This window comes from Clostridium sp. C105KSO13, assembly GCF_001517425.1.
Lineage (GTDB): Bacteria > Bacillota > Clostridia > Lachnospirales > Lachnospiraceae > Muricomes.
In genome coordinates this window covers 57,672-111,356 of sequence record NZ_FBWL01000163.1, presented here as the reverse complement: position 1 = coordinate 111,356, position 53,685 = coordinate 57,672, and the positions used below count along the sequence as shown (strand labels likewise).

At 41.5% G+C, this 53,685-nt stretch carries 48 protein-coding genes (1 of these 48 cut by a window edge); 4 read left to right on the top strand and 44 right to left on the bottom strand.

Annotation, left to right across the window (positions count from 1 at the left end):
* The 30 genes from BN3456_RS08230 to secD all read right to left on the bottom strand — a co-directional run.
* The coding region (locus BN3456_RS08230) for a hypothetical protein (RefSeq protein WP_347458028.1) at positions 1–207 on the bottom strand (207 nt) is incomplete at its 3' end.
* Positions 208–274: 67 nt separating this feature from the next.
* Positions 275–967: a DUF4276 family protein gene (locus tag BN3456_RS08225; RefSeq protein WP_089983652.1), complete on the bottom strand. Its 693-nt coding sequence runs from the start codon at positions 965–967 to the stop codon at positions 275–277.
* A gap of 11 nt (positions 968–978) precedes the next feature.
* Entirely contained in the window at positions 979–2,202 is a 1,224-nt protein-coding gene (locus BN3456_RS08220) for an AAA family ATPase (RefSeq protein WP_089983651.1), read from the bottom strand.
* A 255-nt stretch (positions 2,203–2,457) separates the two neighbouring features.
* Positions 2,458–3,006, bottom strand: a complete 549-nt coding sequence (locus BN3456_RS08215) for a sigma factor-like helix-turn-helix DNA-binding protein (RefSeq protein WP_347458027.1) — start codon at positions 3,004–3,006, stop codon at positions 2,458–2,460.
* 376 nt (positions 3,007–3,382) lie between these two features.
* Complete coding sequence (gene hxsD / locus BN3456_RS08210) at positions 3,383–3,712, bottom strand: His-Xaa-Ser system protein HxsD (protein ID WP_176699141.1); 330 nt, start codon at positions 3,710–3,712, stop codon at positions 3,383–3,385.
* Positions 3,696–4,220: a GNAT family N-acetyltransferase gene (locus BN3456_RS08205; protein ID WP_089983649.1), complete on the bottom strand. Its 525-nt coding sequence runs from the start codon at positions 4,218–4,220 to the stop codon at positions 3,696–3,698. Before BN3456_RS08205 ends, hxsD begins: the two co-directional genes overlap by 17 nt.
* A gap of 5 nt (positions 4,221–4,225) precedes the next feature.
* Positions 4,226–5,641, bottom strand: a complete 1,416-nt coding sequence (locus BN3456_RS08200) for a lipopolysaccharide biosynthesis protein (RefSeq protein ID WP_089983648.1) — start codon at positions 5,639–5,641, stop codon at positions 4,226–4,228.
* Between the two features lie 11 nt (positions 5,642–5,652).
* Positions 5,653–6,747: a DegT/DnrJ/EryC1/StrS family aminotransferase gene (locus tag BN3456_RS08195; protein WP_089983647.1), complete on the bottom strand. Its 1,095-nt coding sequence runs from the start codon at positions 6,745–6,747 to the stop codon at positions 5,653–5,655.
* Positions 6,748–6,768: 21 nt separating this feature from the next.
* Positions 6,769–7,554 (bottom strand): acyltransferase family protein, encoded by a 786-nt coding sequence (locus BN3456_RS08190; protein WP_141654506.1) that lies wholly within the window; start codon positions 7,552–7,554, stop codon positions 6,769–6,771.
* Between the two features lie 323 nt (positions 7,555–7,877).
* On the bottom strand, positions 7,878–11,039 hold the full coding sequence (locus tag BN3456_RS08185) for a hypothetical protein (protein WP_089983645.1): 3,162 nt from the start codon (positions 11,037–11,039) through the stop codon (positions 7,878–7,880).
* A complete protein-coding gene (locus BN3456_RS08180; RefSeq protein ID WP_089983644.1) occupies positions 11,008–11,451 on the bottom strand; it encodes a sugar 3,4-ketoisomerase in 444 nt (147 codons plus the stop codon). Before BN3456_RS08180 ends, BN3456_RS08185 begins: the two co-directional genes overlap by 32 nt.
* 2 nt (positions 11,452–11,453) lie before the next feature.
* Positions 11,454–12,428, bottom strand: a complete 975-nt coding sequence (locus BN3456_RS08175; RefSeq protein ID WP_089983643.1) for a glycosyltransferase family 2 protein — start codon at positions 12,426–12,428, stop codon at positions 11,454–11,456.
* 112 nt (positions 12,429–12,540) lie between these two features.
* On the bottom strand, positions 12,541–13,425 hold the full coding sequence (locus BN3456_RS08170) for a glycosyltransferase family 2 protein (protein ID WP_089983642.1): 885 nt from the start codon (positions 13,423–13,425) through the stop codon (positions 12,541–12,543).
* Positions 13,426–13,435: 10 nt separating this feature from the next.
* Positions 13,436–14,413 (bottom strand): glycosyltransferase family 2 protein, encoded by a 978-nt coding sequence (locus tag BN3456_RS08165; RefSeq protein ID WP_089983641.1) that lies wholly within the window; start codon positions 14,411–14,413, stop codon positions 13,436–13,438.
* 1 nt (position 14,414) lies between these two features.
* Entirely contained in the window at positions 14,415–15,569 is a 1,155-nt protein-coding gene (locus BN3456_RS08160; RefSeq protein ID WP_089983640.1) for a glycosyltransferase family 4 protein, read from the bottom strand.
* A 15-nt stretch (positions 15,570–15,584) separates the two neighbouring features.
* On the bottom strand, positions 15,585–16,565 hold the full coding sequence (locus BN3456_RS08155; RefSeq protein WP_089983639.1) for a glycosyltransferase family 2 protein: 981 nt from the start codon (positions 16,563–16,565) through the stop codon (positions 15,585–15,587).
* Between the two features lie 18 nt (positions 16,566–16,583).
* Complete coding sequence (locus tag BN3456_RS08150) at positions 16,584–17,897, bottom strand: UDP-glucose dehydrogenase family protein (protein ID WP_089983638.1); 1,314 nt, start codon at positions 17,895–17,897, stop codon at positions 16,584–16,586.
* Between the two features lie 126 nt (positions 17,898–18,023).
* Positions 18,024–19,877, bottom strand: coding sequence for a hypothetical protein (locus tag BN3456_RS08145; RefSeq protein ID WP_089983637.1), 1,854 nt, complete (start codon positions 19,875–19,877; stop codon positions 18,024–18,026).
* Positions 19,878–19,895: 18 nt separating this feature from the next.
* Positions 19,896–21,347, bottom strand: coding sequence for a flippase (locus BN3456_RS08140; protein ID WP_089983636.1), 1,452 nt, complete (start codon positions 21,345–21,347; stop codon positions 19,896–19,898).
* 4 nt (positions 21,348–21,351) lie between these two features.
* The gene (locus BN3456_RS08135) at positions 21,352–22,380 is read right to left on the bottom strand and encodes a glycosyltransferase family 2 protein (protein WP_089983635.1); all 1,029 of its coding nucleotides are present in this window, start codon (positions 22,378–22,380) and stop codon (positions 21,352–21,354) included.
* Between the two features lie 12 nt (positions 22,381–22,392).
* Positions 22,393–23,418, bottom strand: a complete 1,026-nt coding sequence (locus BN3456_RS08130; RefSeq protein ID WP_089983634.1) for a glycosyltransferase family 2 protein — start codon at positions 23,416–23,418, stop codon at positions 22,393–22,395.
* Positions 23,397–24,521 carry a glycosyltransferase gene (locus BN3456_RS08125; protein ID WP_089983633.1) on the bottom strand — a complete coding sequence of 375 codons (1,125 nt, stop codon included), beginning with the start codon at positions 24,519–24,521 and terminating at the stop codon, positions 23,397–23,399. The genes BN3456_RS08130 and BN3456_RS08125 overlap by 22 nt, the downstream gene beginning before the upstream one ends.
* The gene (locus BN3456_RS08120; protein ID WP_089983632.1) at positions 24,521–25,927 is read right to left on the bottom strand and encodes an O-antigen ligase family protein; all 1,407 of its coding nucleotides are present in this window, start codon (positions 25,925–25,927) and stop codon (positions 24,521–24,523) included. Before BN3456_RS08120 ends, BN3456_RS08125 begins: the two co-directional genes overlap by 1 nt.
* Positions 25,928–25,946: 19 nt before the next feature.
* The gene (locus BN3456_RS08115) at positions 25,947–27,032 is read right to left on the bottom strand and encodes a glycosyltransferase family 2 protein (RefSeq protein ID WP_089983631.1); all 1,086 of its coding nucleotides are present in this window, start codon (positions 27,030–27,032) and stop codon (positions 25,947–25,949) included.
* Positions 27,033–27,084: 52 nt separating this feature from the next.
* Positions 27,085–28,299, bottom strand: coding sequence for a glycosyltransferase family 4 protein (locus BN3456_RS08110; RefSeq protein ID WP_089983630.1), 1,215 nt, complete (start codon positions 28,297–28,299; stop codon positions 27,085–27,087).
* 123 nt (positions 28,300–28,422) lie between these two features.
* Positions 28,423–29,118, bottom strand: coding sequence for a sugar transferase (locus tag BN3456_RS08105; RefSeq protein ID WP_176699143.1), 696 nt, complete (start codon positions 29,116–29,118; stop codon positions 28,423–28,425).
* Complete coding sequence (locus BN3456_RS08100; RefSeq protein WP_089983628.1) at positions 29,118–30,323, bottom strand: DegT/DnrJ/EryC1/StrS family aminotransferase; 1,206 nt, start codon at positions 30,321–30,323, stop codon at positions 29,118–29,120. Before BN3456_RS08100 ends, BN3456_RS08105 begins: the two co-directional genes overlap by 1 nt.
* An 8-nt stretch (positions 30,324–30,331) precedes the next feature.
* Complete coding sequence (locus tag BN3456_RS08095; RefSeq protein WP_347458029.1) at positions 30,332–32,299, bottom strand: polysaccharide biosynthesis protein; 1,968 nt, start codon at positions 32,297–32,299, stop codon at positions 30,332–30,334.
* Positions 32,300–32,324: 25 nt separating this feature from the next.
* Positions 32,325–33,995 (bottom strand): LCP family protein, encoded by a 1,671-nt coding sequence (locus BN3456_RS08090; RefSeq protein WP_089983660.1) that lies wholly within the window; start codon positions 33,993–33,995, stop codon positions 32,325–32,327.
* 149 nt (positions 33,996–34,144) lie between these two features.
* Positions 34,145–36,325, bottom strand: coding sequence for a protein translocase subunit SecD (gene secD, locus BN3456_RS08085; protein ID WP_089983626.1), 2,181 nt, complete (start codon positions 36,323–36,325; stop codon positions 34,145–34,147).
* 191 nt (positions 36,326–36,516) lie between these two features.
* On the opposite strand from secD, the gene BN3456_RS08080 reads away from it, so the two are divergent.
* The 3 genes from BN3456_RS08080 (at position 36,517) to BN3456_RS08070 (ending at position 38,891) form a co-directional block, all read left to right on the top strand.
* Positions 36,517–37,002 (top strand): cytidylate kinase-like family protein, encoded by a 486-nt coding sequence (locus tag BN3456_RS08080; protein ID WP_089983625.1) that lies wholly within the window; start codon positions 36,517–36,519, stop codon positions 37,000–37,002.
* Positions 37,003–37,110: 108 nt separating this feature from the next.
* Entirely contained in the window at positions 37,111–38,022 is a 912-nt protein-coding gene (locus BN3456_RS08075; protein WP_242862841.1) for a DUF4474 domain-containing protein, read from the top strand.
* Entirely contained in the window at positions 38,019–38,891 is an 873-nt protein-coding gene (locus BN3456_RS08070; RefSeq protein WP_089983624.1) for a metallophosphoesterase, read from the top strand. Before BN3456_RS08075 ends, BN3456_RS08070 begins: the two co-directional genes overlap by 4 nt.
* 19 nt (positions 38,892–38,910) lie before the next feature.
* Here BN3456_RS08070 and BN3456_RS08065 read toward each other — a convergent pair whose 3' ends face one another.
* From BN3456_RS08065 to pth, 5 genes are read right to left on the bottom strand one after another with little or no spacing between them, the layout of a single operon-like run.
* Entirely contained in the window at positions 38,911–39,234 is a 324-nt protein-coding gene (locus tag BN3456_RS08065) for a manganese efflux pump MntP (RefSeq protein ID WP_347458026.1), read from the bottom strand.
* 9 nt (positions 39,235–39,243) lie between these two features.
* On the bottom strand, positions 39,244–39,390 hold the full coding sequence (locus BN3456_RS16585; RefSeq protein ID WP_347458025.1) for a hypothetical protein: 147 nt from the start codon (positions 39,388–39,390) through the stop codon (positions 39,244–39,246).
* Positions 39,391–39,401: 11 nt separating this feature from the next.
* Entirely contained in the window at positions 39,402–40,475 is a 1,074-nt protein-coding gene (locus BN3456_RS08060; protein WP_089983623.1) for a peptidylprolyl isomerase, read from the bottom strand.
* A 57-nt stretch (positions 40,476–40,532) separates the two neighbouring features.
* A complete protein-coding gene (mfd, locus tag BN3456_RS08055) occupies positions 40,533–43,895 on the bottom strand; it encodes a transcription-repair coupling factor (protein ID WP_089983622.1) in 3,363 nt (1,120 codons plus the stop codon).
* A gap of 5 nt (positions 43,896–43,900) precedes the next feature.
* Entirely contained in the window at positions 43,901–44,479 is a 579-nt protein-coding gene (gene pth, locus BN3456_RS08050; RefSeq protein ID WP_089983621.1) for an aminoacyl-tRNA hydrolase, read from the bottom strand.
* A gap of 159 nt (positions 44,480–44,638) precedes the next feature.
* Here pth and BN3456_RS08045 point away from each other — a divergent pair, with 159 nt between their 5' ends.
* Positions 44,639–45,070, top strand: a complete 432-nt coding sequence (locus BN3456_RS08045) for a hypothetical protein (protein WP_089983620.1) — start codon at positions 44,639–44,641, stop codon at positions 45,068–45,070.
* A 57-nt stretch (positions 45,071–45,127) separates the two neighbouring features.
* On the opposite strand, the gene BN3456_RS08040 is transcribed toward BN3456_RS08045, so the two are convergent.
* The 9 genes from BN3456_RS08040 to BN3456_RS08000 all read right to left on the bottom strand — a co-directional run.
* A complete protein-coding gene (locus BN3456_RS08040) occupies positions 45,128–45,391 on the bottom strand; it encodes a glyoxalase (protein ID WP_089983619.1) in 264 nt (87 codons plus the stop codon).
* The gene (locus BN3456_RS08035; protein WP_089983618.1) at positions 45,384–46,064 is read right to left on the bottom strand and encodes an HAD family hydrolase; all 681 of its coding nucleotides are present in this window, start codon (positions 46,062–46,064) and stop codon (positions 45,384–45,386) included. Before BN3456_RS08035 ends, BN3456_RS08040 begins: the two co-directional genes overlap by 8 nt.
* Positions 46,065–46,191: 127 nt before the next feature.
* Positions 46,192–46,971, bottom strand: a complete 780-nt coding sequence (sigG, locus tag BN3456_RS08030; protein ID WP_089983617.1) for an RNA polymerase sporulation sigma factor SigG — start codon at positions 46,969–46,971, stop codon at positions 46,192–46,194.
* A gap of 130 nt (positions 46,972–47,101) precedes the next feature.
* On the bottom strand, positions 47,102–48,712 hold the full coding sequence (locus BN3456_RS08025; protein ID WP_089983658.1) for an MBL fold metallo-hydrolase RNA specificity domain-containing protein: 1,611 nt from the start codon (positions 48,710–48,712) through the stop codon (positions 47,102–47,104).
* Between the two features lie 74 nt (positions 48,713–48,786).
* Positions 48,787–49,527, bottom strand: coding sequence for an RNA polymerase sporulation sigma factor SigE (gene sigE / locus BN3456_RS08020; RefSeq protein WP_089983616.1), 741 nt, complete (start codon positions 49,525–49,527; stop codon positions 48,787–48,789).
* A 1-nt stretch (position 49,528) separates the two neighbouring features.
* Positions 49,529–50,317 carry a sigma-E processing peptidase SpoIIGA gene (locus BN3456_RS08015; RefSeq protein WP_089983615.1) on the bottom strand — a complete coding sequence of 263 codons (789 nt, stop codon included), beginning with the start codon at positions 50,315–50,317 and terminating at the stop codon, positions 49,529–49,531.
* Between the two features lie 356 nt (positions 50,318–50,673).
* Positions 50,674–51,891: a cell division protein FtsZ gene (gene ftsZ / locus BN3456_RS08010; RefSeq protein WP_089983614.1), complete on the bottom strand. Its 1,218-nt coding sequence runs from the start codon at positions 51,889–51,891 to the stop codon at positions 50,674–50,676.
* Between the two features lie 127 nt (positions 51,892–52,018).
* A complete protein-coding gene (locus tag BN3456_RS08005; protein WP_089983613.1) occupies positions 52,019–52,780 on the bottom strand; it encodes a cell division protein FtsQ/DivIB in 762 nt (253 codons plus the stop codon).
* A 23-nt stretch (positions 52,781–52,803) separates the two neighbouring features.
* Positions 52,804–53,685 carry the 3' portion of an FtsW/RodA/SpoVE family cell cycle protein gene (locus tag BN3456_RS08000; RefSeq protein WP_089983612.1) on the bottom strand. Its footprint extends 204 nt past the window's final position, so 882 of the gene's 1,086 nt are visible here — the last part of the coding sequence; its start codon lies beyond the right edge, outside the window — the gene reads right to left on this strand; the stop codon is at positions 52,804–52,806.

The following is a 53,685-nucleotide window of genomic DNA, read 5'->3' as shown; positions in this document are numbered from 1 at the left end:
AGAAAGTTCTGCCATGACTTCTTCAACTGAAAGAGTGTTATTCTTTTGAATCATATCAAATATCGCTTTTTCTCTTTCAGATAATTTATCTTTTTCTTTTGCCTCATTTGCAGCTTCCACATTCAATGGGATGGAAATTTTAAACACATCATCCTCAAATAGTTCAGGTTTTCCACCATCAGAATAAATTGGTGTGTGTTTGTACAAATTTTTAACACCTGAACCAATTGTATCTGTACAGATAGATGATTACATTTTGCGGTAACTCAAGAATTCAATATGTAGACGAACAAAAACATCTAGTTTTTCTTATATCCAGTTCATTTATAAAACTCTGGAAACTTGGAGAACTATTCCGGCGGATATTCATTTGTCTCCCGATATTTTCAGCCCATTCTGATTTGCAGCGTCCTACATCAAACGCAGTTGGGTTCATTTTTTGGAATCTTGATATACCGCCTTTTGTTATCATATCTGCCAGATATTCCCAAGTACCGCAGATACTATCTTGTTTATACCCTGAATGTTTGGAAGCTATTCGATCTGAGACCTTTGCATAAGCCGCCTGAATAGCATCCTTGTCCCCCAGTAACCATGCTTCCATTTCTTCTATAGCAATACAGAAGACATAATCCATTGAAATTTGTTCCCTCTTTGCCACATTCTTCAGCTGTCTTTTAAATTCCATTGTATTACGGGTATCATTGTCTAAAACAATAAATATGGAAACATCTTCCGCACCCCCATATTTAGCCTGGATTGCTTTCATTCTTTTAGGTAAGTCCTTTAAAAGCTGTTGTGCTTTAACATTATTGACATTTGAACCTTTAGGGAGCCCTCCAATACCTTTATATGATAATATGGAATATTCAATTTGAAATAAAGGGGTTTCTGATACATATTTATCCATAATTTTAGTAAGCAGAACCTTCCCTGATGCATCTTCAACTAAAAATTCTATTCGCATTTTTCCCTCACTTATCCAAAGTATTTACTATACCATAAATCACCTAGGAGTATATTCTCATCTGACATCTCTTTTACAAATTCATACTCGGACGCTCTTTGTATTACGGAAAAACCATCCCCCTCTTTTTCTAAAACCCACACGTCATCCGGAGAAAGTGCATTCACAAAAAATGGACTATGAGTTGTCACAAAAAGCTGTTTTGAAAAACCAGAGCCTACATTTTTTCTCATTTCATATGCCAGATCTGTAAGATATTGATGATATAAGCCATTTTCAGGTTCTTCGATAAAAACTAGCTGTCTGGGTGATTTTTCATGTAATAATAGATAGTATGCAAAAAGCTTTAACGTTCCATCGGACATATGTGGAGAATAAAATGGTTTCTCAAACCCTCTTTCCAAAAAACGGAGCACCATCTGTCCATTCTCCAAATATTGTGGTTGTATTGAATCAACCCCCGGTAATTTTGTCTGGATGTCTTTTAAAATGCGCTCAAAAGCTACTTTATCCTCCCTATACATATACTGTGCTACATTATTTAAATTACTTCCCGTTCTATTTAAATGTGCCTGAGGTGCTGCATATTGTATTTGTCGGGCCGAATCCGGAGAAAAATAACATAAATACCAACTTCTCAGAAAGTTCATAAAATCCACGATTCGATTATATTGTGACATAGCTCCATATGTTGCAATCCCTAATTTTCTTTTATCTGCCAGATCTACCTCAACACGTTTTCCCTGTCCCGTTATATTTCCATCATCGTCCTGCCATCCTTCTTTACCCTCAAAAGCATACCCAACACCCTCGTGAAGATTCAAAAATGATTTGGGCCACCCTCTTTTTTCTACTCTTTGCCTCAATCGTTCATCTAATACATATGGTCGTTCATTTTTATCCATAGCAATAGCTAACTCATACGTTATTGGCTTGGATGTACTCGTTTCCCTATAATATAATTCAAATCGAATGATTGGTTCACTCCCCTGCGATACAAGCTGTTTAAAACCACCTCTATTCCCCATATCACAAGCTTCTTCAACACCCTTTTCCAGGCAATCTGCAATGAACCCAAAAGCATCAGCAATTGTGCTCTTTCCCGTACCGCTTGGGCCAATAATTGTTACCATATTGCCAAGAGGTTTTCCTTTCTGATAGCTAAAAAGTTTTCCCATACATATAGAGTGTAATGCACCATAATTTTGTATACGGATACCTTCAATTTTCCCCATAAAATACCTCCACAATAGTATCAGTCAAAAATGTTGCCTGTGCCTCTTCCTATTTTTCTTGATTCTACCATACTGTCAAACACTTTTCCAGCCGTTATCTGCTGAACTTTGCGGTTGGGAAGAGAAATTCACCGAATTTAATATGCGCTTCTTACCTCCTATGGTCTACCGTATTTGCTCACCTCACCACCAAAAAGTATATCAGCTCAATTACAGCTTTCACATCATTTATACACTGTAATCCCCGTCTCTTCTTCATTTACATAACCGGCGAATTAGGTAAATATGGCGTTCATGTCCTTCCAGCAGCATGTCCCACTCGCAGGAGTCTTTATAAACGAGAGGTTCTCCACAGACAGGACAATAGGATATGGCATTACTTTCAATTAAAAATATCTTGTTCCTCATTGTAGGTTGTCGAGTAGCGCGATGTTTCTGCTCGTCCTGTTGAATGTGAAAGCAGAACTGAGAGTACATGAGTGGTTCCTCATTATTAGCACGACAATCCTCCATGTATTCTGTCCATAAAAGTTTCTTGCTCACACCATTACGTAAAAGTTCTTCGCGGACGTAAGCATAATCAGGCATCCTCTTATTGGATGTGATTTGTTTGGCAGAAGGGAAAAACTTCTCTGCCAGTACAACATCGGTCTCATTTTCATCAAGTGGCCAGGAGATAGATAATTCCAGGGCACGTTTAAGAACTCGATTAACCGTTTTCTTAGAGACACCGCAGCTGTCGGCGATGTTCTGTTGACTAAGACCTAAGGATTTCAACCTTAGAATCTCTCGATATTTGGTCATACAAGTGACCTCCTTTGAATGTATTTACACCGCATGGTGCATAGTTACATTCTAAAAGATTTATGATAAAGGTTTCCACCACCGGAATGATGGTTTCCTTAAAAACGGATTGGCGGTTTCCTAACACCGGACAGCAGGGACACGGAAGCCGGAATACTCAGATTTGACACTCCAATTAAATAATTTTCAAATTCACTTATCGTTTTTACCAAATCGTATAAGCAACTATGAAAGTCACAGATTAAGTATTGCTGATTACTTGAAAGTTCTATTGAAGCTAAGGAGCTATAGGCCTGTATCGTTTCTTGAACGTCTGTATAATTGTACAATTCTTTACTCAGAAGTAATTTCTTCCTCATCTTGTTCAACCAATCCTTTAAAATACTATTTGAATCATATCCGTCGATTCCACTGCATCAGCTGACACGTTTACAATAGTAGACGCCAGCGCACGTGCTACTGTAAGTTCTCGAATGTTCTTTGTCTTTTCAGCAACCAAGCGCCGAGTTTCTTGGGCAATCAATTCATTTTCAAATTTTTCATACAAATGGTTTGCATCTGTACCCTCTTTGGGAGTTAAAGAAACTATGTAATCTTCAGCATCTGTATCTAAATGAATATAGCTACAGTCCGTAAATGCATAGGCAGCTTTTAATAAAACTTCTTGCGTATATATATCTTTTGAAAATTTAGATGGATTTATCACGTGACTTTTCACCCTTTTCTCCATTAGTCTTAAATATCGCATACCAGCATAAATTGTGAAACCTTCCCTGCACATATTTGTGTTCTTCAAACACACCTTCCGGCTTAAATCCCATTTTTTCATAAAATCGTCTAGCTCTTTTATTTCCTTCAAGCACATTTAAATATACTTTATACAGTCCCAATTCATTAAAAGCATATTCCAGTATTTTCCATGTTGCCTCCTGAGAATATCCTTTTCCTAATGCATCTCGACGCAGCACTATTGCATATTCTGCATTATAATCTGTGTATGATATGTTTTTTAGACTAATAGAGCCCTGATAAATGTCATCTTCATCCACTACAGCAAAATGTTGATTCTTTTCATCAAAGCTATTTTCAATGAAATTAATGGCATCCTCCAATGTATGGCTTTCAAAATCCACACTAAAGTTATGATTGATTTCTTCATCATGCATCCATTCCAGCATTCTTTCGGCATCTTTTTTTTCTAATCTTCTTATCATGTATTCTACCTCTCCCTTTTTACTACTGACATTATGTCTTTAAAATATAGCATGATAAAACCCGCCAAAACACACAAAGTTAGCCCAAAACTTAGTATCTTGTGCTCCATCAAAAAGAGTCTCCAAATAATAGCATATAGGGTTGTAATCAACACACAAAACATAAATCTTTTAGATACCTTTAGCAGTTTCATCCTTTCTAAAACGAGTACACAGATAATTATTGATACAGCATACCCACACAGAGTTCCTAACGCAGCCCCCTCTATACCCATATGTTGGATTCCAACCCAATTGACAGCTATATTTACTAATGCACCAAATGATAGAATTAATAAATTAGGCCAAGTCTTTTTTATAATTAAAAATTGATTACATGCTATTTGAAAAAGCATTAGCAGCAACGGAGAAAAGAATAAATATGGTGCTACAATGGCTCCCTGGATATAGTCTCCAATAAAAAATATTTTAAAAATGAAATCAGACATTGTTGTCATCAGCATTCCTGCACCAAATGAAACAAGGCCTAAATATTCAAAAATATTTGATGTCATTTTCACCTGATCCTGATCTTTCATTGTAGAAAAAGCAAAAAATTGCCAGCCACCAGCAAATGCTGTATAGATAAGTTGACTGACTTGTCCAATCTTTGCTCCGATTGCGTAAATACCAACCTGATCATTTCCAAGCATATTTGCAATCATTAACCGATCACATGCGTTAAAAATCCAATATACCAAGAAATTAGGAAAAAGAGGCAATGCTATGTATAACATAGTTTTGATATGTTTCCATTTTACTTTTTTTAAATCAAACCATCTTCTATTTAAAATTAAAAAGATTATTTCCATAGAAAGGGCAGCGATGACGCTCGCCAAGGGAAGTGCTATGATATAGTACCCTTTTATCAATAATGGGATTGAAACGCTATATGACAGAATTGGACTTAAAGTATTTGTAACCAAAAATATTTTCCTTTGATTTTTCATTCTTGTTGGAGCACTCACTATAGAATTGGTTCCACCAATTAGTATGCTTAAGGCTGTAAGAAGTAGCAGATTAGAGTACTTTCCAGAGCCAAAAAAAACTCTCGCAAAAAAGTTGCGGAAGAGAATCAAGATTAAAAAGACAATAACGGATGTGGCAAGAGTAAAACCTAATGTACTAGAACATATTTCTTCCTTATATTCCTGTTCATCTCTTTCAAAAAACATACGATACATGGCATCGTACATTCCCATAACTGCTATAGCCGTACCAAAAGAAACTATTACTACAGAAATATCATTAAGGCCAAAATATTCTGTATTTGGCATAAGCCGGGTGACAATCGGTAACATAATTAATGGCACTATTTTACTTATTACCCCGCCAATACCATATACAACAAAGTTTTCAATAAATAGTTTTAATCTTCCCATAATTCATCTTTCTAAAATCTGTTAATAGTTTCAATTACATATTCAATTTCATCATTCTGCATTCCGTAATACATAGGCAGACTCAATTGAGTAGAAGATATCTTTTCTGCAATAGGAAAATCTCCTTCTGTAAACCCCAAGTCGCTATAAGCTTTCTGCAAATGCAATGGAATTGGATAATGTTTTGTAGTTCCAATTTCCTTTTCATTTAAATACTTTTCTAGTTCATCTCTCATTTCACTTCGGATTGCAAAAATATGCCAGACGTGCCTGCAATCAGCACTGACTTTTGGCAGAATTATCTTCCTGTTTTTTATTCCATCCAAATATCTGTCCGCAGTTTTCCGTCGATCCTCATTCCATTTATCTAAATTTTTCAATTTCACCCGCAAGAAAGCTGCCTGGATCTCATCTAACCTTGAGTTCGTTCCTTGATATATATGATTATATTTCTCTGCTGAACCGTAATTTGACAATGCTCTTACTTTGTCTGCCAACTCTTTATCATTGCAAATAACAGCGCCACCATCCCCTAATGCACCTAAGTTTTTGCCAGGGTAAAAACTAAATCCTGCGGCATCACCAAACGTTCCTATCTTTTGGCCCTTATATTCCGCACCATGAGCCTGAGCGCAATCTTCTATGACCTTTAAATTATGTTTCCTTGCAATAGAACAAATGCAGTCCATTTTAGCAGCTTGTCCGTACAAATGGACTGCAATAATGGCCTTAGTTCTATCTGTAATTTTCTCTTCTATTAAATCCGAATTTAAATTATAACTCCATAATTCAGGTTCAACAAATACAGGAGTTGCACCAACATATGACACTGCAAGGGCTGTAGCTATAAACGTATTTGACGGTATAATTACTTCATCGCCTTGCTTAATATCTAAAGCTTTTAAAATCAAATACAGAGCATCAAGCCCGTTTCCGCACCCTACACAATGCTTTGCTTCACAAAATTCTGCAAACTCTCTTTCAAAAAGTTCACACTCTTGTCCCTGTATAAACCAGCCTTTGTCCAAGACTTTATTAAATGCTATCTCTAATTCTTCTTTTACTTCATCATGCATTCTATTGAATGTTGAAAATGGTATTTTCACGTTACTCCTCTCCTATCATAATTATTTTTCTTCAGTTACTAATTGAATAATATTCCTATTCAACACTATACATTTGTCAAGGTAATTTGAAATTGGTTTTATACACCATCTACATGTAGCCTCAATGGCATAGCATATTATATATGTAACAAGTATGCATCCCAACATATTAAAAGTAAAAAATATGGGTGTGCTTTGTGATGCCTGTTTAATTGAGAAATATCCCCATAAAACATTTGTAATGAGTTCTTTTGTATGTATTATGTAAATACCTACTGTCCCTTTTGCAATCACATTAACCCTTTGCTTGTTCTCTAAAGTAATCCCTTTTCCCCATAATGCAAAAAAACTAACGCTCATGATAGTTACAAAAATATTGTCATAATTCCAACTTATATCAGTATACTTGCTTAATATAACTGTTACACATAATGCACAAATATACAACACACTTAAGTATCTTTTTTTTATTGAAATTGAATATTTGCCTACATAACTACCTAGTAGGTACAAAAAAACAAAATTCACAATATTATAACCAGCTTGAGAACCATTTATTGATATCGTACTAATACCTAATAGCCTTATATCAAGAAAATCAGAAGCCATCTCAAATATAGTATTCCAAACAGAAAATATAACAGTTATCACACCTAGTAAAATTTGAAATTGTTTCTTTGAAATATGATTTATCAAATAATTCGTATATGGTGCAACCAAAATCAATGCACAGTAAAGAATTATATACCAATTAGAAGGAATAAAACTCCCGAGTACAGTTCTCAATGATAGTTCTTTATCTCCCATCAGAATGCAATCACTTGGAATAGTATATTGTAAAAAGTCACCCATGCAATTAAGCTTAAGGGTTTTCTCAAAGACTGTGTCATTCGTTTATAACCAAAGTAGCCTGTTATCAGCACAAACACGTTAACTGCAGTAATACATATACTTTCAAAAAACGTGCAAGCGCATAATTAACGTTACTAGTTCTGGTGTATTCCAAAGCTCTTCCCATTTCAGAATTTAAATAGTGCAATGTGATTACCATAAATGTTAAAGTAATCCTTAATAATTCATATTTAGATTCACGCTTCACTATCATTTCTTCCTTTCCAAAAACAGCTAAACTAATCAATAGTTCTAAACTGAATATTTTCAAGAGTCATTGGAGCTTCACCATCATTTTCTATAACACACTTAACTCCTTGATATCCACTCTTATCTACATCATAATACTGTTTAATTTGTGTAGTTATTTTATCTGTTTTCTTTTCGTCGCTATCTACAATATTTAAAGGTACTTCATTTACAGGATCAACCTTTCTGTATAAGGTACTCTCCACATCCGAAATTTTCTTTCCACTTGACATCGTAAATGTAAATTCATATGTGCCCATCCCTAAATTATCAAACAAAGGAATGCTTAATTTCTTTCCTGGATTTAATCTTACTCTTTCCTTTTCCCCAGGCAAGGCAAAAGAATATTGATTAGATATTCTTCTAATAACGATTTCAGGCATTTCCCCGTCATCACTATTTACTTTCCATGACAAAGATTGATTATTGTCTTTAATAGATATTGTTATAGAATATTTTGTTGACTTTTCATCAAAATCAATTTTTTCAATCTTATTACCTGCATGAAACTCAATATCTCCGATTACATTTGGAGAACTAAAAATAACTTTATAGGTTCCTTGATTTAAGAATACATTATTATCAGAATATATAGTCCCATCCGTATTTAGTCTTAACACATCAATGTCTATAAATCCATCCTCAGAGCAACCCTTTTCTCCCATCTTTTTCCATAATCCTGCGATTCCATTACCTTTCCGGGTAAGTAATATATAGTTTCCATTTGCCATTAAGCAGTCATAATCATCCAAATACTCAAATATATCCATATTAGCTCTTTCTAAAATGTAGTAACCATTATTTTCTGCATTTTCTAATTTAGCAGTATTTATGACTGTAAATGATAACTCTGGATATAACCCCTTCAAGTATGAAAAATCATATTCCATATCTTCATGTATTGAAAAATAATTTATTTGCTGCGGATCTATATTTTCTATCTTAGTGATCACTCCCTGCATGTCCTGACTACAGTCTTTTCCAACAAGATACTGATTGGAAATTTTTTCATACGATATCGAATTTATTTCCAGTATCACACCTTCCTCAACTTCGACATTAATTTCCACATCCTCAGTGTCCATACATGAAATTCGAATTTGATTTTGATTTTTTTTCAAAAATCCCCTATCTATCACTAACTCTTCAAGTATTTCCTTTCCCGCATCCTTACTAACGAAACATTTTCCCAAAACTTTTTTCTCTTTACTACCGATTGACTCTATATTAAAGTTAACATCATATGTTCCTGCTGATAGTCCCACTCTGTAGTTATTTATTAACCTTCCTGCTTCCCCATTAGATCGAAACCCTTCATAATTGCTGTCCCAAGTATCACTTTCTGCTGCACTTAAAGCTAAAGGTGTTTCAAATGAATATTGTTTTTCTTCCAATGTCGTAATTATTTTTGAATCCATTTGAGTACATACATAAAATTCATTACTTTCTTTTAAAATTTTTTTATCCCTAATCAATTCATTAACATTTTTACCACCCTTTTCGTAAAGCCAAATACTATTGGAAGCGACCTTCTCGTTACTTTTGGCATCAACTACATGAACTTGAATGTCTGGAATCCAAAATTGCAGATATTTTGGGTTTGTACAATAAGAATCGAAATTGTTATCTTTCACATAGTATACGTCATCTACTTCCGATTTTTTTATCAGTTCAGCTAAACTTTCATTGCTTTCCGTTTTTGTTACTTGCATGTATTTAATTGTATGTGTATATGTATATGATCCTATATTCAGCCAATATATTAAAATTATAATTCCTGCTATAAAAAGCCCTTTTATTTTTCGAGTGCCAGATATAAATACATTTATAATTCCATTCAATGCTATTGAGCACATTACAGCTGGCTCTATAGCAGCTCTTCCACTTTTATTTTCAAAAAATTTGGCTATTCCAATACTATTAATATCTGCAAATGCATTATTTCCTACCAATTGTAGCATATGTGCAGTTAAAAAGCCTGTTCCAATAAGTAATATAATATAGCTTACTATCTGTTTAATAGAAATCTTTTTTTCGAAGATTGTACCCGCACCTATCAACAGAACTGGCCCCACTGTGTTTTCAATGTACCTACCATAAACAACCGAATCTGCTCTTCCAAATCCCTGTACAACCGTAACAACCCCTATAGCAACCGCAGACAAAAATGATAACATTATAAAAGCCTCTGCACATTGGATTTGTCCCAATCTTTTAATTGTATTCTTTTTGATTTCATAAAAAATATCTGCCAGTATACGTACAAATCCACAATACCACAGTATTCCTCCTGAAACCAAAAAGTAAAATACTCTTCCAGCCAGTCCATAAAAGATACTTTTTATTCCAAATCCTGAAAATATCGACTCAATCAAAGAAACTTGTCCTTTAAAATCATTCATATTACTCAACTCGGAACTTGCCCACAGCCAATCTTTTAATTCTCCTTTTGTATAGAAATGTAATAGCAGGATTCCACTTAATACTCCTAAAGCTAAAATCATTTGTTTAAAAGAAATTTTTTTAGAAATGCAGAGCGATATTAAAATAACTATCCCGGAAATCACAATTCCGATTGTTCTTTGATGTACAATAAACATATATCCTAAAATCAAAGAGAAGCATAGTATTTTCCAAATTGTTGGTTTTTCTGCAAGTGAAAGAACACTTAAAACGGTAAGCCAAAACAAAAAGTTTAACAGTGTTTCTGTCCATGCCACCTGTGTCTGTACCAGCACATTTGGGTAGCAATTAATTAAAAAACAAATAAACATTAGAACTTTTATGTCCATATTTGGGAAAATCTTTTTTCCACACAAAACAGAAGCGTAATAGCCTAAGATCAATATAATAACATTTAAGAAAATTGCCGCTTTGTAAATTGTATACGTTGGAAGTCCTAAATGGAATAATGGGACAAGCAACAAACTATAGCCATAATTATAATACGGAGTGTTTGCAATCAATTCTCCCCAATTTTTTCCTCCCATTGACGCAGCAATAGACCAGTATCCAAATTCATCATTAAGTACAACTATCTGATTAAGTTCTCTTATATGAAGTAAGCAAAAAAATGCCAAAAGAATCGTGAATAAAGATAATAATACAATCTCTGTTTTTTTAAGTTGTTTTCCTGTTCTCCGTAACTCCACTTGTATTCAAATCTCCTCTTTTTACCAGGTCTAAAAATTCCTCATAATCTCGTATATAATCACTCTCATCATATTGTTCTGATGCTAACACTAATAATACTGCATCCTTTGAAAAATCATACATTTCTCGCCACATGTTGCTGGATATGTATAGTCCTTCATATGGCTTTTCCAGAGATACAATTTTCTTTTCATAGCCACTGTCCAATAGAACTTTACATGAGCCATGAATACAAATAAGAATCTGCTTTAAAGATTTATGAGCATGGAACCCACGATGTACCCCCACGCCTGTATCATACATGTAATATACTCTCTTAATATTAAATGGAATATCTTTCATTTCTTCCAAGGCAACTAATTGTCCCCTGTCATCTCCATGCTGCTGAAACGCATATTTTATTACCTGCATAATTACTCCTTATGGCTTAATCTATTAGAATCTAGAAACTCAGTATCATTTAAAAAACCATGTTCATTTTTGGCTTTATAAAGACCTTGTCTTTTTTGAAGACCTGTTCTCATAGGTATAAAAAACATTCCTGTATCTATCAAAAACTTCATTCCCCATCTAAATAACTTGGGCCAATTGTCTAGACGTTGTGTCCGTAAACGTCTACGAACGTATTTATTGTTCTTATATTCTTTTCCCAAATATGTAATCAAAGAATTATAATCCTTCTGTATTCTCGCTTTCCAAAAAGAATTTCCTGATGTAGATATTCCCCCCCCCATCTCATACCACATAATGTACTCATCAAAAAATCCAATATTTATATTTTTAACCAATGCTATAATTTGAATAAAATCTTCACAAAATATTACTTTGCCTCTAATTTCATCAAGTAACTTAGTTAGCAAGTCCTTTTCAAAAAACATACTAGCGCCAGACATTAGCTTTCCCCACGACACTATATTTCGCTTAACTTTCTTCAAATTATTTTCTCTAAATGCCCTTATATCCATTGGTATGTTACAGTCCCAATACTCCAAGTGGTTGTTTTCAGTTTGGAAAGCTCTCATTAAGCCAAAACCTATTTTTTGGTCTTTGTCCTCCATAAACATACAAAGTCTGTTTATGCTGTCCTTTCCATAGAGTAGATCGCCACAGCCTAATCCTTTAATGTAACGCCCTTTTGCTATCTTTACCCCCGAATAAAAATTTTCGACTGTACCACGGTTTATATCACTGGCAATTAATTTATAGTTAATCACTCCATGTTTTTCTAAAAATTGTTTGATTTCAGGGAGAAAATTATTTTTTGAGCCGTCATCTGCTACTATCACCTCTATTTTATCAAGATTCTCTTGCCTCAATACAGAATTCAAAGTCAGATATATTTTTTCTAAACTCGAATTATATGTAAGCATAATTACACTGCACAACATTTTCCTGCTCCTTCTGCAAGTGAATCTAGCAATTTGACCTGACTATAAATTTTTAACACTTGCTTTTTACTTCTTTATAATATTATTACACGTTTCATTTTAAACGAATGTTTTAGTTTCTATCATTTTTCATCTCTTTCAATAAAATTTGACACCCCTCAACAATATATTTGTACATAAAAATGTTTTTCTCAAGTTTCTTTTCATACGCTTTTCCTGTTGCTACTCCTTGCATATGGAAAGTCTTCAATTCCGGAGAGTATACAATTTTATATCCATTTCTTTGACACTTATATGCCAGTAAATCTTCTTCTCCATACATAAATGTTTTAGGAGAGAAAGCCTCCGTCTCCCTGGATATATATATCGGTGTAAAAATCAAGCATGCTCCTTGTAAGACCACATTTTCTTTCCTTTGTTTGTAATTAATGTTTTCATGTGTCTTTTCATCCTTTTTATCGTACAAGTACTCAAGGGCATTGATTTTCTTATCCAAATGCAATGTTTTTTTTAACATAAAGTAATGTAAAAAGATGGCTTTTATTAAAAGCATTTTTCTGACTTCATTTTGGGTTAAAATATGATCACGATGAGGATTTTGATGATAACCATCGGGAGTGATTAAATCTGGTCCTATTAAATAGCAGTTATTTTTTTCAAATTCCGAAATCATAATGTCTATATAATTATGTTGTTTAAATATGGTGTCATTATTCGTAATTATAATATAATCTGCATTGAGCATTTTTTTAGCATAGCTATAACCTAGGTTATTTCCTTTAGCAAATCCCAAATTTTCATTTGCACACAACAAAATCACTTTTGGTTCACTATCATACTTTTCTTCTATCCTTTTCTCACTATCGTTAGTAGAACCATTATCAACAACAATTATTTTATAGTTTTCATAGCTTATATTATTTATAATAGAGGCTATACATGCTACCGTTGTATCTAAATCCATAAAATGTAAAATAACAAAACTAACTTGCTTCATGTCCTATCTCCTAAATACGTTTAACTTTAATTAAATATCTGCCTTTTGCCAAAACACCTAATGCTCTCGGACTTATAAAGGCTATAGCAGCCATTCCTCTAATAAGAACATTATTATTTTTATCTAGTAAAGCCATTTTCCGAGTCTCTTTTATAACTCTAATGACATATTCTTTATCTTGCTTAAGTTCTCTATTCAACGGGATTTTACGCAATACATCAACCCCTGAGACAAAGCACCTAGAAGAAATAGCATTTTTAATTAATTCACTACCATTGCTGTAATGCTGTTTGATTTCTTCATTTGCTGCTATTATATCCAATTGTCTAACTGAATACTGTGAATTAATAATGCTTCCTGCTCTTTGTCTGTAATAATAAACTTCATCATACAAAACCACTATTTTGCTAGCCTTTTCAAGAATTTTATATAATACAAATACATCTTCAAAGTATCTTCCTACAGGAAATATTATATTTTTAACAAGATTGTCTTTATATAATCTCCCACATACATAACCAGAGATTTTTCTGTAAAAGTATTGAATCAAGGTCTCATCAGATGTGATTATGTCTTTAATACCAGTTTGTTTTGATATTTTTATCTTATCGCAATCGTCAAATTTTCTCTCTTCACCAATAACTATGTCTGCGGAAGTATTCATCGCAGTGAATATTAATTTTTCACAAGCATCTCTCGCAATATAGTCATCCGCGTCGACAAAAAAAATCCACTCTCCTCTGGCCTCGGACACTCCCGCATTCCTTGCATCGGATAATCCGCCATTTTTTTTATGGATTACTCTAATCCGGTTATCCTTAGAACTAAAGTCATCACAGATAGTTTCTGAACCATCATCTGAACCGTCATCAACCAAAACAATTTCTAAATTTGAGTAAGTTTGACTGACAACTGATTCTAAACATTCTGGTAAATATTTTTTTACATTAAAAACTGGAATAATAATAGAAATCAAGGGTCTATTCATTTTATTTCTCCATCAACCTATAATATTTTTCAGCGATTTTACTATAATCTCTATTTGAAACAACCTTTAATCCATTTTTCGAAAATTTATCTTGGATTTTTTCAGAATTCAATAGTACATTAATTTTTCCAGATAAATCTTGTACATCCCTCTCTGCAACTAAAAACCCATTATAACCATTTTCTACTATTTCAGGTATTCCCCCTGAGTTGCTCCCTACAACAGGAAGACCTGATGCCATGGCCTCAAGCAACACTAGTCCCAACCCTTCTTTATCACCATCTTCAGTAGTAACTGAAGGGGCAACAAATATATCTGCTGAAGCATATATATTTTTCAACTCTTCATGAGTTTTTGAACCCCAAAATTCTATCTTATCCCCATAACTTTCTGCTTGAGCTACTAATGAATCCTTCAACGGTCCATCGCCAACAATCACTAATTTACCATCAACATATTTCATTGCATCTATCAAATATGTCACCCCCTTTTTCTCTGCCAATCTTCCCACGAAGAGTATCACTTTTTTTCTATTTTGATTAAAGTAATTCTCCTGGTAATATTTTTTTCCAAATTTTGAGGTGTCGCACCCCATAGAAATTATTTCCGTTTTAGCTTCAGGATATAATTTTTTTACCTCTTCGGCTAAGGCTTTCGATACGACAGTAATTTTATCAGCCCTTTTTAAACATTTTACCTTCAGTCTTTTTATGATTCCCTTATTAAGTGATGTAACATCACCACCGTGTCCTGTAATTACATATTTTTTATCAAAAAATGATTGAACAATTCCCTGGGGAATAATCCAATGTGCATGCACCTTATCATAATCTTTGCAAATTTTTTTCAGTTTCAACCATAAACCTAGAAACAAAAAAGGAACCAGTAACCCTCTAATTTCCTTTTCTCTAATTCTTGGTACGATGGCACCGGGATAGCATAAAGTTTCCCACTTGTGGATAGGAAAGTAATGATATCTAATTACCCTGACTCCTTCCAAAACTTCCTCATCCTTTGCATTTGGACAGGCCGGAACCAAGACTGTCACATCATAATACGCTAACAATGCCTTGGATATATCTAATACAAATCTTGGTTCTGTATCTCCTGCCCATCTCGGAAAAGTAGATGCTGTCACCAATAATTTCGACTTCATCTGCACATATTCTCCTTACTCTGCTTCATTTTTATCTTTTTTTACCTCTTCATGTCCCGGGCCATAATCGATTTTTCTCAATTCAAACTGTATTTCTTCCAACAGTTTTCTATTGGCAGAAATAACATCACCCAGAAGTCCCATAACTCCTGCCATCACCGCAATTACAATCAACATACTTGCCAGTATCAGTGACTGAATATGCCCATCTCCATTTCCTCCAATATAGTAGACCACAAACCGTATACCCAGTGCAAATCCTGCCACTCCAAATATACCGGCTATCCAGGCAAAGCAATACATTGGCTTATACATAATCAATGCTCTTCCAATTGTCAGCATTGATTTCTTCACATACCCAAACATACTGTTGAACAGTCTAGACGGCCGCAGCTCCGCATTCGTCCGAATCGGCACGGATGTCACTGCCATTTTTTGTCTTCCTGCCTGCACAATTGTTTCAAGTGTGTAAGTATACTCGTTAATAACGTTCATTCTCATGGCCGTATGCCTGCTGTATGCCCGAAATCCACTTGGCGCATCAGGAACATTTGTCCTGGAGGCCCGCCTCACAACCCAGCTCCCGAAATGCTGAAGCTTTTTCTTTAGAGGTGAAAAATGTTCTGTCGCATCAATCGGACGTTCTCCGACAACCATCCCAGCTTCTCCCCTTAGTATCGGCTGCACCAATTTTTCTATGTCCGCTCCACAGTACTGGTTATCTGCGTCTGTATTTACAATAATATCTGCACCGTTCCTAAGACATGCATCGAGACCTGCCATAAACCCCCTGGCAAGTCCCTTATTATTTCTAAAACTAACAACGTAGTTTACTCCCCAGTTTTTTGCAACTTCAACTGTGTTATCTTTGCTCCCGTCGTTAATAATCAAATATTCAATTATATCAATTCCATCAATATGTTTTGGCAGGTCATTTAATGCCACTTCCAATGTTTCTGCTTCATTGTAGCAGGGAATCTGTATGATCAGCTTCATATGTACTTCTCCTCACTCTTATCCTTCAATATCATTCACAGTCGGTCTTCCCACCGAACCATAGGTGGTACCTGTGCCTTCAAATGCAGTTAAAGCATAGCAATTCCTTCCGTCCAACACGATTGGCCGTTTCATAAGCTGCTTATACTTACTGATATCAAATTTCTTTACATCTTCCCACTCCGTGAATATAAAACAAATGTCCGCATCCTTAATAGCTTCTTCAATCGTACTGCAATACTGAATCTTTTCATTTGGAATTTTCTTTTTAAAATTCTCTGTTCCTACCGGATCCCATACTCTGACATGAGCACCATCTTCCAATAAAAAGGGTACATTCACCAAGGATGGAGCCTCTCTCAAATCATCTGTTCCCGGTTTAAAAGTACAACCCAACACAGCCACATTCAGGAAAAGAAAATCATCATAATATTTTTTTGCCTTCTTAATAAGCTTGAGTTTCTGATTATCATTTACTTCAATGGCAGCTTTTACCGTGCGGATTTCCTTATCATTAAAGCTTGCCAGCCAACTCAGAGCCTTAGTATCTTTTGGAAAACAAGAACCGCCGTATCCGATTCCCGCATTAAGGAAATGTTCTCCAATCCGTTTATCGTACCCCATTCCCTTAGTAACCTCTTCCACATTTGCCCCTACCGTTTCGCAAAGGTTTGCAATCTCATTGACATAACTAATCTTCAGTGCCAGGAAATCATTGGATGCATACTTAATCATCTCTGCACTTCTACGTCCCACACAGAGTTTTGGTGCGTCAAAGTCTTTATAAACTTTCTGCAGAGTTTCACATACAGATAGGTTGTCTGTTCCAATGACGATTCTTGAAGCATGAAGTGTATCTCTTACTGCCGTTCCCTGTGCCAGAAATTCCGGGTTTGATGCCACGTGTATTCCCACTTTATTGGTCTGCTTATCATGGATGTACTGCTCAATTTTATCATTCGTTCCGATTGGTACCGTGGATTTTATTACAACTACACATTCTCCCTCAACCGTCCTTGCAATCTGTTTTGCTACCTGATATACATAAGAAAGATTTGCTGACCCATCTGATTTTTCCGGTGTCCCGACACCGATAAAAATCACTTCTGCATCCTTATAAGCTAACTCAAAATCTGTGGTAAAAGTAAGATTATCCATGCTTTCTGTCATCAACTCAGATAATCCTGGTTCATAAATCGGTGATATTCCCTGCTGCATAGTCTTTACTTTTTCTTCATCGATATCTACACACGTAACTTCATGGCCTTTACTTGCAAGACAAACCCCTGTCACCAGTCCTACATATCCTGTTCCCGCCACTGCAATCTTCAATGTCTTCCCCTCGCTTTTCTGTCTGTTTGTAAAAATCTTTTTAAATTATAGCATGTTTATGGTGTCTTTGCCATTATTTTGTCGAATTTACTGTAATAATTAACAAATTAAAGAATTTATAACATCTCATTCCAGTGAGATTCCGCTGCCCTGTACCCTTTTCTGTAGGTCTTCTCCTGTCACATAAATATACTCATGTTCTGCAATTTTGCCGCACATATATCCCTGGACTGCCAGCTCCTGATGCTCGTCCTTATTTTGGCAGAGATAAAGAGCCTCTTTTTCGTTTTCCGGCGGCAGAGAGGAAACAACCGGCTCTTCCAGCATGCAAAACTGGTATAAAAATTTTGTCTGCTGTCCTGTTCCTTCTACACTTGCATCTTCAACATAAATCGTACCAGGCAAATCCCCTGTTTTCCGCAGCTGTTTCAGCATGTGAACACTGTCATCCACGTAAGTATAATTTTTCTGTCCACGGTATCCTTCATGATTTACTGCATTATAACAATAGCTATAAACTAACATAATACTCAACACGGCAAGAACAACATGCATTTTCTTTTTCTTGTACAAAATATAACTGAATGCAAGTACCAATATAACTACAAGAGTGGCGGAAAGATAGGTTCTCAGACGAATTTCATCTGTAAATCCTTTTGTCAGGGAATAGGGGGCAAAGTCCCAGCTGCATCCATTAAAGTCGCTGATATAAGGTAAAATACACAATACCCAGTATCCCTGCAGCAGAGCTGTTACAATGCAAACTACAGGATACAACTTTCCAAACATTTCCCGCTTATGGTAAAAGTATGCAATTCCAAGCATCAGAATAGGTCCGGCATAAGCCCCATAATATCGAAAATATGTCAGTGCTCTGTATGCATCTGGATCACCTCCGTTTTGCATTGCATTTGTCACTCCAGGCAGCCAGCTGACCGACTGCCCCGCAATGGTAATAACTATCGCGGCTAGAAACACACTTCCCACCACCACATAGGGGCTCATCGCCTGCAGTTCTTCCATATCTTGCTTATTCTTTATTAGGCCTTGCCATAAGAGAATCAAAATCCCAGTTACGGCAAACACTGCAAGTCCCCCTGTAATAACTATTGCTTCATTTAACTGCCCAATAATAATATTCACCCATGCCGGCCAGGATTTTATATCTTCCAGCAGATATCCAACAGAGAAAGATACCCCGGTATTTGATACACCACTGCTGGTAGCATTTGCAAAATAGTTTAAAACAATTTCTATTCCTTTTTTGCTAACTACAATAGCCCCTAATCCCACAAAAAGGCAGGTGGGGATTGAAACCAGTTTTTTCCGATAAACCCAGCCATAATACATAATTCCAAATGCAGCCGCAATCCACAGAGCAGTTGCCCTTGAATGCACTGTAGAGGCATAGAACAAAATCAAAATCAGCAATAAAGTATTTAATGTTTTTCCTTTTTTCTCATCTACAGTCTGATTCATTTTTAATAATACCCAGGTCAAAAGCCACATAACCAAAATGTAGATAAATTCGGGGTAAGTGTAAACCGCTCTCACCGACACAAGGTAAGAACAGCAGATAGAAGAAATGCATAATATTTTTTCATTATCCACCAGCAGATATTTTCTCATCAAATGATAGGATATAGGCGCTACAACGCTCTGTGCCAGAATCATCATTAATACCATCATCCGGTATAGAATGATTGGTTCATGAATGAGTTTAAAAAACGGAATCAGTAAAGCAGTATATCCATATCCATAGTATCGGTAGTTCTGCATAACACCGCTCCAGTCATAACCAGCCAATTTTGCCGCCGGTCCCATTGCAAACAGCTCATCGCCCCCGATGGACAGTGGATATGTCTGAAATAAGAAAATAAATCTAGGTAAAAAAGCTGCCATAAATGCCAGCCATATATGTTTATTCCTGTAGATTACCTGTATTAACTTTTTCAGTTTCTTGTCATTTTCTTGTCTCATTCTCTATCTCCTGCCGCTTTATCTTTTTATCCTGTTAACAACAGGTCTGACTATATCCATTACAAATGGTTCTTTTACAGCAATCAATATTGCCCCATACACCCCAAAGTAGATTACTGCCGATACCACCAGTGTAATGAACACGGACTCAAATGCCAGGTAATTTCTGACCGCCCAGATAACAGCTGCCGACACAATTACTGCAGCTCCAATCTGCTTCCAATGAAATTCTCCTTTCATTTTCCACAGCATCTTCCGCAAATAAACAACCTGTATTATTAATACGACTATTTCTGCAGCCAGAGTTCCGATAGCTGCGCCTGTTGCTCCGTATTTGGGAATATATATTGTATTGAGCACCAGATCCACTATAGCCCCCACAGCTACAGAAATAACCACCATATTCTCTTTTCCTGTGGGAACCAGCACCTGTATGCCGAGTACATTAGAAAGTCCAATCATGATGACCGTAGGTGTAATGACACGCATGGGCAGCACGGATCCCATATATGCACTTCCGGATAATAAAAGTATACTCTCCCTTGCATAGAATGCAAAGTATATTGTCAAAGGAAAGGACAAAAGCAGCACAAAGTTGACAGCTTTCGCTATCATTGCCCTGAATTCTTTTGTTTTTCCACTCTCTATATAAAAAGAAAGACGGGGAAGCAGTACTGTTCCAAGGGAAGTAACCAGACTTACAAGAATATTTTTAACTTTCACTGCTGCATCATAATATCCCACATCTGTACTTGTCTTCATAAATTTGAGCATTACGGTGTCCAGATTTGTATAGACAGTTGTTGCAACCGACAGTGCAAAAAATATAAGAATAGGTCTCATATGCCTTTTAAAGTCATAATTTCCTGTTCGCTTTAACGAAACAAATTGTCTTAGACGGATAAAATTCAGTACATAAGAACCGGCGCTTGCAAACACAGTAATACCGCCGTAAATAACATAATCCTTGGGTGTGCGCACAAAAGTAAACATGAGAACAATCGACAGCATCTTAAAGGCCAGGGTTGCTGCCGTAATGTAGCTATACTGTTCCAGCGCCGAGTAAAGCCAGTTTACACCGATTACGTTCAGAAGTATGGATACGCTGCTGATCAGAAGAAGCATCCTGTCTTCCCGGAACTCTTTTACAAATACCAGTGCCAGTCCAAATACAATATAACAGAATATCATCAGCACTACATTGATAAGCAGTAGTTCCTGTACTGTCTTTGAAAGCTTTTCTTTATCCTCCCTTACTCTTGCACATGCACGGACGCCATAGGTTGGCACCCCCAGCATTTCAAACATAGTAAAGTAAGTAATCACAGAGGTTGCAAATGCCACACTTCCTGTCCCCGCAGGCTTCAACACACGTGACACATAAGGAAACGTAATCAGCGGAAATAGAAACTGCGACACTGTGAGCATGAAATTCATAATAAAATTGAACCTTACTGATTTTATCCTCATCTGATCACTCCTCTGTGAGGCCGTTTCTCTTTTTCCCCATTTTCATTATAGCCTTATACCCTTTAAAGTTCACTTTCCTCAAAAGCTTTAGAGTCCCGCTCTCTTTTGAGGACAGTTCATATATCCACTCACTTTTTCTTTTCAACTCCCGGTCAAACTTTAGGAACCTGGCTTTGTTCTCCTTATCGTGCACCGGAAAGCTCATAAAAATTGTAATCTGATCTCCCACCATCTGCGCAATCCGTTTTCCAATGAAATCCACCTTTGTCTTTTCTTCTTCAGAAGCATTTTTCTTATATTCCTCGGCAAATTCTGTCAGATGCATAATCACATCTATATGATTCTGTATGTGCTTCCTAAAGCCTTGCATACTGACACTCTGTGTGGCCAATGCAAGACGGTACATGTAAATATCCAGATCAAAATACACCACTGACTCTACAAAGGGAAGGGGATATAAAATATACTCCACATCCACATAAAAACTGTGTTCGTCCAGATGAACATGGTGCTCTTTCAAAAGACTGCTTCTGAAAATCAGTGCATGCATGGACGGCTGTGCTATCGTTGCAGCGTCCTTAAAGTCCCATCTGTTTTCATCCAGATCATCTTTTTTCAGTCCCAGATATTCCTTCTTCGTCTTCTCACCGGTCTGATCATTCACTTCATAATAATTTGTCACAATATAATCTGCATCACATGACTTAAGTTTCTCGACGAGCAGCTGAAAGTCCGGTGTGTTTACCCAGTCATCACCGTCCACTACCTTAAAATATTTTCCCGTGCACTCCCGGATTCCTGTATTGATAGTGGAACCGTGTCCGCCGTTTTCCTTGGAGATTACCCGGTAGGTTTCGGGATAGCGCCTTTCAAACCTTTTCCCGATCTCCGCCGTACTGTCTTGGGAACCATCATCCACAATCAGCACTTCAATATCTTCCAGAATACCTGGCTCTTCAAATGAAGTCAACGTTTGTTCCAAATACTTTTCCACATTGTAGGACGGGATTACTATTGATAAAATCTTTTCCATTACTTTCCTCCGTTATGTATACTTTTTCGTAACTAGATCTTTCTGTCTGCGGACCCTGGACAAGAAAAGCATGAGTCCATATAATTTCCACATAATCAGTGTTAGCATTACCCTGTCCTTCATTGAGAGACATTCCTTCACATAGGGGTTTTTTGCAGCCTCCGGAAATAACCCCGGCACATACTCCCGGAACTTCTTCAGGTAAGGGCTTTTCGGATTATCCAATACAATTTCTTTTATGGGCACAAAAAAAGCATGCTCAAAAGCCAGGTATTCCAGCTCCTGCCGAAATGTTTCATACAATCCCCGATTTTTAAAATAGGACAAAATATCTTCTATGGCTGCTTTCCTGTCCCGGTAACTTTTCTCAAAATCTTTGCTGCGCATAATTGAGCCTTCCCGCAGAATATAATAGTACAGCGGCTCGCTCTGCAGATAAACGACTCTTTCGGCATTTACCAGCAGTCTCGGACTCATAGTCATATCTTCATAATGTCTTCTTAAAGGATACTCTAGCCCGGTACTGCGAAAAAATTCCAGACGGTACAATTTATTCCAGGCACAGGGGGTTACCGTCAGCACTTTAGGCAGCTGCCTGGCATTCAATACTGTATCCCTGGGAATTTCCATACTCCACCTGTCCCGTCTCCCCGTATCTTCTTCGATTTCTTCAAAATCAAAAAACACCACATCTGCAGTATGCTCCTCAGCACAGGAGACGGCTGCTTTTACAAAGTCCGGTGACACATAATCATCCCCGTCCACATACATAAGATAAGTGCCCGACGCCTGGGCAAGACCTACATTCCTGACATCGGACAAACCACCGTTTTCCTTATGTATGACACGAATGCGGGAATCTTGGTCCGCATACCGTTCACAGATATCCCCGCTGTTATCGGGGGAACCGTCGTCAATCAGCAGTATCTCCAGATTCCGGTATGTCTGATCCACCAGACTCTTTATGCACCTGTCAATATAACGCTCCACATTATACGCCGCCACAACAACACTCACTAACGGTAAATGATTCTGCATGCCTGCTCCTTTTGTCTTTCCAGATCGTATTTTTTTGCTTCTTCTGTCAGCCTTACCTGTTCCCTGCTGTAATTTCTATGCTGTAGGATAAAGTCTGCCCATTTCCTCGGGCCGTCTGACAAGGGTAAGAACCAGCTATGATCCTGTATTTTTGTTTCCTTTGTGACGGAGTCGCTGAACACGCAGGGCAGTTTTGTGCACTGGGCCTCCACTCCTACCACGGGGAGACCCTCAAACCTGGAGGGGAGAAGAAAGAAATCCATAGCCTGATATAATCGGTCTGTGTCGGACCTCCAGCCGAGGAAGTGCACCGCCCCTTCCAGTCCCTTTTTTTTCACCAGTACCTGTACTTCCTTCAGCTCCACTCCTGTTCCTCCAAGGAGCAGCACAGCCCCCTTCACCTGCCTGTGTATCTGTTCAAACACCTCAATCAGAAAAGGCTGGTTTTTTGCATAACAGAAGTTTCCCAAGTGCCCTATAACAAACAGATTTTCATTTTCAATGTTCAACTCACTGCGCACTTCTTTTCTTATCTTAGGATTATATTGAAAGCGGCTTCTGTCCACAGCATTGTAAATCACTTGAAACCGATTCGAATGCACGATCCTTTTTGGAAATATCCACTCTCCTGCCTTTGTGGAGCAACCGTAAAATTGGGTGCCTGCCTTGTAGAAAAATAGCCTGCACACCTTATGCACCGCATCATAAACTGCCCTCTGTAAACTGCTTTCGCAGTCATTTCCGCTGGAATGGCTGTGAATGATCCTTTTGGGAACCCCCATCCATTTTGCGGCAAATGCTGCAACACAGTCGATAGCAGTAGATACATTGAGATATACCATGTCATACTTCTTGTTCTTTAATATGGCGCAAACCTGACGAAACTGCTTTAAGGGACGCTTCAGTCCTGCAATGGCATACAGCTCACAATTTCTCTGCGCAAGGTATGTTTTCAGTTCTTCATGCATCTCATCTGTCAGGAAATCAATGCTGACCTTCTCCGGGGCATCCTGACTCTGTACTGACTCCAGAAAGTTCAGCAGATATCTGTCAATTCCCCCGGCTTTTCCGCTCATAATAAAGCCCACCAGTATTCGTTTCATTATTTATTCTCTGCTCCTATCTGACAAAGTCTCATTGCATAGCCCAGAAGCAGCCAAAAGCACATGTTCTGAGGTGCATTTACATAAAATATAAAAGATAAAAATGTGCCTGCAGCCAGCAGTGCAGCACAAGCTGCAGTGGAAAATACAGGCTCCGTCTTATATTCCCCGGACACCTGATACATCCTTTTAAATAGAATCACACTGCTGTTAATCAGCAGAAGAAGAAAGAGGATGCCTCCAATGGCTCCCTGGCCCACCAGAATGTCCAGCTCCAGGTTATGCATGGAATCATATTTTACGCCCCCTCTGTTTTTTACAAGATACCCCTCAGGAAAATGCTCTGCCGCATACCCGGCAATATTCCGAAACCCTACACCAATGACCGGTGACTTCTCCACAATCTGCAGTCCGTTTTTCCAAATTTCTAATCTTCCGTTGCTGTAATCATGCTGCAGGTCTTTTTTCCGGGTATCTGGTTTTTGAGTTTTCGTTTTTCCTGCGGGAGACTTGACTGTTGCGGGATTCTTTGCTTTCATAACTGCTTCAATCTTCGCATCCATGGGCTGATATATGGCTTTTACTCCCACGTCTCCGACAAATGCAGTGCCAGCCGCCAACACTCCCACAATACATAGCAAAAGTACATGTTTTGGGCGTACACTTCTTTTTTTCTCCACCCATGCCAGAAGACAATGCCATAAAAAGAGCCCGGCGGCAAGCATAATAATGCCCGTTCTGGAATCTGACAGCGCCAGATATAAGTAGTGAATTATAAACAGAAGCAGCAGACCAATCCTCTGCCACCATTTTCGTGTGCATGAAAACAGATAAAGCAGCATAAACAGTGCGATGACCGTGATGGTAGCTCCATGATTGGGATCATCATAGATTCCCCACAGGCGCTGCCATCGGTAGCCAATGGCGTGAACAAACCCTGTCTCATCCACATAATCATATTTGCGGCCCCACCAGACCATACTCAGGCTGATAATATTTACCACAGTACAATAGATAATATAAATAGCAGAAAGCCACTTCATCTCCTGGCGGATTTCTTCACCTGACATGTCAAAGGCACTTAAATAAAGCAAAACCAGAGGAAAAACAAGCCATATAAGCCCCTTCACATTTTCTGCGCCCCCGTAAGAAAAATGTGCAGCGGCACTGATAATATAGCTGGCGGCAAATCCAGCTAAAATCCACAGATTGTATCCCTTTTTGTACCTTTTATACCGAAAGAGCATCCATAGAATCATTCCTGCTCCCAGTATTGTAATCACATAAGAGGCTATGTTCATCCATGAAGCCCCATTTACAAATGCGTTAAAGGCCAGCAGTAAATAAACCATATAGCATACTTTAAAACCAAACAGTACCTGTTTGAATTTTTTATTTTCTTCCATAGAGCCTCCTATTAAAACACTATCTTCCGGATTTTACTTTTGAATACACCATTGGCATAAATCTTCTCACAATATAGATCCCTCTGCCCATCACTAAACAAAGTATTGGCCTTTTCCAGCGAAAAAATAACAGCGCAATGCGAAGGGATAGGCTTTCCTTCGCCCGGGCCGCAGGAATCAGTTCATTGAACAGGCCATCGGAAAACACCCTTATACACCACTTGTACCGGTGGGCATGGTTCATGCCTGCCTGTTTATTGCAGTTGCGCTCCAATGCGGAGAGGATATAACGTCCGTAGAGGCTTCCCAGTATACTTCTGACCTGTTCCGTACATATCCCCCAGTAGGAAAACTGGTCAAACAGCATCTCTATCCTACGCCTGTGCAGTGTAAAATAGTCCGGCACGAACTTATTTGTCAGGTTTTCCTCCAGTTTTTTTCCGTAATGATAGGGCGTAACCGGCAGAATATTCAAAGTCTCAATGTCCATGAAGTACTCAATGTTAAACGCAATATCCTCGATCAGCTTTACATCCTCATATACAAGCTTCAGCTCCCGTATATGAGAAAGCTGGTATATTTTGTTCCAGGGGTATCCATACAGTGTCTCCTGTTCCAGCTCGATGATATGGGGCCGCAGCTCTTTCGCAGTCTTAAAATAGTGCTCCCTTGGACAAATGGAGTGGGTGTACTGCAGCATACCTTTTTTGTCATAATACTCCTCTACGTGACCAAACAAGACTACCTGGGCAGGACTGCGTTCTATGGATGCATATACCTGCTCCAGCAGTGTCTCATCCACATAATCATCTGCGTCCATATACCAGATGTACTCCCCGGATGCCGCTTTCGTTCCGGTATTTCTGGCTGCACTCACCCCTTGATTGGTCTCGTGCCGGATGACCCGGATGCGGGAATCTTCCGCTGCATACTTTTCTGCTGTCTGTCCGGTTTTATCCGGTGAACAGTCCTCCGCCACGATAAGCTCCCAGTCAGTAAATGTCTGCTTTTGTATACTCGAAATTGCTCTGTCTATGTACTTTTCCACATTGTAAGCCGGCATGACAATTGTAAAAAAAGGCTTCTTAGATTCTTCATTCTTCATGAATGCCCCCACCTCTCAAGAGATTCCGATCCACCGTTGGTTTTTTGAACAACTAAAGCAGTTCCCTGATTAGCTGTTCTATTTTTCTGTAGGATTTAGGCCTGTCAAACTGCTCCTCGGCAATCTTCCTTGCCTTTTTTCCCATCTCCAGACGCTTATCCTCGTTTCTGTATAAATCTTCAACAGCATCTGCCAGGATACATGTATCCTCTGGTTCAATATTCACACCAAACCCGTCATTTTCTACCTTATTGCGGAACTCCGGACTCATACAGGTGTTAATCATTGCTTTGCCCGCAGCCAGATAGTCTCCTATCTTTGTCACGATACTCTGTGGTGCCTTCCTTACAAAGGAATTCACAAGAATATCCGATTTCTTCAGGTACGCCGCCATTTTATCATAGGGAGCGTATCCCACAAACTCTGCATTTTTAATGTTTTTGTCCCGTGCAAGAGCCTCCAGTTCGTCTTTAAGAGGACCGCCCCCGAGAATTTTGATTTTAATGTCAGCTCTTCCCCTTTTGGCAAGTTCCTCTGCTGCCAAAATCATGGTACGGATATCATAGCTGGTTCCGATGGTGCCTGCATAGGTCACCCAGAATTCTCCGTCCGGCTTCACGACTGTCTCCTCATTTTCCTCTGCCCCTCTGTCAAAGACTGCAAGCTCGTTTCCCACATACACAGTGGCTTTTGGCACTTCCCTTTTCTGATTCTGAAAGGGCCTGTCCCTGTATTCATCGGAGGTACCAATTACGCCGGACACCATGGAATACACTTTTTCGGCATCCCTCTGCAAGGGATAAAACAATAGAGAACTGATAACAGGAATGTCCAGCACCATCCGCATCGCCTCGGGCCACAGATCGTTCACATCCACCACAAAGGGAATCCCTTTTTTCTTTGCAAACTCCCCGCAGGCCAGTGCCACATCATTGGGGGGAATCTCCGCATACAGCAGGTCATAGTCTCCTTCTCTTTCCAGAAGCGCCGTCAGGTTCTTCGCCGCAATCCGATGGCTTTTAATCCTTTTCAGATCAACGTTTTGCTTATACCCCGGTTCATAGATGAATTTCAATCCAAACTTATAGTCGTCTTTTTTAAATTTTTCAATATCCCGCTGGGCTTTCTCCCAGTGCTGGAAGGTGGTGGTAATCAGATCCACCTGATACCCGGCCTCTGTAAGAAAATCACAGAGATACCTAAACCTGGTATACCCCTTCTCCCCATCCAGCCTCACACCCATCGTAATAACTGCTATTTTATACATACCTATACTCCTTGGTGAGGTCCTTTCGAACCTAGTAGTAAGGTACAACCTGCTGGCTTAGTGAGGTCCTTTCGAACTTAGCGGCATGGTTGTATCCTTGTCTATACTCCTCGTTTACCTATTTTATTTTATCACAGCCAGAACTGTATCCAGCATTATTTTTATATCGCTGAAAAAGCCAAACTGTTTTATGTACTGCAGATTGTATTTCATTTTTACCGGAAGAATATATTCTACATATACCTCATCCACTGGCTTTTTGGTCTCTTTCTGATGCTTTTCAAGCAGTGCGTCTTCATCCTTGAACCGGATGCTGGCTCTGGAAGTAACTCCTGCCGGAAGCAGCAGCGTTGCCCGCATTTCCCCAGTGTACTGTTCTACGTACTTTCTGACTTCAGGTCTTGTTCCCACAAAGGACATTTCCCCTCTTAAGATGTTGAACAGCTGGGGAAGTTCATCCAGCCGAAGTTTCCGCAGGGCTTTGCCGGACCGGGTAATTCTGCTGTCTTGCTTTTTTGTGACAAGGGGGCCCTTTTTGTCTGCTCCCGCAACCATGGTTCTGAATTTAAAAATACGGTATGGTTTCCCATACTGCGTAATCCTCTCCTGCCTGTAAAAGACCGGACCTCTGCTGTCTAGTTTTATCCACACTGCCAGAACCCCCATCACCGGAGCCAGCACAACTGTCAAGATTAACGCAAGAAAGAAGTCAAGCCCTCGCTTTAGGCAGAGGGCAGACTTCTTCTTTCTTAATATCTCGTAATATGGTTTTACAGAATCATTGCGCATGAATTCCGGCAACTGTTTCCAATCTGGTATCATATAATCAGGCTCCTGAATGTATCTGCAACATACTTCACCTGCTCATCTGTGAGACAAGTGTGAAGGGGCAGCGTAATTTCCTTTTCAAACTGAGCATATGCATTGGGATAGTCTTTGATGTCAAATCCCATCCGGCTGTATGCGCTCAGCATGGGCAGAGGCTTATAATGTACATTGGTCGCAATTCCAGCTTCCGCCAATTTCGTGATTATATTGTTACATTCCTGTCGAGATTTGTCAAGTGTGCTTACCAGATATAGGTGCCCGCTGGAGCTGTAATCTTCTCCAAAATGGCGCAGCAGCTTCACCGGACAGTCTTTCAAAGCCTCATCATATTGCTCTATCAAATTCTTTCTTCTCTTAAGTATATCCGGATATCTTTTCAGCTGAATTAGTCCGATGGCTGCCATAATATCCGTCATATTGCATTTATAGTAGGGGGCCACGATATCGTATTCCCAGGCACCGGCCTGGGTTTTTGCCAGGGCATCCTTGGACTGTCCGTGAAGGGAGAGAAGCATGTAATCTCTGTACAAAACCTCCCCATCCAATCCTGCCTGTGAGATGGCCTGTGACCATGTCACTGCGCCCCCCTCCGCCGTAGTCAGATTTTTCACCGCGTGGAAGGAAAAACATGAAAAATCCGCAATTTCCCCGCACATTTTCCCGTTTTGGGATGCGCCGAAGGCATGGGCTGCATCTGCAATCACAAGAATTCTGCCCATGGCTTTCTGCCGCTCGTTGGCAGGAGAAAATAAACGTTTCTTTTCCTCTGCAATCCGAAAGATTTCATCATATCTGCTATAAACAATACCTGCCAAATCTACACAGATGATTGCTTTTGTCCGCTTTGTCACCGCCTGGCGCACTTGCTCCGGATCCATCTCATAAGAACCGGGCATTGTATCCACAAGAACCGGGGTCGCCCCTGCGTGGCAGATGCAGCTGCAGGTGGCCGTATATGTATATGCCGTAGTGATTACCTCATCCCCGGGGCCTATTCCCATCAGATGGAGCGTCATTTCCAGACATGCTGTCGCCGAATTCAGACAGACCGCCCTGTGGGTGTGGAGATAATCTGCAATCCTACGTTCAAACTCTTTTGTTCTGGGTCCTGTGGTAATCCAGCCGCTGCGCAGTGTTTCAGCTACTTCAGCGATCTCTTCTTCTGTAATATCCGGTGGTGAAAATGGTACATTCATAAGTATTTTTATATCCTTTCTTGACTTCCCTGCTCCAGAAAAGCACTGGGAAGTTCCGATCTCGTATCAGCAAATTCCTGTTTCCAGCAGGACTGCAGCTGCCGGTCTCTCTGCACATCAGCTTCCCGCAGATGATAGGTGGGGATAATCTTGTGGACAATATCTTTCATACACTCCGTCTCCCCATAGGCCTCCCTGTACAAATCTTGCAGGTCTTTCAAAAATTCTTCCTCATCAAACTCGATGGGCTTTCCGATATGGATTTTTTCATTCTCGGTATTTTGGAGTCCTTCTTCCGCCATCAGCAGTTCTTCATACAGCTTCTCCCCGGGGCGCAGGCCTGTATATTGAATCTCTATGTCCACTCCAAGGGTGTAGCCTGACAGCCTGATCAGATTTTTTGCCAGATCCACAATTCTTACCGGCTGCCCCATATCCAAAACAAAGATTTCTCCGCCCCTGGCACTGGCTCCTGCCTCCAAAACCAACGACACGGCCTCCGGTATGGTCATAAAATACCGGATAATGTCCGGGTGGGTCACCGTCACCGGTCCCCCTGCCTCTATCTGTTTTTTGAACAGCGGTATGACACTGCCGTTGCTGCCCAGCACATTTCCAAAACGCACCGCCACATATTCCGTTTTGGAGCGTCGGTTGAACACCTGGATAATCATCTCGCACATCCGCTTGGAGGCGCCCATGATATTCGTCGGGTTCACTGCTTTATCCGTAGAAATAAGTACAAACTTCTCCACCTTGTAGCGGTCCGCAGCCAATGCAACCTTGTAAGTTCCAAACACATTATTCTTAATTGCCTCGTTTGGGCTGTCTTCCATCAGTGGCACATGTTTATGGGCTGCCGCATGGTATACTATATCAGGCCTGTATCTGGCAAAAACACTGTTTAGCTTTCTTCCGTTTCTGACGGAACCTATAAGCACAATTAAATCCAGGTTGGGCCATTTTGCCTTCAGCTCCTGCTGTATATCATAGGCATTGTTCTCGTAAATGTCAAAAATAATCAGCTGTCTGACACCGTTTGCGGCAATCTGGCGGCAGAGCTCACTTCCGATGCTGCCGCCTCCGCCTGTCACCAATACCACCTTGTCTGATACGTAGATCCCGATTTTCTCTGAGGTGATCCGGATAGGCTCTCTTCCCAGCAAATCTTCTATTTCTACATTGCGCAGCCTGGAAACGCAGACATCTCCATTTACCAGCTGGTATACCCCGGGCAGTATCTTTAATTCACAGTCCGGAACCTTCTGGCAGATTTCCAGTATCTTCTGCCTCTCCCGTTTGTCTGCACTGGGAATGGCAACAATAATCTCATTGACGCAGTATTTCTCTGCATATTTCAGGATAACATCTCTGCCGCCCACTACCTTCACACCGTGAATATAAGTCCCCTGCTTTCTTGTATTGTCATCAATCACACAGCAAATCTTTGCATCCAGCTCCATGCTGAGCTCCAGTTCTTTCATGACTACATTACATGCCTCGCCTGCCCCGATAATCATAGTATTTCTTACATGACGGCCGTGGACATTCCCATGGTAGAGCAGCCTGACGAGCCGGTAAGTAAAGCGGCTTAAGCATGTCAGCAAAAACAGTGACACAACATAGAGGGGAAAATAGCTTCGGTATATTTCTCTGTAAGTAAGATAATAGGCCAGAATATTAAACAGAACCGATGCCCCACAGGCCTCAATAACATAGACCAGTTCCTTAATGCTTGCAAATCTCCAGAGGCTTGTATACAGCCTGAATAAGGCAAATATGATTATCGTAACAATCGTATTTGCCACAACCAGCTCTTTTACTGAATCCGCATACTCAGGCGGTATCTCACTGATGTGCATATTAAAGCGGATCCACAGTGCCATAAATGAGCTGGTATTGAGGAAGATAATATCCAATAATACCAGCATTACTTTATATATAAAAGAAAGATCCCACTTTTTTAACAATTTCATCATTTTACTTTTCCTCGGTATCTCATTATTGCGCCACCTCTGAATCTGGCAGCGTCTCCCCCTTCTCCACCGCATTAATTGCTTCTATAATCGGCGTTATAGATGACATATCCGGCTGGGTCACATAGAGAACACTGCCTGGCGAAGAATAGCACTCCTGATTGTCACCGGTTCCTTCTGCCGCCATGGATTTAATATTCCAAGCCGCCCCATCTGAGAGCTGACTCTTAATCAGATCCTGCATCTGATTCTGTGACATGTTCGTGTCCACATTTCCGCTAACGCTGCTTAAAACTCCATTGGCACCTGTCAGTATGGCCGGAGAAATGGCCTTCTTAATCATAGCTGTAATCACGGCCTGCTGGTTCTTTCCTCTCTGGAAGTCACCGCCGTCTACATTCATTCTTTCTCTGGAAAATGCCAGTGCCTGTTTCCCTGTAAAATGGTTTTCCCCCTGTACAACATTCATGACCTGGCCGGATTCCTCACTTGTTGTGAAAGCCTGCTCTGATATTACATCCACTCCGCCCAGAGCATCTACCATCTGTTCCAGCGAAGTGAAGTTCACTCTTGCATAAAAATCAATATCCGTGTCATAAAGATGCTCCAAAGTAGCCATCGAGGCATCTACTCCGTAAATTCCCGCATGGGTCAGCTTATCCTTCTGTCCTCCTGAAATATCCGGAATTTCTACATAATAATCCCTTGGCGTGGTCACCAGCAGAATCTGATGAGTTGCAGGATTCACCGTTGCCAGGATGTTCACATCGCTGCGGCTGTTGGTCTCGATAGCGCCATACACATCGATGCCGCTGATGTATACCGTAAAAGAATCATCCGCCACCTTCACGTCTGCCGCTTCATTCTTAAGGGTGCTGGTGATCTTATGGCTGTAGATAATCTTTACTTCGTCACTGTAGCTCTCGTATGCTTCCTCCAGTACGCCTGTGTAGGCATCATTATAAACAATTGCCTGTACTTCTCCATCCCGGAGTGCCTCTGCCTGTTCGTTCAGGCTCTTATATTCCGTGGTAGAGATATCCTTTCCCAACTCCTTATTAATTGCCTCTACCGTACTCTTTACATCGTCGCCTTTCATAGCATACTGTACACCAAAGCTGTAGCCAGCCGCATCCTGGATTGTCTCGGCAGCATCCTGCGCCGGAACCGCAACCACCATCTTATCTACCTTTGTATTTCCGCCGGTGATTTTTTCAACCGTGCCATTGGTCTTAAATATATAATAGGAGCCCAGCGCCAATACAATAGACATAAAAACACTGAAGACTTTCCCTGCAATGGCTTTTTTCTTGGATACAAGCTGACCAATCAGCAAAATAAGCCAGACTACCAGCAGGATTCCACCGGCTGCTGCCAGATATTTCACAGGCAGCATATTCAATACAAACAGCGCTGCAATAAACACCAGCGTTGCAGCAATCTGGATTCCGCATAAAACGATGCCGATCTGTCTGCTCACCTTGTTGGAACCTTGCCTCTTCCCGGGCTTTTTCCCTCTTTTTTCATTCCCGGCCTCCGGTCTTTTGCCGCCCCCTCTTTTGGTACTGCCTGCCAGGGATTTGGCCGGATTGTCACTGACAATTCTTCTCCGCGCTTCTTCTCTTCTGCGGCGGTTTCTCTCCTGCTCTTTTTTGTCCGCCTCCTGCTCTTTCGAGCTCTTTCTTGGTTGGCCCATATTTATCTCTCCTTTATTAAGTACATCTTTGTCAATATTTCTCCGTTGGTGCAGCTTTACTGCGGCATAATTTTTGCCTAAATGAGTCAGGCAGACATGCCCCCCATGTCCATCTGACTCATTCCTTACCAATGAAAATTCTTATGTCTTTATCTTTTCTGTTTTATGCTTTTCGTTTTGCTCTTTCTCTCTTTCCAGGTAACCCATACGGCGCCTGCGATACAGATGGTCGAATAGAACCCGCTTATCATGCCGGCCAGCATGGGCAGGGCAAAGACTATGATAGAGTCTATATTATAAGCTAAGCCAAAGGCTAAAATAACCGCCACACAGAATATGGTGGAAAGCGCCGTATTAATAGAACGCGCCAGTGTCTCTGTAATGCTTCTGTTTACCAGGGGCACGAGTCCCTCTTTTGAATGTTTTTGCATGTGCTCGCGTATCCGGTCATAGAGAACAATTGTATCATTGATGGAGTATCCGATAATTGTAAGGACTACTGACACAAATGCATCGTTAATCGGTATCTTGCAGACACCGAACACCAAAAAGACGATAAATACATCATGTATCAGAGCAACCACCCCGGACACTCCTGCGGACAGCCCCGACAAAGTTGAAAAGCGAATGGCGATATATATTACAATAAATACAGCCGCCAATACAATAGCAATGCCGGAGTTTTTCAATGCACGTGCACCGATATAGGGCTCCACTGCATAAGTTTCTGATGATTCATATTTCTGGTCCGGCTGAATTTTATTCAAAGTCTCCAGCACTTTTGTCTGATCATCCGGAGAAAGTCCCTGCTTTCCTCCGAGATTCAGCACCAGTTTGTTTTGGCCGGACACAAAATCATTTGTCAGCTGGGCACTGACCGGACGCTTCAGCACATCTTCTGCGGCATCGGCTGCCTTCTCTATATCCGGCGTCCCTTCACAGGTATATTTTAAAATAACGCCTCCGGTAAACTGGGTGTCCAAAGTCACCCCTCGCACGCCGCTGATGATGCTTCCGGCAATAAGTACTGCTGCTGTAAACAGGAAGATTGCTTTCCGCTTTCCAAGAAAATCTATTACTTTTCTCTCTTTCTTCACGTAGAACAGCTTTGGTTTCTGGAACAAAGGATAAAGAACTGCTGAACTTAACATAATTCTGGAAAGCCATACACCGGCAAGCAGGTTGATAATAACACCTGTCAGCAATGTATAACCAAAACTCAGCATCGTTCCTGAACCAAAAATCATCAAAATCACAGCAACTACCGCTGTAGTCACATTTCCGTCCAATATAGAGGAGAAGGCATTCTTATAGCCCATCCGCACTGCGGTCTTTAAGCTGCTTCCCTTATTCAGCTCCTCACCGATACGCTCGTTAATGATGACGTTGGCATCCACGGCCATACCAAGGGATAGAATCAGACCGGCTATACCTGGGAGGGTCAGCGTATACTGCGGAACGGAAAGTGCAAGTATCTGCATACACATCTGGAAAACCATGGCCAGACATGCGATCAGTCCCGGAAGACGATAATACAGTATCATAAACAGACATACCACGGTAAATGCTACCGCTGCAGCCATCAGCATAGCTCTCAAGGCACCGCTGCCCAGTGTGGGACTGATGGTGTTATAGTTGGTTGTCTTCAGAGAAAACGGCAGTGCACCTGCATTGATTTTCTCGGACAATGCTTTCGCTTCCTCCTGGGAGCCCATTCCGTTGATAACAGCTTCTCCGCCTTCGATAGCCTGCTGTACAACCGGATTGGATATCTGCTCCTCATCCATGTAAATTCCAATAGGTTTTCCCACCAGTTCTGACGTTGCCTTTGCAAAATCCTTAGCTCCGGTCTTGTCAAACTTAAGGGCAACCACATATTCCCCTGTCTGCTGATCTTTCTGTACATCACTGCTGGATACATTCTTTCCTTCCACCAGCACCTTCCCCTCCGGGTCGCGGAAGGTTAGCTTGGCAGTCTCCCCCAGCTCCGCTATGGCATTCTCAGGGTTAAAATCCTTCTCGTCCGATTTCCACGGGAATCTGACAATAATGTTGCCGTGCTCTTTATCTACCGTCACCTCGCGGTCCACAATATTCTGCGAATCCAGCCGATTCTCCATAACAATTCTGGCAGACTCAAGATCTTTCGCAGAAGGAACCTTGTCCACTCCCTCCGGTTCAAAAATGGCCTCCACACCGCCCCGGATATCAATACCAAACCGCATATCCACTGCACCCTTAAAGCCGCTGCCCAGACCGAAAATAGCAACATAAACAAACACTGCAATGATACACAGCACAATCCATATATTTCTCTTATTCGCTTTCAAGAAAATATCCTCCTCCTAGTTATTCCCATCTATTATAATGCGCGCGGGTCTATTATGCAAACATAAAATGAGAGCGGCAGCAAATTAAAAGACAATGTATCCTATCTTTTCCTTTCCCCGTTCTCCAGTTAGTGTTATAATACATGTACTATATAAAGAAACCCACTGTCATTCACAAAGGAGGAATTCTTATGAAATTAGTGATTACCATGAGCCGCTGTTTCGGTACCGGTGCAAGTGTGATTGCAAAGGAGCTTTCCGAGAGGCTGGATATCCCTGTTTATGATAAAGCATATATTGAACATCAGATCGGTTCGCACAAATATGAGACCGAAGCAGAGGCTATTAGGAAGCTTGCTTCAAAGCCCTGCATCATACTTGGGCGCTGTGCTTCTGATATTTTGAAAGGCCGGATGAATGTCCTGAACATCTTTGTGCGGGCGGATAAGGAGGATCGTATTCGCAGAATTATGCAGCTTGAATCCCTTTCCTGCGAAGACGCCGAAGAAAAGGTAACACGCACAGATGCGGAGCGTGCCGCTTATTACGAAGAGCATGTAGGCAAGACCTGGGGGGATGTGAATGATTACCATATGATACTGGATACCTCCCAACTGGGAGTGGATAACTGTGCTGACATTCTGATGCATTACTTCGAAAAGTTAGAATATATTTAAATGAATTCACCGACGCAAGAGTCTGGCAAGCCAGGCTCTTGTATTTTTTTGACGGCCTCTGTCAATCCTGCATATAGTATAGGAAGAAGAGATTGAGGAGAGAGTAAGTTGAGAGTTTCTCATGTGCACATTGTGCTTCTTTGTATGGTTGCGTTATTCATTCTGTTTGTGCTTCTTTTACACCACAGGATGACAAAAAGCCGGAGACGGGTTTCTGATATGCCTTACTATGAAAAAAATAATCTGCTCAATGACCTGGCGCGGCCTTTTGGATTCTCTTACCTTTTTACTCAGGATATTTTTACATCCAGAATTGATGCCCCGCAGCGGAAATTTGGATACGGGACCCTTTATGATCTGACTGCCCCTTCAATGAATATGGTCTTTGATTTTGAACCAGTATATTTTAATTATCAGGGCAAGACCTGGCTGATTGAGTTCTGGAAAGGACAGTACGGTATTTGTACAGGCGCCGAAGTAGGAATCTATCACGCGGATTCAATCGTTCCGCCGCTTTTAAGGCCTCAGACCATCTTTCCATCTGCAGCACCGGAAGAAATGCTTCCTGTAAAAATACGCCTAAAGCACGCGGAAGGAGTGCTTTTCAATATTGAAAGGCCACACTGGTGGCTGACCGGTTTTTTAATGGGGACTTACCGTCTGCCAGAGGACCAGACACTGGAGGCTTCTATCGTCTTTCCCGATGAGGACATGTGTGATGCTTTTGTCCATTCCCTAAAGCAAATTGGCTATGAAAGCAGTGAATTGATTGTCGGCTGCTGTACTGTACAATTTTCTCTAACAGAACCAAAAAGTACTCCCGACTTCCTTTACGACACCTGGATAAAAAATTACGTCCTCTGGAAGACCAGAATGTACTGCCGCCTCTACCTATGGGTCACAAAACCCTTTGATATGACAGTGGACCGTCTGCTGTATTTGTACTATGTTGTACCTGCTTTTTTCAGAAGGGTCCTTCGCATCCGTACCTTCGGGAAGAAAAGAAGGAGACATTTATGAGCTGGTACAGACGGGTATCCCGGGCTTTTGAGGACGCTGCCTCTGTTCCCATGGACAGTGCCTCACGTTTTGTCCTTATGAGTGACTGTCACAGGGGGACTGGCAATCACAACGATAATTTTATGAAAAATCAAAACGTCTATTTTGCGGCATTAAATGACTATTTTGAAAAAGGATTTACTTATATCGAAATCGGGGATGGAGATGAACTCTGGGAAAACAGGTCTTTTGCAAGGATCATTGATATACACAGTGATGTATTCTGGCTGCTTTCAAAATTCAAGGAAGAAAACCGCCTGTTCATGCTTTACGGCAATCATGATCTGAGTAAAAGACGATGCAGCTATTGCCGCCGTCACTGCTCTACGTACCATGTCAGCGGTCAACTGGCCCAGGCCGCTCTGTTTCCTGACATGTGTTATCTGCAGAGCCTGATTTTAGAAGATACAGAACAGAAAAATGATTTATATTTGATACATGGACACCAGGTAGAGATACTGAACGATACATTAAGTTTTATCAGCAGATTTCTTGTGCGCTACCTCTGGAAGCCTTTGGAGGCAACCGGGATATCCGACCCGACCAGTGCGGCCAGAAATTATACAAAGAAAAGAAAAGTGGAAAAGAGGCTCCTGAAATGGGCCTGTCAGGAAAATAAGATTTTGATTACCGGACATACTCACCGCCCTATGCTGGGTTTTGCCGACTCCCCTTATTTTAATACCGGGAGCTGTGTGCACCCCAGATGCATTACCTGTATAGAGATACAGAATCGACAGCTGACACTTGTAAAATGGACCGTACGCACAAAAGAAGACCGCACCCTCTACGTGGCCCGGGAAGTGATCGGTGAAAGCTGGGCCTTTTAATGAAAAACGGGGCGGTGGCTTAAACGGCCAGTACCCCGAGATGTTCCAGCAATATCTTGGTCCCGATCAGAAGCAAGATAACGCCTCCTGCCTTCTCTGCCCCGGACTTATATTTCATACCAAATATATTGCCCATTTTCACACCTGCAACTGAAAAAAGAAATGTGATAATTCCAATAAAAGATGCAGCCGGTAGAATGTCTACCCGAAGAAAGGCAAATGTAATTCCCACAGCCAGAGCATCGATGCTGGTGGCCACAGATAGCATAAACATATTTTTTACATTCAGGGAGCCACTGGATGCCGGACAGTCTTCTTCCCTGGATTCCCAGAAAATATCCAAGTACCGGCATCAATGCCTGGAACCGCCGAACCACAGTCCAACGACAGACGCCTTTTTTACTGTAATATCCCGCATGGCCAGGCCTTTACAGACAGACACCGCAAAGGCATCCATAGAAACTCCTGCAGCTAATAATAGTAATTCAATAATTCCCATTTATAATGTGTTTACTTAGAAGAACCATCTGTGGTATCTTCGCCAGTTTCCTCCGTATTCTGCTTAATAGACACACCCTGGCCGGCAAAGCTTACCTTTTTCCATGCCTTTTTATGCTCTTTGATATCGGTGTCTTTCCGCCACTTTTTGAGCAGAGAATTATACTGATCCTGTTTCCTCTCTTCGACTATGGTATCTTTCTTGGCATCGGTGGCTTCCCTGTCCAGCAGACTGGTCAGCTTCGCAACATAAATGCCGTTGTCGGACTCTATAATACCGGTCACATCGCCTTCAGTTCCCAGTGCATCCACTGCCTTCACCACTTCTTCCGGGGGGGTGGTAGATTCTGAATCAAAAGCCGCCGTCTGCACTTTCAGATCCGCCTCTTTGGCCGCAGCATCCATATCTCCTCCGTCTGTCTTTAGAGTATCTGCAAAATGCTGTGCTTTCTCTTTGAGGGCAGCTTTCTCGTCGTCAGGCATGGTTTCGGAGGTACCGTCATCAGAGGTCTTTGTATAGGGGAAAAGTACATACTGCATGCTCTTCTGGGCAGCCTCTTCATCAGATACATCTTCCTTCACACCCGCTTTCATGGGTGCATCCATTTTACTCTGAATCGTGGCAAGTTCCAGGAATTCTGTTATGTACTTCTTATACCCGGACACTGTTTCTTTCACCGTCTTTGTATTAGCCTCTGCAAAGGCATCCGCAGCTTTACTGATTGCCTTCTCATCATCGTCGGTGAGCTCGATTTTATAATCTTTTGCGTGTTGCTTTAAAAGGTACATATCTTCCAGGGACTTTAATATGTTCTCTTTTGTTGTATCTTCATAGGTGCTGCCCTTCTCTGCTTCCTGGGTCCACATTTTATCTCCGGTCGTTCCCAGCATACCTGCATAATAGGTCTCGTACTGTGCCTGCTGCAGTCTGGCATAAAAATTGGCAGTCCCCAGCGAAATCACCTGATCTCCTACCTCTGCAACCACTGCATCATTATTCATAGAACGGCCGCATCCTGTCAGAGACGCTATTGCAAGGGTCCCTGCCACAGCAGCAGTAACTGCTCTCTTACTGAACTTTCCCATAACATCCTCCTGCGTATCTTGTACATAATATATGTTTTCGATTATAGACTTCTTTTATCATTCTAACAAGTCTTTTATATCAATTAACAGTCTTTTCACCAGTTCCAGTATATTATCATCTTTTATTTTTTTATTGTATCCCTTTTTCTGGTAAAGGAAGTAAGGAGGCGTTTCAGCTTTGAACAGGAGACTGCCCGTATAGGCTTTTAAGAGGCCGGGAATCTTCTGTGGCTGTACCTTTGCTTTTTCATACATGGTAAACTGATAAGTGTCTCCTTTTTGCTCTACCACCGTCACATAGGCAGAGTGAGCCAGTGCTTTCAGGCCGGCAATATTAAGAAGCTGCTGTACCTTCCGGGGTATGTCCCCGAACCGGTCTATCAGCTCCTCTATCATATCATCCATTTCTTCCTCGTTTTCTATGCCGGCAATCCTCTTATAAATATCCAGCTTCTGGTATTCATTTGGAATATAGCTGTCCGGAATATAGGCATCCACATTCAAATCCATCGTTGTCGTAAAGACTTCCTCTTCCATTTCGCCCTTGAGCTGTTTTACCGCTTCATTGAGCATCTTGCAGTACAGATCATATCCCACAGCTTCCATGTGGCCGTGCTGTTCGGCTCCCAGCAGATTTCCTGCACCTCGGATTTCCAGATCCCGCATGGCAATTTTAAACCCGGAGCCTAAATCTGTAAATTCCCGGATTGCCGCCAGTCTTTTTTCCGCCACTTCCTTGAGAAGCTTATCTCTGCGGTACAATAAGAAGGCATAGGCCATCCGATTGGACCGTCCGACCCTTCCTCTGAGCTGATAAAGCTGTGAAAGTCCCAGTCTGTCGGCATCATGAATAATCATGGTGTTGACATTGGAAATGTCCAGCCCTGTCTCTATTATTGTAGTAGATACGAGAACATCAATATCCCCATTGATAAAATCGTACATGATGTTTTCCAGCTGCCGCTCGTTCATCTGACCGTGGGCAAATGCTACGGCCGCCTCCGGCACCAGCTTCTGGATTTTCCCTGCCACATCCGCTATGTCACTGACACGGTTATAGACGTAGTAGACCTGCCCGTCCCTGGACAGCTCTCTCTCCATTGCCTCCCGTACCATCTCCTCATTATATTCCATAACATACGTCTGAATCGGAAGTCTGTCCATGGGAGGTTCCTCCAGAACGCTCATATCCCGGATTCCAACCAGACTCATGTGCAGCGTCCTGGGAATCGGGGTTGCGGTCAGTGTCAGAACATCCACATTTTCTCTAAGCTTCTTGATTTTTTCTTTATGAGTCACGCCAAAACGCTGTTCCTCATCTACGATCAGAAGGCCTAAATCTTTAAACTGCACATCTTTTGACAGCACCCTGTGAGTCCCGATGATTATGTCCACCAGTCCTTTTTTCAAATCCTCCACAGATTTCCTCTGCTGGGCAGAGGTGCGGAACCTGCAAAGAAGATCTACTCTGACGGGAAAATCTTTCATTCTCTGCACAAAAGTGTTGTAGTGCTGCTGGGCCAGAATGGTAGTGGGCACCAGATACACGACCTGCTTTTCCTCCTGTACTGCCTTAAATGCCGCACGTATGGCGATTTCAGTCTTTCCATAGCCCACATCCCCGCAAATCAGACGGTCCATGACTTTTTTACTTTCCATATCCCTCTTCGTGTCCGCAATTGCCTGCTGCTGATCCTCGGTTTCTTCGAAGGGGAACATTTCCTCAAACTCTTTCTGCCACACCGTATCCTTCTCGTACACAAACCCTTCAGACTGCTGCCTGGCGGCATAAAGTGCAACCAGATCCTTTGCCACGTCCCTGACTGCGCTGCGTACCTGGTTCTTTGTTTTTATCCACTGGCTTGTTCCCAGCTTGTTCAGCTTTGGCTTTTTTGCATCCGCACCGGCATATTTCTGTATCAGATCAAGCTGTGTGGCAAGAATATAGAGAGTTCCGCTGTCCGCATAAGATAACTTCATGTAGTCTTTTGTAACTTTGTCTACTTCAATCTTTTCAATTCCCCGGTAAATTCCCAGTCCGTGATTTTCATGAACTACATAGTCGCCTACTTTCAGTTCGGAAAAGTCCTGGATCTTCTGCCCTTCATAAACCTTTCTCTTCTTTTTGCGCTTCTTTTTCCCAAAAATATCTGACTCTGATATTACCATGAACTTCAGCAGGGGATATTCATATCCTTCGGATACATGCCCGTAGGACACCATAATCTCACCGGGCTGTACGCCCCGATACATATCCTCACTGTAGAAACTGCTAAGATCATAGTCCCTCAAGTCCTCGGCCAGACGTTTGGCACGTGTCCGGGAACCTGAAAGCAAAATTACTCTATATCCGCTTCGTTTCAGTCTTTTTAAGTCCCTTGTCAGCATCTCAAAGCTGTTGTTATAAGGATTTACTCCTTTTGTCTGAAGACTGTAGGTAGCTCTTACATGGAAATTTCCACATTTCGACTCCAGTATTGTTAACCCAATGCCACAGTACCGATTCATTTTTTCCACAATCTCTTTCGTGGAAAATACCCGCAGCTTCTCCTCTGCGTCCTCCACTCCGGCTTCTATTCGGTTCTTTCTGCTGCTCAAGAATTCCTCTTCCACTTCATCTGCCCGCTCTATAAGGCGGAGAGGTTCATCTAGAAAAAGAAGGCTCTCCTCCTTCGGAAAATAATCCAGGAATGAAACATTTCCCCGGCTTTCTCCCAGGCTCTCCGCTGCCGGATAGATATCCACCTCCTCCAGTTTTTCTACCGAGCGCTGACTTTCAAGGTCAATGGTACGGATAGAATCCACCTCATCCCCCCACAGCTCCATGCGCACCGGCATCTCCTCGGTCAGCGGAAAGACATCCAGTATCCCGCCTCGGACGGCAAACTGTCCCGGCCCATCAATCTGTGACTCCCGCTCATATCCCATTGCTGCCAGTTTCTTCTCCAGCTTTGTCAGGTCTATGCTGCCGGTGTCTGTAATATGAATTCTCTGTCCTGCAATCTTCTTTAAAGGCGCTGCCCCGTCCAGGAAAGCATCTATAGTTGTGATAACTGTGATACCTGCTGTCTGTGCTCCTTTGCTTTCTTCTGCCTCCAGAACAGCCTGGACCACTTCCATCCTCTGCTTTACCAGGTACTTGCCTTTGATATCCGCATGGTAAAACAAAAGATCTCTGGCAGGGTAAAGGTACACGTTCTCATCCAGAAACCTGTATTCCTCATATGCTTTCTTCGCCTTTTCATCACTGGAAAAAACGATGATTTTGTAATAACAACCATCGCTCAACGCATACACCAGGTGGGTTTTCTGTGAATTGACACACCCCGTTATCTGTATAATTCCTTCGCCCTTTTGCCGTTTGTCCAATATTTCTTTATATTCTGCCAGTTCGGCAAGTGGTGCTAAAAAAGCCTGCATATCTCCTACTCTTCCTTCTTTTTCCGGTTATACTCATTCATGGCCCCCTGTATATCCCCGGCCATGATCATCTCCACAGCATGTACTGTCGATTTACAGCCTTCTTCTATGAATTCATGCTCTGCTTTTGAAAAATGTCCCAGCACATAGTCTGCCAGATCATACCGGGATGGCTTTTCTCCCACTCCCAGCTTTATCCGTGGGAACACCTGGCTTCCCAGATGGGCAATGATATTCTTGATTCCATTGTGCCCTCCGGCGCTTCCCTTTGCACGGATCCGGATTGCCCCCACATCGAGACTTATGTCATCATAAATCACGATCAACTCCTCTTCTGGATCTATCTTATAGTATTTTACAAGGCTGCCGACACTCTCACCACTCAAATTCATATAAGTCTGAGGCTTTGCCAGAATGACTTTCTCGCCGCCGATGATTCCTTTTCCTATAAAAGCCCTGTGCTTCTTTGTGTCTATGTCTATATTATATTTATCCGCAATGGCATCTATCACTTCAAATCCCACATTATGTCTCGTACCTTCATATTGACTGTCCGGATTTCCCAGACCTGCTATGATATACATATATTTCACCTCTTCGTTCTTTCCTATTTTACAGGATGTCTTCCTGTTTGTCCACACAGTTTGACTGAATGGAACTATATGAATAATTTTCCTTTTCCTGTCATACACTTATAAAAAGCGAATTGGGCAAGTAAACTGACTGCATGGGAGGTCTCTTAAATGGGTTCCAAAACCAAAATTATTGTTCTGCACATGAAAGAAATTATATATACCGCTGTCTTTGTGGCACTGGGCATACTGCTGGTAATTCTGCTGGTTGTTATGTTCCGCCCGGGGAAGGATAAGGGAGCAGATGCAAAGAAACAATATACTCCGGGTGTTTATACTTCCACTTTGACTTTAAATAATACAAATCTGGAAGTGGAAGTTTCCGTGGATGAATCTCATATTAACTCCATACGGTTCTCTAACCTGGATGAGACAGTGACGACCATGTTTCCGCTTATCCAGCCTGCCATGGAGGACATTGCCGATCAGGTCTGCGAAAAACAATCTCTGGAAGATATATCCCTATCCAAAGATACCCCGTATACTTCGCAGGTGATTCTGGATACAATAAGAGAGACAATAGCAAAAGCCGCGGCAAAATGATGCTGCGGCTTTTGCATGTCTAAAACCGGCTGATATACCGGCTCCTAAGTATTAGGATTAACCTTCCACGATCAGATATCTGTCATCGGGCAGTGCGAAAACTTCTGAAGCTTCCTCAAGTTCTTCGTCCGGCATGTTGTCCACATCGACTCCGCTCTCCTCAAAGTATTCCCTTACTTCTTGAATAGAGTCCACCACTACTGCCATACAATCTTCCAGAAAAGCTTCTGCTTCCTCCAGCGTCTCGGCTACTGGCTCGTCAAACAACTGGCTTTGTTTCTCCAAAAATGTAAGCAGGCACTCCTCATCGTATTCATCCATGATTTTCCACCTCCTGATTTTTGCTAATCCATTCTGTAATTTCCCCGGGAATATCTACAATTATCCCGGCCCCGTCTGCTTTAAGATCTTCCCTGCCCCTGAAGCCCCAGGATACACCTATTGTCTTCATCTTCGCAGCTGTTCCGGTCGCAATATCCACCTCAGAGTCCCCGATATATATAGCTTCTTTAGGCTGTGCACCCAGTTCTTTGGCAATATGCAGTACTGCCGCCGGGTCGGGCTTCCTTGGTACCCCTGGTTTTTGCCCCTGAATCCATTGGAAAGTTTCCTTCCCAAAAATCTCTTCCACTACGTGGACGGCCTGTGGGTCAGGCTTGTTAGACAATACGGCAAGCCTGAGCCCCAGATCTTTCAGCTGGCGAAGCATCTCAGTGATTCCCTCATAGGCTGCTACGTGATAGGTGCAGTTAGCATCAAATATACGGCCGTATATCTCCATTGCTTCGTCGATCCGCTCCAAAGTATCATCTCCGCCTGCGCGCAGTGCCTTTTCCATTAAAACTCTTGCGCCGTTTCCCACAAATCTGCGGCACTCTTCCCTCGTAATAAGCGGCAGTCTCATCTCTTCCAGTGTCGCATTGACGGAAAAAGCCAGGGAGTCCAGCGTATCTGTCAGAGTTCCATCCAAATCAAAAATACAAGCTTTATACATGGTTCTTCTCCATCCTTCCTGAACTCTAATTATCATAGTATGAAGTCATGGAAATTTCAACCACTAAAAAAAACTTTTTCCATATATCTGTTTAGCTCTGAATAGTTACAAGATATTTAAGGCAGTACTAACCCACCAGATACTGCCGCATTATTTTTAGCGCATTTTTTTCCAGTCTGCTCACCTGGGCCTGGGAGATTCCGATTTCATCTGCTACTTCCATCTGTGTTTTGCCTTCGAAAAAACGCAGTGTAATTATATATCGTTCTCTCTCGTTTAATCGTTCCATGGCAGCCTCCAGTGATAATTCCTCCACCCAGTTCTCTTCTTTGTTTTTCTTGTCACTGACCTGATCCATAATATAGAGTGTGTCTCCCCCCTCGTTGTAAACCGGTTCATGCAGGCTCATGGGCATTTGAATGGCATCCAGGGCAAACACAATATCTTCTTTAGAGATTCCGATTTCCTCCGAGATTTCCTGTACTGTAGGCTCTTTTAAATATCTTTTCATAAATCCTTCCTTTGCATAAATTGCTTTATATGCAGTATCACGCAGAGAACGGCTGACCCGGATTGAATTATTGTCCCGCAGATATCTGCGGACCTCGCCGATAATCATAGGTACTGCGTACGTTGAGAATTTTACAAGTCTGTCGGGGTCGAAGTTGTCCACTGCCTTCATCAGCCCCACGCATCCGATTTGAAATAAATCGTCTGCATTTTCATTGCTGTTAGAAAAACGCTTAATCACACTTAATACCAGTCTCAGGTTTCCTTTAATATATTTCTCCCTCGCCTCTTCATCCCCCTGTTTAATACGCGCAAACAAAGCCTCCTTCTCTTCTTCTTTCAAGAGAGGAAGCTTTGCTGTATTCACACCACATAGTTCAACCTTGTTCAGAGCCATAATAAGAATCCCTCCTAGATGAAAATTTTTAATCTAATAAAATGATTCTCAATCTGAGCTTCTGTTATTCTCTATTGGTGCAAAATTTAAAAAGTTTTAGTCCTTGACAAACATATTTATGACTAATTTGTTACTTAAAGATATCCCATTTATCTGCCAGATTATGCAGTTGTTTTTCAAACTTTGCTTTGTCCTTATTGCTGATCTGCCCGCATTTATAAACAACTTCCATGAGATGCTTTCCTGCTGTAATCAATCTGGCAAAAGCTGCATCCGATTTTTGGGCAGCTGCTTTCTTCGTTTTCACAGGTATGCGAATACCCTCACTTAAAACTTCATTTACCGCAAGGTCAACTTGTCCGCCGGGGAACGGCGCCCACGCCGGATACCCCAGCCTCTGCTGGACTGTGGCGGCGAACTCTTCTGCCACAGTGTCTTCCCCGTGAACCACAAATACCTGTTCAATGGGAGTCTTAAACCCTTCCAGCCAGGCCAGCAGTCCGTTCATATCTGCATGTCCGCTGACACCGTGCAGGTTCTCAATTCTGGCATGAACCTCAATAGGCTCACCGAAGATCTTGACGTGCTTTTCACCATCCAGAATTCTTCTGCCCAGAGTTCCTTCGGCCTGGTAGCCTACAAACAAAACAGTACTTTCTGCTCGCCACAGATTGTGCTTTAAGTGATGGCGGATACGTCCGGCGTCACACATGCCTGAGGCAGACACGATTACCTTCGGTTTCTCAATCTTGTTGATCATCTTGGAATCTTCGCTAGTGACAGAAGTATACAGCCCAGGAAATACGAGAGGATTGATTCGCGCATTTATCAGAGCAATAGCCTCTTCATCAAAGCATTCCCTCATATTTCGTGTGAAAACTTTTGTCGCTTCAATTGCCAGAGGACTGTCCAGATACACTTCAAAATCAGGATATTCTTTCAGCAGGTTCTTCTCCTTAATCTCACGGATAAAGTACAGCAACTCCTGTGTACGGCCGACTGCGAAGGAAGGAATAACTACATTTCCTTTCTTGTCAAAGGTTTCTCTTAACACTTTTGTAAGTTCCCCAACATAGTCCACAGGCTTTGTTAAGTGAACCCGGTTCCCGTAGGTGGATTCCACTACCACGTAATCAGCTGACTCCGTATAGTGTGGATCCTTGATAATCGGCTGGTTGAGGTTCCCCACATCCCCGGAAAATACGATTTTCTTCTCCATTTCTCCTTCCCTGATCCACACTTCAATACTTGCGGAACCCAGCAGATGTCCCACATCGGTAAAACGGATCTCAATTCCGTCGCATATCCGGATGCGCTCGTTATACTGGCAGGGGACCAGCTTTTCAATGGCATCCAGGGCATCCTGTACTACATAGAGGGGCTCAAAAGCCTGTTGTCCGGCTCTCTTCCCCTTCCGATTGCGCCATTCTGCCTCAAATTCCTGAATATGCGCACTGTCACGAAGCATGATATTGCATAAATCTGCCGTGGCATATGTAGTAAGGATCTGTCCTTTAAAACCATTCTTCACAAGTAACGGGAGTAAGCCTGAGTGGTCAATGTGAGCATGAGTTAAAAGCACAAAGTCTACTTCATTCTCGGGAATGGGGAGTCCCGGGTTCTCATACAGATTCGGTCCCTGTTCCATACCATAATCCACCAGAATATTCTTTCCTGCCGCGTGCAGCATGTGACAGCTTCCGGTGACTTCATGGGCTGCTCCTATAAATGTCAGTTTCATCAGCATCACCAACCCTTTTTGTTTTATTTTAACATTTTTCCTATAGAATTTATACAGGGACTTTGTAGATTGGGCTATTCATACCTTACCATTTCCCTTTTTAATCTCTGCATAATCTTCTTTTCCAGCCTGGATATATAGGATTGTGATATTCCAAGCAAATCTGCAACTTCTTTTTGTGTCTTTTCCTCTCCCTCGGGATTATCCAGCCCGAATCGCATTTTTACAATTAATTTTTCCCTGCTGGACAATTTGTTTATGGCTCTGATCAGCATCTTCCGCTCTGCTTCGTTTTCCAGATCCTTATATATGGTATCCTCCTCCGTACCTAATATATCGGACAGGAGAAGCTCATTTCCGTCCCAGTCCACGTTCAACGGCTCATCTATGGATACTTCCATCTTAGTTTTGCTGTTCCGGCGAAGATACATTAAAATCTCATTTTCAATACAGCGGGATGCATAGGTAGCAAGCTTTATATTTTTTGTAGGATTGAAGGTGTTGATGGCCTTGATCAGTCCAATGGTGCCGATGGAAATCAGATCTTCCACACCCACTCCCGTATTATCAAATTTTTTTGCTATGTAAACGACCAGCCGCAGATTGTGCTCTATCAGAAGCTTCTTTGCCTCCTCGTCATACTCGGAACCAAGATGTCCTATCACTTCCGTTTCCCGCTCTGTCTCCAGCGGAGCAGGCAGCACCTCCGACCCTCCGATATAATGTATCTCTTTACGGTTCGGGAAGAAAATACTTTTGAAGTCCGGTATTACTTTAAGTTTAAACTGCTGGGGTATTGCTACTTTTACAACCATTTTATATGCCTCCTAACATGTCTGGATTTAAAATCATCTGATACTCTTCTTGTTCTGAAACACGCTCTTCGCAAACTCCTATGACCGGACTTTTTATCCACCGCTCTTCCTCCAGGTGAACGCACATTTTCCTGATACGAAAAACAGGCATAATACTTTCTTTTCCAACAGTCCTGTATGGTATATAGCGGAATCCGTTTTTAACATCCTCATCTGTCAGTATGGATTTTGCCAGAGCCTTGTCTATTACACTTACCGGCTCCTTTGACACACTATCTTTCAAACCGTTTCCTGTGTCAATTAACGCCTTAATTTTTTGCTCGCCCGCACTGGTATACAATGTAATCTCGCATATTTTTTTCTGCAGTTCTTTCTGCCCGATGATAAACTTCCAAATTCCTTTTATCAGATAATAGGAAGCCACCGCAGCTGCAAAAAACAGGCTTCCGATCCGCACATAGGGGCGAAGTGCCTGTAAAATCCCCCCAAACAGAAAAGATGCAATATACAGTAAACCAAATGCTTTCAAAAATTGTTTTTTACCTTTGATTTTTAATCCCGTTTTTATCATTATTGTATTGATCACCGTGTGGAATGTGACAAATTTTATAATGGCCGGCATGGGAATTGCTATCACTCCACACGTCAGTCCTGCCCCGAGCGCTCCTCCCATAAAAATGCGTCCATGTGTGGCAGAACATTTCAGCATCTGGTTCACCGTCAACAGCAGAAGGGAGTCCATCATAAAATTCACAAGAAACAACACGTCTATGTATAATTCATAATACACATTCCACCCTCTTTCTCGTTGGTACTAATGACACTCAAGCAAGCAAGATTAATTATAAAGGGATATGTTTTGAAAATTTGTCAGAAGATGACAGAAGGAAAGAGGATTATTTCGACAAAAAAGGGGACAAAAAGGAGGCAAAAGGGGTCAGTCCCTTTTGCGTCCCGTTTTCAGAATTGTTTTACAATTATTCAAATAATTTTCTTCTTTTTAGACATAAAATATGCTCCCTCCTAAATGACAAGTTTTTGTTCTTTCACTTGTCTACCTAGAAGGGAGCATATCAGCATGCAGCGACAGCTCCTTTGAATTGTAAAACAATTCTGAAAACGGAGTTCAAAAGGGACTGACCCCCTTTATTTTTTAAAGAAATCCGGAATCTTTATTTGTTGTTCTTTGACCTTTCCGGAATGTGTTCTTGGCTGTTCCAGGGTTGGCATTGGACTGTTCCCTGTGTTTGTCCGGCTTGCAGACGATGCGCCTGTTCCCTGCTGTCTTATTGCAGACGGAATCCTGCGCTCTCCATCTGTGGGAACTCTGCTGATTCTCTCTCCGGAGGGAAGGATGGAACCTGCCTTCTGCTGGCCTTCGAGCCTTGCTTTAAGCTTGGATGAACTTCCGCCAACGTTATGTAAACCGGTGGCAATAACGGTGATGGTAGCCTCATCGGATCTGGAATCATCGTACATGGCACCGAAAATGATATTCGCATTCTCACCGGCGAGATCCTGAACATATTCGGCTGCATCGGATGCATCCATTAAAGTGATATCACCGGAAATATTGATGATAACATGGGAAGCTCCCTGAATAGTTGTCTCAAGCAGCGGACTGGCAACAGCCTGCTTTACTGCTTCTAAAGCCTTATCATCACCGCGGCCTGAACCGATACCTATATGTGCAATACCCTTGTCCTTCATAACAGTCTGGATATCTGCGAAGTCCAGATTGATCAGAGACGGCACATTAATCAGGTCGGTAATACCCTGAATACCTTGCTGAAGAACCTCATCCGCCTTCTTCAAAGCCTCCGGCATGGTTGTCCTTCTGTCAACTACCTCCAACAGCTTGTCATTCGGAATGACGATCAGTGTATCTACGTTTTCTTTCAGTTTATCTATACCTGCCTGGGCATTGGCCATACGGGTCCTTGACTCAAAACGGAAAGGTTTTGTGACAACCCCTACTGTCAATGCACCCTGCTCTTTTGCTATACGTGCCACGACTGGGGTGGCTCCTGTTCCTGTTCCGCCTCCCATGCCGCAGGTTACAAATACCATGTCTGAACCTTTCACAGCGGAAGATATCTCTTCTGCACTTTCCTCCGCAGCTTTCTCCCCCACATCCGGCTGTGCACCGGCTCCAAGCCCTTTCGTAAGTTTCTCACCTATCTGCATCAGGGTCGGTGCCTTACATAACTGAAGTGCCTGCTTGTCTGTATTAATCGCAATAAATTCCACGCCTGCAATCTGCTCATCAATCATACGGTTTACTGCGTTATTACCGCCGCCGCCGACTCCGATAACAATGATTTTTGCAGCCGCTTCTGATTCGTTTGTTTTAATTTCTAACAAGAGTATTTCCTCCTTTATTGTCTTATTAACCTAAATTTATACTTCCCTTTTTGATTGAATGATATAATTCAATAAGTATATAATATAGTCTTTCATGCAAATAATCAATAGATTTTTGCTTATTTCCTCACTTTTTATCAGGTACAAATCGTATCACTTTGTCTGAAGCATCATAGTTTTCAAGGTGCAGCGTCCCGGTCGTATCCGGATACTGCCCGGCCAGTTTTTCTAATATAGGAGGAAGCTGGGCAACCCGGTCTTCATAATTGGTCTTCCCCACGAGAACTTTCACGTTTCCAAAATAAAATACCGGATTGCCTTTTGAGCAGACGATTCTATCCGGGGTCAACTTATATTTCTTAAAAAGCTTTGACAATTCCATAATTCTCTCAAATATATCCTTGTCTGAGACAGGGAGCACTTCTCCAATCTTAACCTTTGATGTGTTCACATCCAGGCCCTCCAGATTGGCGGCCCCGTCCGGCTTATCGGTTGTCGTGAGCATCGCCGTTCCCTTTTTGTCAAAGCACAGATATCCGTCCTTGTATTCTATGTAACCGGATACTTCCTTTTCTTTCACAGTGACCTGTACCGTCCAGGGTCTCTTCAGTGTAATCCTGGAGGATTCCACCGCCGGCAGCTGATTGGGATGTGTAAAATTATATCTCCCCCAGATATACACAGTATTTGCTGTATATTTGTCTTTCTTCAGCCATTCTATGACATCCTCTTCCTTACTATATTTATTACCTTTTACTTCTATCCTCTGTGTATGGAAAAGGAGCATGAAAGAAAATAGGACAATCAGAATTCCGAGTATAAAAATCAAAAGCCCAAGAATTACTCCCTGGCGTTTTTTCTTTTTGTGTTTTTTTTCTCTCTGTTTCATCTAAAGTCCTCCAATTGACACTGTTATTCTATCAGATTTGACACACTTAGTACAAGCCCCATTTCCAGAAGAAGAAACATAACCGAAGTTCCTCCGTAGCTTATGAAGGGCAGTGTGATTCCTGTATTAGGAATCGAATTTGTCACAACTGCAATATTTAGGATCACCTGAATCATCATGTGAGCCAGTGCTCCGGTCGCTATGAGGGCTCCCAGCAGATCTTTTGCATGAGTCGCAATAACAAAAAAACGCCAGATCAAAATCAAAAACAACAGAATAAGAAGACTTGCTCCCACCAGGCCCAGTTCTTCACAAATGATAGAAAATATCATATCATTTTGTGCCTCCGGCAAAAATCCCAGCTTCTGCATGCTTTCCCCCAGCCCTCTTCCAAAGAGGCCGCCGGAGCCGATGGCATAAAGTCCCTGCAGTGTCTGATACCCCTTTTCGTACATTTCCGGGTTGCGCCAGATGGCCAGCCTTTCCATGCGATAGCTTTCCAGCGCCAGAAAAATCCCCATGAATCCTACTCCTGCAGCCCCCATCCAGATAAACTGGGCATACTTAGGACTTGCCACAAAGATCAGGACTACCGCAATACCCATAATAATAATAGCGGTACTCAAGTTGCTGGCTCCGACCAGACCAACGATAGGCAGTACAGGAACAAGCATTTTTACAAGCGTTCTTATTTTGCTCATTTGCTTTACGTTTTTCGTGATCAGACATGCGAGAAAAAGTATGACTGCCACCTTGGAAAACTCTGAGGGCTGAAAAGAAACAGGCCCCAAAGACAACCATCTTTTGGACCCATTGTACTCGTCTCCTACAAATATGACTGCGACCGACAACAAGATAGCGGTCAGGTAACCTAAGTTTGCCAGCGGCACCCATTTGTGATAATC

Excerpts from the sequence above, each read along its gene's own strand:
- BN3456_RS08225 (WP_089983652.1), bottom strand. The coding sequence starts at position 967 with ATGCGAATAGAATTTTTAGTTGAAGATGCATCAGGGAAGGTTCTGCTT.
- BN3456_RS08220 (WP_089983651.1), bottom strand. The coding sequence starts at position 2,202 with ATGGGGAAAATTGAAGGTATCCGTATACAAAATTATGGTGCATTACAC.
- BN3456_RS08215 (WP_347458027.1), bottom strand. The coding sequence starts at position 3,006 with ATGACCAAATATCGAGAGATTCTAAGGTTGAAATCCTTAGGTCTTAGT.
- BN3456_RS08205 (WP_089983649.1), bottom strand. The coding sequence starts at position 4,220 with ATGATAAGAAGATTAGAAAAAAAAGATGCCGAAAGAATGCTGGAATGG.
- BN3456_RS08200 (WP_089983648.1), bottom strand. The coding sequence starts at position 5,641 with ATGGGAAGATTAAAACTATTTATTGAAAACTTTGTTGTATATGGTATT.
- BN3456_RS08190 (WP_141654506.1), bottom strand. The coding sequence starts at position 7,554 with ATGGGAGATAAAGAACTATCATTGAGAACTGTACTCGGGAGTTTTATT.
- BN3456_RS08180 (WP_089983644.1), bottom strand. The coding sequence starts at position 11,451 with ATGCAGGTAATAAAATATGCGTTTCAGCAGCATGGAGATGACAGGGGA.
- BN3456_RS08175 (WP_089983643.1), bottom strand. The coding sequence starts at position 12,428 with ATGTTGTGCAGTGTAATTATGCTTACATATAATTCGAGTTTAGAAAAA.
- BN3456_RS08170 (WP_089983642.1), bottom strand. The coding sequence starts at position 13,425 with ATGAAGCAAGTTAGTTTTGTTATTTTACATTTTATGGATTTAGATACA.
- BN3456_RS08165 (WP_089983641.1), bottom strand. The coding sequence starts at position 14,413 with ATGAATAGACCCTTGATTTCTATTATTATTCCAGTTTTTAATGTAAAA.
- BN3456_RS08160 (WP_089983640.1), bottom strand. The coding sequence starts at position 15,569 with ATGAAGTCGAAATTATTGGTGACAGCATCTACTTTTCCGAGATGGGCA.
- BN3456_RS08155 (WP_089983639.1), bottom strand. The coding sequence starts at position 16,565 with ATGAAGCTGATCATACAGATTCCCTGCTACAATGAAGCAGAAACATTG.
- BN3456_RS08145 (WP_089983637.1), bottom strand. The coding sequence starts at position 19,877 with ATGAGACAAGAAAATGACAAGAAACTGAAAAAGTTAATACAGGTAATC.
- BN3456_RS08140 (WP_089983636.1), bottom strand. The coding sequence starts at position 21,347 with ATGAGGATAAAATCAGTAAGGTTCAATTTTATTATGAATTTCATGCTC.
- BN3456_RS08135 (WP_089983635.1), bottom strand. The coding sequence starts at position 22,380 with ATGGAAAAGATTTTATCAATAGTAATCCCGTCCTACAATGTGGAAAAG.
- BN3456_RS08130 (WP_089983634.1), bottom strand. The coding sequence starts at position 23,418 with ATGCAGAATCATTTACCGTTAGTGAGTGTTGTTGTGGCGGCGTATAAT.
- BN3456_RS08125 (WP_089983633.1), bottom strand. The coding sequence starts at position 24,521 with ATGAAACGAATACTGGTGGGCTTTATTATGAGCGGAAAAGCCGGGGGA.
- BN3456_RS08120 (WP_089983632.1), bottom strand. The coding sequence starts at position 25,927 with ATGGAAGAAAATAAAAAATTCAAACAGGTACTGTTTGGTTTTAAAGTA.
- BN3456_RS08115 (WP_089983631.1), bottom strand. The coding sequence starts at position 27,032 with ATGAAGAATGAAGAATCTAAGAAGCCTTTTTTTACAATTGTCATGCCG.
- BN3456_RS08110 (WP_089983630.1), bottom strand. The coding sequence starts at position 28,299 with ATGTATAAAATAGCAGTTATTACGATGGGTGTGAGGCTGGATGGGGAG.
- BN3456_RS08100 (WP_089983628.1), bottom strand. The coding sequence starts at position 30,323 with ATGAATGTACCATTTTCACCACCGGATATTACAGAAGAAGAGATCGCT.
- BN3456_RS08095 (WP_347458029.1), bottom strand. The coding sequence starts at position 32,299 with ATGAAATTGTTAAAAAAGTGGGATCTTTCTTTTATATATAAAGTAATG.
- BN3456_RS08090 (WP_089983660.1), bottom strand. The coding sequence starts at position 33,995 with ATGGGCCAACCAAGAAAGAGCTCGAAAGAGCAGGAGGCGGACAAAAAA.
- BN3456_RS08080 (WP_089983625.1), top strand. The coding sequence starts at position 36,517 with ATGAAATTAGTGATTACCATGAGCCGCTGTTTCGGTACCGGTGCAAGT.
- BN3456_RS08070 (WP_089983624.1), top strand. The coding sequence starts at position 38,019 with ATGAGCTGGTACAGACGGGTATCCCGGGCTTTTGAGGACGCTGCCTCT.
- BN3456_RS16585 (WP_347458025.1), bottom strand. The coding sequence starts at position 39,390 with ATGGGAATTATTGAATTACTATTATTAGCTGCAGGAGTTTCTATGGAT.
- BN3456_RS08060 (WP_089983623.1), bottom strand. The coding sequence starts at position 40,475 with ATGGGAAAGTTCAGTAAGAGAGCAGTTACTGCTGCTGTGGCAGGGACC.
- mfd (WP_089983622.1), bottom strand. The coding sequence starts at position 43,895 with ATGCAGGCTTTTTTAGCACCACTTGCCGAACTGGCAGAATATAAAGAA.
- pth (WP_089983621.1), bottom strand. The coding sequence starts at position 44,479 with ATGTATATCATAGCAGGTCTGGGAAATCCGGACAGTCAATATGAAGGT.
- BN3456_RS08045 (WP_089983620.1), top strand. The coding sequence starts at position 44,639 with ATGGGTTCCAAAACCAAAATTATTGTTCTGCACATGAAAGAAATTATA.
- BN3456_RS08040 (WP_089983619.1), bottom strand. The coding sequence starts at position 45,391 with ATGGATGAATACGATGAGGAGTGCCTGCTTACATTTTTGGAGAAACAA.
- BN3456_RS08035 (WP_089983618.1), bottom strand. The coding sequence starts at position 46,064 with ATGTATAAAGCTTGTATTTTTGATTTGGATGGAACTCTGACAGATACG.
- sigG (WP_089983617.1), bottom strand. The coding sequence starts at position 46,971 with ATGGCTCTGAACAAGGTTGAACTATGTGGTGTGAATACAGCAAAGCTT.
- BN3456_RS08025 (WP_089983658.1), bottom strand. The coding sequence starts at position 48,712 with ATGAAACTGACATTTATAGGAGCAGCCCATGAAGTCACCGGAAGCTGT.
- sigE (WP_089983616.1), bottom strand. The coding sequence starts at position 49,527 with ATGGTTGTAAAAGTAGCAATACCCCAGCAGTTTAAACTTAAAGTAATA.
- BN3456_RS08005 (WP_089983613.1), bottom strand. The coding sequence starts at position 52,780 with ATGAAACAGAGAGAAAAAAAACACAAAAAGAAAAAACGCCAGGGAGTA.